At 72.9% G+C, this 57,671-nt stretch carries 42 protein-coding genes and 1 tRNA gene (2 of these 43 only partly in view); 20 read left to right on the forward strand and 23 right to left on the reverse strand.

The features are described from left to right. Positions 1-785, forward strand: the 3' portion of a protein-coding gene (locus tag ACIRRU_RS08160) for a hypothetical protein (protein WP_363199582.1). Its footprint begins 40 nt before the window's first position; 785 of the gene's 825 nt are visible here — the last part of the coding sequence; the start codon falls outside the window, past its left edge; it ends in the stop codon at positions 783-785. 123 nt (positions 786-908) lie between these two features. Next, positions 909-1,619, forward strand: coding sequence for a class F sortase (locus ACIRRU_RS08165; protein ID WP_403677695.1), 711 nt, complete (start codon positions 909-911; stop codon positions 1,617-1,619). Between the two features lie 377 nt (positions 1,620-1,996). Here the strand turns inward: ACIRRU_RS08165 and ACIRRU_RS08170 are convergent, their stop codons facing one another. After that, on the reverse strand, positions 1,997-2,134 hold the full coding sequence (locus ACIRRU_RS08170) for a hypothetical protein (RefSeq protein ID WP_403677698.1): 138 nt from the start codon (positions 2,132-2,134) through the stop codon (positions 1,997-1,999). 276 nt (positions 2,135-2,410) lie between these two features. Then, complete coding sequence (locus ACIRRU_RS08175) at positions 2,411-2,626, reverse strand: helix-turn-helix transcriptional regulator (RefSeq protein ID WP_403677701.1); 216 nt, start codon at positions 2,624-2,626, stop codon at positions 2,411-2,413. A gap of 440 nt (positions 2,627-3,066) precedes the next feature. Here ACIRRU_RS08175 and ACIRRU_RS08180 point away from each other — a divergent pair, with 440 nt between their 5' ends. After that, positions 3,067-4,404: a helix-turn-helix domain-containing protein gene (locus ACIRRU_RS08180; protein WP_403677704.1), complete on the forward strand. Its 1,338-nt coding sequence runs from the start codon at positions 3,067-3,069 to the stop codon at positions 4,402-4,404. Between the two features lie 556 nt (positions 4,405-4,960). Then, complete coding sequence (locus ACIRRU_RS08185) at positions 4,961-6,199, forward strand: hypothetical protein (RefSeq protein ID WP_403677707.1); 1,239 nt, start codon at positions 4,961-4,963, stop codon at positions 6,197-6,199. A 288-nt stretch (positions 6,200-6,487) separates the two neighbouring features. On the opposite strand, the gene ACIRRU_RS08190 is transcribed toward ACIRRU_RS08185, so the two are convergent. Then, on the reverse strand, positions 6,488-7,294 hold the full coding sequence (locus tag ACIRRU_RS08190; protein ID WP_403677710.1) for a relaxase/mobilization nuclease: 807 nt from the start codon (positions 7,292-7,294) through the stop codon (positions 6,488-6,490). A 1,096-nt stretch (positions 7,295-8,390) separates the two neighbouring features. Between ACIRRU_RS08190 and ACIRRU_RS08195 the strand changes: the two genes are divergently transcribed. Beyond that, the gene (locus ACIRRU_RS08195) at positions 8,391-10,322 is read left to right on the forward strand and encodes a condensation domain-containing protein (RefSeq protein WP_403677712.1); all 1,932 of its coding nucleotides are present in this window, start codon (positions 8,391-8,393) and stop codon (positions 10,320-10,322) included. A 374-nt stretch (positions 10,323-10,696) separates the two neighbouring features. Continuing rightward, positions 10,697-10,825 carry a hypothetical protein gene (locus ACIRRU_RS08200; RefSeq protein WP_403677715.1) on the forward strand — a complete coding sequence of 43 codons (129 nt, stop codon included), beginning with the start codon at positions 10,697-10,699 and terminating at the stop codon, positions 10,823-10,825. 232 nt (positions 10,826-11,057) lie between these two features. On the opposite strand, the gene ACIRRU_RS08205 is transcribed toward ACIRRU_RS08200, so the two are convergent. Continuing rightward, a tRNA-Arg gene (locus ACIRRU_RS08205) sits at positions 11,058-11,133 on the reverse strand. 307 nt (positions 11,134-11,440) lie between these two features. Here ACIRRU_RS08205 and ACIRRU_RS08210 point away from each other — a divergent pair. From ACIRRU_RS08210 to ACIRRU_RS08240, 7 genes are all read left to right on the forward strand, one after another. After that, the gene (locus ACIRRU_RS08210; protein ID WP_403677718.1) at positions 11,441-13,084 is read left to right on the forward strand and encodes an ATP-binding protein; all 1,644 of its coding nucleotides are present in this window, start codon (positions 11,441-11,443) and stop codon (positions 13,082-13,084) included. Then, positions 13,081-15,249, forward strand: coding sequence for a GTPase (locus ACIRRU_RS08215; protein ID WP_403677721.1), 2,169 nt, complete (start codon positions 13,081-13,083; stop codon positions 15,247-15,249). Before ACIRRU_RS08210 ends, ACIRRU_RS08215 begins: the two co-directional genes overlap by 4 nt. A gap of 159 nt (positions 15,250-15,408) precedes the next feature. After that, on the forward strand, positions 15,409-15,918 hold the full coding sequence (locus ACIRRU_RS08220) for a single-stranded DNA-binding protein (protein ID WP_403677724.1): 510 nt from the start codon (positions 15,409-15,411) through the stop codon (positions 15,916-15,918). Positions 15,919-16,107: 189 nt separating this feature from the next. Further along, entirely contained in the window at positions 16,108-17,604 is a 1,497-nt protein-coding gene (locus ACIRRU_RS08225; protein WP_403677727.1) for a TQXA domain-containing protein, read from the forward strand. 125 nt (positions 17,605-17,729) lie between these two features. Then, positions 17,730-19,394 (forward strand): energy-dependent translational throttle protein EttA, encoded by a 1,665-nt coding sequence (gene ettA / locus ACIRRU_RS08230; protein WP_363199576.1) that lies wholly within the window; start codon positions 17,730-17,732, stop codon positions 19,392-19,394. Positions 19,395-19,399: 5 nt separating this feature from the next. Then, positions 19,400-19,822 (forward strand): acyl-CoA thioesterase, encoded by a 423-nt coding sequence (locus ACIRRU_RS08235; protein WP_403677730.1) that lies wholly within the window; start codon positions 19,400-19,402, stop codon positions 19,820-19,822. Further along, a complete protein-coding gene (locus ACIRRU_RS08240; protein WP_403677733.1) occupies positions 19,819-20,529 on the forward strand; it encodes a hypothetical protein in 711 nt (236 codons plus the stop codon). The genes ACIRRU_RS08235 and ACIRRU_RS08240 overlap by 4 nt, the downstream gene beginning before the upstream one ends. Positions 20,530-20,681: 152 nt before the next feature. Here the strand turns inward: ACIRRU_RS08240 and ACIRRU_RS08245 are convergent, their stop codons facing one another. The 4 genes from ACIRRU_RS08245 to ACIRRU_RS08260 all read right to left on the reverse strand — a co-directional run bounded on the left by ACIRRU_RS08245 (position 20,682) and on the right by ACIRRU_RS08260 (position 28,417). Further along, positions 20,682-21,698 carry an ABC transporter ATP-binding protein gene (locus ACIRRU_RS08245; RefSeq protein WP_403677736.1) on the reverse strand — a complete coding sequence of 339 codons (1,017 nt, stop codon included), beginning with the start codon at positions 21,696-21,698 and terminating at the stop codon, positions 20,682-20,684. Further along, the gene (locus ACIRRU_RS08250; protein ID WP_403677739.1) at positions 21,695-24,532 is read right to left on the reverse strand and encodes an FtsX-like permease family protein; all 2,838 of its coding nucleotides are present in this window, start codon (positions 24,530-24,532) and stop codon (positions 21,695-21,697) included. The genes ACIRRU_RS08245 and ACIRRU_RS08250 overlap by 4 nt, the downstream gene beginning before the upstream one ends. A 1-nt stretch (position 24,533) precedes the next feature. Beyond that, positions 24,534-27,839 carry an FtsX-like permease family protein gene (locus tag ACIRRU_RS08255; RefSeq protein ID WP_403677742.1) on the reverse strand — a complete coding sequence of 1,102 codons (3,306 nt, stop codon included), beginning with the start codon at positions 27,837-27,839 and terminating at the stop codon, positions 24,534-24,536. A gap of 173 nt (positions 27,840-28,012) precedes the next feature. Further along, entirely contained in the window at positions 28,013-28,417 is a 405-nt protein-coding gene (locus ACIRRU_RS08260; RefSeq protein ID WP_363199570.1) for a globin, read from the reverse strand. Between the two features lie 163 nt (positions 28,418-28,580). On the opposite strand from ACIRRU_RS08260, the gene ACIRRU_RS08265 reads away from it, so the two are divergent. Beyond that, the gene (locus ACIRRU_RS08265; RefSeq protein WP_403677745.1) at positions 28,581-29,591 is read left to right on the forward strand and encodes a methyltransferase domain-containing protein; all 1,011 of its coding nucleotides are present in this window, start codon (positions 28,581-28,583) and stop codon (positions 29,589-29,591) included. Between the two features lie 26 nt (positions 29,592-29,617). Here the strand turns inward: ACIRRU_RS08265 and ACIRRU_RS08270 are convergent, their stop codons facing one another. The 14 genes from ACIRRU_RS08270 to ACIRRU_RS08335 form a co-directional block, all read right to left on the reverse strand. Further along, positions 29,618-31,105: an FHA domain-containing protein gene (locus tag ACIRRU_RS08270; RefSeq protein ID WP_403677748.1), complete on the reverse strand. Its 1,488-nt coding sequence runs from the start codon at positions 31,103-31,105 to the stop codon at positions 29,618-29,620. Between the two features lie 95 nt (positions 31,106-31,200). Beyond that, positions 31,201-32,574, reverse strand: coding sequence for a VWA domain-containing protein (locus ACIRRU_RS08275; RefSeq protein WP_403677751.1), 1,374 nt, complete (start codon positions 32,572-32,574; stop codon positions 31,201-31,203). Between the two features lie 19 nt (positions 32,575-32,593). Then, the gene (locus ACIRRU_RS08280) at positions 32,594-33,955 is read right to left on the reverse strand and encodes a PP2C family protein-serine/threonine phosphatase (RefSeq protein WP_403677754.1); all 1,362 of its coding nucleotides are present in this window, start codon (positions 33,953-33,955) and stop codon (positions 32,594-32,596) included. 2 nt (positions 33,956-33,957) lie between these two features. Continuing rightward, positions 33,958-36,717, reverse strand: coding sequence for a tetratricopeptide repeat protein (locus ACIRRU_RS08285; RefSeq protein WP_403677757.1), 2,760 nt, complete (start codon positions 36,715-36,717; stop codon positions 33,958-33,960). Continuing rightward, positions 36,714-38,063, reverse strand: a complete 1,350-nt coding sequence (locus ACIRRU_RS08290; RefSeq protein WP_403677760.1) for a hypothetical protein — start codon at positions 38,061-38,063, stop codon at positions 36,714-36,716. Before ACIRRU_RS08290 ends, ACIRRU_RS08285 begins: the two co-directional genes overlap by 4 nt. 94 nt (positions 38,064-38,157) lie before the next feature. After that, a complete protein-coding gene (locus ACIRRU_RS08295; RefSeq protein ID WP_403677763.1) occupies positions 38,158-39,186 on the reverse strand; it encodes a glutamate ABC transporter substrate-binding protein in 1,029 nt (342 codons plus the stop codon). A gap of 11 nt (positions 39,187-39,197) precedes the next feature. After that, a complete protein-coding gene (locus tag ACIRRU_RS08300) occupies positions 39,198-40,586 on the reverse strand; it encodes a hypothetical protein (protein ID WP_403677766.1) in 1,389 nt (462 codons plus the stop codon). A gap of 393 nt (positions 40,587-40,979) precedes the next feature. After that, complete coding sequence (locus ACIRRU_RS08305) at positions 40,980-41,954, reverse strand: N-acetylglucosamine kinase (protein WP_403677769.1); 975 nt, start codon at positions 41,952-41,954, stop codon at positions 40,980-40,982. Continuing rightward, complete coding sequence (locus ACIRRU_RS08310; protein ID WP_403677772.1) at positions 41,945-43,210, reverse strand: 6-phospho-beta-glucosidase; 1,266 nt, start codon at positions 43,208-43,210, stop codon at positions 41,945-41,947. The genes ACIRRU_RS08305 and ACIRRU_RS08310 overlap by 10 nt, the downstream gene beginning before the upstream one ends. Position 43,211: 1 nt before the next feature. Further along, on the reverse strand, positions 43,212-44,114 hold the full coding sequence (locus ACIRRU_RS08315) for a carbohydrate ABC transporter permease (RefSeq protein ID WP_403677775.1): 903 nt from the start codon (positions 44,112-44,114) through the stop codon (positions 43,212-43,214). 3 nt (positions 44,115-44,117) lie between these two features. Continuing rightward, entirely contained in the window at positions 44,118-45,059 is a 942-nt protein-coding gene (locus ACIRRU_RS08320; protein WP_403677778.1) for a carbohydrate ABC transporter permease, read from the reverse strand. Positions 45,060-45,066: 7 nt separating this feature from the next. Further along, the gene (locus tag ACIRRU_RS08325; RefSeq protein WP_403677781.1) at positions 45,067-46,398 is read right to left on the reverse strand and encodes an ABC transporter substrate-binding protein; all 1,332 of its coding nucleotides are present in this window, start codon (positions 46,396-46,398) and stop codon (positions 45,067-45,069) included. A 56-nt stretch (positions 46,399-46,454) separates the two neighbouring features. Next, entirely contained in the window at positions 46,455-47,678 is a 1,224-nt protein-coding gene (locus ACIRRU_RS08330) for an ROK family protein (protein ID WP_403677784.1), read from the reverse strand. A 203-nt stretch (positions 47,679-47,881) separates the two neighbouring features. Continuing rightward, on the reverse strand, positions 47,882-48,949 hold the full coding sequence (locus ACIRRU_RS08335; protein WP_363199556.1) for a mechanosensitive ion channel family protein: 1,068 nt from the start codon (positions 48,947-48,949) through the stop codon (positions 47,882-47,884). Between the two features lie 314 nt (positions 48,950-49,263). On the opposite strand from ACIRRU_RS08335, the gene ACIRRU_RS08340 reads away from it, so the two are divergent. Next, the gene (locus tag ACIRRU_RS08340) at positions 49,264-49,800 is read left to right on the forward strand and encodes an HNH endonuclease (RefSeq protein ID WP_006124472.1); all 537 of its coding nucleotides are present in this window, start codon (positions 49,264-49,266) and stop codon (positions 49,798-49,800) included. A 21-nt stretch (positions 49,801-49,821) separates the two neighbouring features. Here ACIRRU_RS08340 and ACIRRU_RS08345 read toward each other — a convergent pair whose 3' ends face one another. Continuing rightward, positions 49,822-52,824, reverse strand: coding sequence for a beta-N-acetylglucosaminidase domain-containing protein (locus tag ACIRRU_RS08345; RefSeq protein ID WP_403677892.1), 3,003 nt, complete (start codon positions 52,822-52,824; stop codon positions 49,822-49,824). 308 nt (positions 52,825-53,132) lie between these two features. On the opposite strand from ACIRRU_RS08345, the gene ACIRRU_RS08350 reads away from it, so the two are divergent. The 5 genes from ACIRRU_RS08350 to alc all read left to right on the forward strand — a co-directional run. After that, on the forward strand, positions 53,133-53,444 hold the full coding sequence (locus ACIRRU_RS08350; protein ID WP_403677789.1) for a hypothetical protein: 312 nt from the start codon (positions 53,133-53,135) through the stop codon (positions 53,442-53,444). Beyond that, complete coding sequence (gene malQ / locus ACIRRU_RS08355) at positions 53,445-55,883, forward strand: 4-alpha-glucanotransferase (RefSeq protein WP_403677792.1); 2,439 nt, start codon at positions 53,445-53,447, stop codon at positions 55,881-55,883. A gap of 38 nt (positions 55,884-55,921) precedes the next feature. Then, complete coding sequence (locus ACIRRU_RS08360; RefSeq protein ID WP_403677895.1) at positions 55,922-56,134, forward strand: hypothetical protein; 213 nt, start codon at positions 55,922-55,924, stop codon at positions 56,132-56,134. Positions 56,135-56,247: 113 nt separating this feature from the next. Further along, positions 56,248-57,159 carry a LysR family transcriptional regulator gene (locus tag ACIRRU_RS08365; protein ID WP_403677795.1) on the forward strand — a complete coding sequence of 304 codons (912 nt, stop codon included), beginning with the start codon at positions 56,248-56,250 and terminating at the stop codon, positions 57,157-57,159. Positions 57,160-57,223: 64 nt separating this feature from the next. Next, positions 57,224-57,671, forward strand: partial view of an allantoicase gene (gene alc / locus ACIRRU_RS08370; protein WP_403677798.1) — the beginning only. 695 nt of this gene lie beyond the right edge of the window; the window shows 448 of its 1,143 coding nt (coding positions 1-448); its start codon is at positions 57,224-57,226; the stop codon falls past the right edge of the window.

Here is a 57,671-nt window from a genome sequence, read left to right on the forward strand (position 1 = left end):
CTCTGCCCGCCGCGCTCACCCTCGGGGTGTCCGTGCCCGCCCTGGCCCACGAGGGCCACACCGCCAGCACCACGAAGGCGGCCGACGGTGACACGTACCAGATCGACCTGGAGCAGCTGAACGACTCCGGTGCCAGTGGCGCCGCCCTGGTCAGCCTGGACGGTGACAAGCTCACCGTGAAGATCGACGCCCAGGGGCTCGTTCCCGGTCAGCCGCACGCCCAGCACATCCACGGCTCGACCGACGGCCACGACTTCCGCTGCCCGGACAAGAGCGCCGACAAGGACGGCGACGGCATCGTCACCACCGCCGAGGGGCTGCCGCAGTACGGGGACATCAACATCTCCCTGACCACCAAGGGCGACACGTCCAAGGACAGCGGCCTCGCGGTGGACCGGATGCCGGTCGCCGACAAGGACGGCAAGCTGACGTACTCCCGGACGATCACCGTGTCCCAGGACGTGGCGGACCACCTCAAGGACCTGCACATCGTCCAGCACGGCATCGACCGGAACAACGACGGCAAGTACGACTTCGGCGCGGGCAAGAGCGAGCTCGACCCGAAGCTCCCGCAGGAGGCCACCGCTCCGGCCAACTGCGGCATGGTCAAGGGCGCGGCCGTCGGCTCCATGCCGGTCGGCGGCGTAGAGACCGGCGGCGGCACCACGGAGGGCGTCGAGTCGCCGGGCCTCCTCGCCGCGGGCGGCGCGGCCCTCCTCGCGGCAGGCGGCCTGTTCGCCGTACGCCGCCGGACCCGCACCGCCGACGACGGTCACGGTGCCTGAGCAGTCCGGCCCGTACCGCCCACGACCCACGGCTGACGACCGTCGCGGCGGCTGAATCCCGCCGCGCCGCCCGGTCCGTGTCCAACGCCCCTCGGCGGCAGGAAGCAGGGAAAGGTGACCCCGATGAACGCAACGGACCCGAACGAGGGAACCGCGCCCCGCCCCGGGCGGCGGACGTTCGTGCTGACCGCCGCCGTCGTGGCCCTGCTCCTGACCGGCGGGCTGCTGCTGGCCCTGGGAACCGGACGCCAGCAGCCTGCCCCGCCGACCGCCACCGACAAGGGCGGCGCCCCGGCCCCGGCGGACCGTACGGCCTCACCTGACGGAGGGTCGTCCGCGTCACCGGGCGGCGGAGGCGGGCGGCGCGGCACCGCGCTGCCCGCCTCCCGCCCCGTCAGCATCTCGATCCCGTCCCTGAAGGTGAACTCCACTCTGGAGGACCTGGGGCTCGGCGAGAACCGGGCGATGGACACCCCGCGCGATCCGGACAAGGCCGGCTGGTACACGCCGGGCCCGACGCCGGGGGCCATGGGCCCGGCGGTGATCGCGGGACATGTGACCTGGGACGGCGCCCCGTCGGTGTTCTTCGAACTCGCCGACCTCGACCCGGGCGACCGCATCGAGGTCCGCCGCGCGGACGGCCGTACCGCCGAGTTCACCGTCGACCGGAGCGCCGTCTACCCGAAGGACGAGTTCCCCACGGTCGAGGTCTACCGCAACCTGGACCACGCGGGCCTCCGCCTGATCACCTGCGGCGGCGACTTCTCCGAGGCCGACCGCCGGTACGCGGACAACGTCGTCGTCTACGCCACCCTCACCGGCAGCCGCAGCTGAGAGAGCCCGCCCCTCGGGCCCGGGGCACCGGGCGACTGTGCAAGAGCGAGGGCCTGGTCCGCCTCGCGCGCCCACCGGACACCGTCCGGCCTGAGAAGACGCCGCCGCGGTGAGGCGGCGCCAAGGGCACAAGTTCAACCCCCGTAACGCCTTCTCCCGAGCCTTCTCGATCGCCTCGTCCAGGGACGGTGCGAGGACGCGTTTGAGAACGCCATAGCAACGCCTCGCTGCCCGCGCAGGCCAAGGCATGGCAGGCGCCCTCCCAGGGCAAGCCAGTGCCGCCCCCTTCACGGACTGGGCGATAGGACCGAGCACACCGCGGCCGCCCGGCACCACGTGGTCTGCGCCGACTCCCGCTGGTCGCGGTCGCTGAACACCTACCAGCGCGCCGCCGCGAAGGACCGGTTGCGCTCCCCGATGCTGGGCGGCTCCACCGGCAGCATCACGCCTGCGCCTTCTGGCCGCGCGAGGGCATCGAGAAGCAGGTGACGATCGGCGGCGACCTTCGAAGCCACCTCGGTTGTCCTACCCCGTAGGACGTCCAGCCACTGCCGGTCAGAGCATGACGGCATCCACCAAGCCGCGCTCGACAGGCCCGCAGGCACACCTCGGCGCCTCCTCGCCCTATTCAGGCTTCACCGCACCGGCTGACAACCACCTGCCGACGAACGACGTGGATTCACAGAGATCGCGTGAGCCGCGTCGGGCGGCTCACCGTCGGCGACGTGATCCACGACGACACCGTGCTGAGAGTCAGAACCTCGGGCAGGGACGCCTGCTGAGCGCACAGGCTATGACGAACGGGTCAGCTGGTCGGACGGCCGTATCCGGCGGCCGAGTGCTACACCCAGCTGGAAGCGGTTGTCGACCCCCAGTCTGTCCATGAGCGAGCGCAGGATATTGGTCACGGTGCGGGGGCTGACGCCGAGTCGGCCGGCAGCACTCGCGTCCGTGTGCCCCGCGAGCAGTAATGCCACCAGCTTGCGCTGGCGTTCATCCAGGGGCATGACGGCGGCGATCCTCTCCTCCAGGGACGGGCGCGCCGGAGCAGTCCGCTGTCGGCGCTCGAGTATGCGAGGGTCACTGCGACGTAGAGCTGCGGGATCCGTTGCGTTGGGCATGAGGCCGGCTCCTACTCGGTGCGGTGGGACGGGCGCGGCGGTGCATTTCGCGTTTTTCGTCGAAAAGGAAGCTGATACCGGGGGGCCATTAGTACGGCTGAGGCCAAAATCGTTCCGCGCTATGGTCTGGACCGCGCGTTGCAGGGTCGCCCTCGTCAAACTGGAGTGTGCTGCCGGGGCCATGCGGCTTTCGATCAGCGGCTCATCTCGTGAAGTCCACGCCAGCTCGGGCGAGTTTTTGCGCGAGGATTGACCTTCCCAAACTTGTTTTTGTCAGCTAAAATTGACTACTGAGTCATATCTGTCTGGATTGTCAAGGAGTGGTTGTGAAGAATTCGGAGGGAATCGGTGAGCGAATCCGCCGTCTTCGTCGTGCAGCGGGAATGTCCCAGGCCGACCTTGCCGGCGACGCCATGTCCACCAGTTACATCTCGCTGCTGGAGGCAGGCAAGCGCGTGCCCTCGACCGATGTGCTTGCGCAACTGGCGAGGAGGCTGGGCTGTGACCCGTCCGATCTGACCGGTATTCCGCCGGGGAGCGTGGTCACCGAGTTCCGGTTCGAGTTGAGTTACGCCGAGATGGCGTTGAACAACGGAGATCCTGAAGCCTCGCTCAACGCCTACCGCGATGTACAGAAGAAGGTGAGCCTCGATGACCAGCCAGAGATCTGGTACAAGGCGGAGCATGGTATGGCCAGGTCGTTGGAGCACGGCGGACGACTGGAGGAGGCGGCGGTCCGGTTGGAGCGCCTGCTCACCGCTTCCCTCGACCACCCCGACCTGGTGCCGCGCCTGCCTACGGTGATCGCCCTCTGCCGGTGCTACCGGGAACTGGGCGATCTGTCCCGCGCCATCGAGGTGGCGGAAGCCACGTTGGCGGAGTGGGAGGATATGCGGCTCGCGCCGACGGTCGTCGGGGTCGAACTGCTCTCGACCCTGGTCGGCGTCTATATGGAGCGCGGGGACCTGCACCGGGCGGCTTACCTGGCCAACCAAGCGATCACGCAAGCCGCGGTGGTCACCGACTCCCGCGCGCTCGGCGCCGCGTACTGGAACGCAAGCGTCGTCATGCACCGTAACGGCAACACCGCAGACGCTCTCACACTTATCGAGAAGGCACTGGCCATCTATGCCGAGGGTGATGACCAGCGAGCTCTCGCGCGGTTGAGGAATGCCTACGCCATGGTTCTCCTCCATTCGGACACGGCGCAACCGGAGGTCGCCCGTGAGGTGCTCGATCAGAGTCTGGCGAGCTTGCGCGAGGTCGGCAGCAATGTAGACATCGCTTATTGTCTCTCCGCTCTGGCGCAGGTCGAGCTGCGTCTCGGAAACGCGGCGAACGCGATTGATCATGCGAATCGGGCCCTGGAATTGCTTGGCTCTGATCACCGGCTGCAGAGCGCCCGCAACCATCTGGTGCTGGCTGCCGCCCAACTGGCCCTTGGCGACAAGGAGTCCGCTCGGGATGCCTATGAGCGTGGCGCCTTGATGCTGGAGGCGTCGGAGGCCAGTCGCCAGGCCGCATTCGCGTGGGCCGAGCTGGCCGAGATCTTGAAGCTCTGCGGTGAGGACGAGCGTGCGGTGTGGGCCTACCGGCAGAGTGTGCGCTGCATGGGCCACCGGGAGACCTTCCTGACGAACCAGAAGCTGACGTCGCCGACATAGGGGCGGCATGAAGGGCAAGTGTCGCCGGGAATCCGGACACATCCCTGCTCCTCGGTACGTCGCCCCCTGCGGTCAGCAGCACACCGGGATGTCGTCGATCGGGTCCTGCGGCGTGAGCTGTGTCGTTTCGGTGGTTAACGCAGGAAGGGGCGTCCGGGCCGGCTGCGTGGCCGACGCCGCCGGAGCGGCACACGCCAACAGAAGTATCGCGGCTGCCGAGAGGTACCTGAGTCGGTTCATCTGAGTCATTACCTTCCTTTTGCAATGGCGGACGGTCAACTCCGCCAGCAGTGCCTTACTGACCGCTTCGTTTAAAACGTTGTCACATTGCGACACGGCAGTCAACATCCCGACCCTCCATTTCAATTTGTCCGCTGTAGGGCAATTTGTGTGCTTTTTTGCGGACAGGATGAAGGGGGGTGAAGCGGGTTTTGCGTAAATTGGCAGTCTATCGGGTAAGGGTATTCTCTTCGGTGCTGTAGATTTGTGACTGTCAGTCAACGTGTATTGACAGCGACGGGGAGAGGCAGACGTGGGCGGGACAGTCTCAAGAGCAGTGGCGTTCGTGGAGCATCTGGTGGGCCTCGGGTACCGGCGCCTCCCGCCCGGACCCCTCGTCGCGGCCGACGACGACACCACGCTGTTCACTTCGGTGGCGGCTCCGGCCTGGCGAAGGTTCCTGACCGGATACCCCCGTTCCCGGCCCGGGGGTTCCGTGGTTCTTCAGTGGACAGTCAGCACAAGCCGTCTGATGCACCTTCCGTCGGGTATCCCGCCCAGCGCCCACCGCACCATCGGCGCCATCTGGGTCGGCCGCCGCCCGTACCGCGAAGCGTTGGGCGGCGTCCTGGAGGCGTTGCGAAAGGCCCACGTCGGCACCGGTGATCTGACGTTCCACCTCAGGGCGGAGCGGCATGAGAGCCCGTCTGTCACAGCCGCCCTGCTCGAACTGGGTATCCGGCCCGAAGGCATCGTGCGCGGTGCTCGATTGCCGGACGGGCTGGTACGCCTCGAACCCGAGTTGGGACCCTGCCTGAGCGTTCGGCGCAGGTCCGGGACAGCCAGGTTCGGCCACTGTGACGCCCAGTGCCCGTGTGGATGTCACGTCACGGTCGCGCACATCCAGTTCGCGGAGCGTTACCGCACCGGGGGTCGTATCACGCCGCTACGCCAGCCACTGTCGGAGATCATCGTCTTCGAACACGCACTGACTCCGGCCGTCGACATCGCGGGCCTGCCGGTACAGGGCGGCCGGAGCATCCCGGTACCGGCTCTGCTCAGCCGACTGACTCGGGCGATCGCCGATCTTCAGCCCCTCGCCGGCAATGTGACAGGCCGAAGTCCCGTTCTTCTCGCGGACCTTGCCAGCGTCGTCGTGCTGCTGCTGGGCGACGGCATGGCACCCGGACTCCGTGGTGGGCCCTACGTCCTCCGCCGGATGATGCGCATGATCGGTACCGAACTGGCACTGCAAGGACTGTCTCCCGACCTGATGTCGGCGGTCATCGCCACCGCCGACATCGCCTACCGGGCTCCCCTGGGGTTCCCTGAGCTGCCGGACCGCTCCTGGACGTACGTCGAAAGAGAACAGGACGCCTTTCAACGAGTGCTGACGCGCGGTCCTGACCTGCTTCTGCGATCGGGCGCTCTCTCGGAGGATGAGGGGGACGCCGCACGCCAACTCGCGCGGCTGTGGTCGGAGCGGGGTGTGCCCCTCGCGCTGTCGCTGCGCTGGTGCCGTGAAGCGGGCGTCGAACCGTCCCTCCCGCACCTGGCACGAGTGGAAGTGGAGTAAGGGCTGTCTGCGGCAGCTCGCGGCGTTGTCCGGGGTCTCGCCCGCCACGGGGTGCCGAGTCATCCTGTGGCCGGGACCGCTCCTGACCATCGAGCCGACCACCTGCTCCGCCGCCCCGCACCGGCCTTCTGCAACGCGCTTTCGGTCCGCGCGGCGCCCTCCCCGCGCACTGACGCCCATCGGTGGCGGCCCGTGCACCGGTCGAGCTGATCCGGGGTGCGGCCTCGTTGACCGGCACCACATCAGGGCAGGGCTCACCCATACCCGGGGCCCCTCCTGGGAAGGAATCTATCCGCCCGCGGCCCGACGCACGGGTGTGACAGTGGCGTTGAGGTCCTCCTCGATGTGGTGGAGACGGCGGGCGATCAGCTCCAACCAGCGCGCGGTACCAAGGTTCTCGGTGCCGGGTCGGCAGCCGACGTGGTGAGCGGTCTGTTCGATGATTCTGCGTGTCGCGGCCAGCGGTCCGGACGCCTCGTCGGCCAACTGGGCAAGAATCGTGGCGAAGCGCGCTGACGAGGTCGGCATGACGGCCTGAGCACTGTTCGGCTGCGCGGTGCCGTCGCGAGTCAGGCTCAGGCGCAGGTCGTGCTCGATATGCCGGGCTTCGTCGCAGAGGCGTCGCATGAGGTCGTCGGGCTGAGACTGCCAGGCGCCGTCGAGCCGGATGAGGTTGGCGATCAGATCGAGGCGTCCAGGTCTGCCGCGGACGGCGGCCCAGCGGCAGCCATGGGCGTCCCCCGGTATCTCGATGCCGGCGGCGCGTGCGAGACGCAGAGCTGTCTCGGTCCACTCCGCCGCGGACAGGTCGCGGTCGTCGGGATGAAGCCGGACAACGAGGTGGAAGACCGCCCGCCGGTCGTTCGTCGGGCTCGCGGCGAACGGATGCTGCAGCAGAGGCTTTTCGAGGTGCTGCGACCATTGGGCCGCCGTCCAGCTCTTCGGTGCCTCGTCCGGGGCGCACGAGTCCCGCCCCGACCAGTGGGCGACCACGGTGTGTTCGACAGCGCCGCCCCCGATGGGAACGGAGCGGCCCAGCGCTTCGCTGAGCGGGACGCTCGGGCTGTGTGCGCGCTCGTTGACGTGGGGGATCACTTCTCTCCTCCTGTGTGGACCGGCAGGCGCCGGTCCAGGTCGTGGGCCGCGGTAATCGCGAAGCGCTCGCGTACAGGCCTGGCGCGGATCGAGATGTCACCGATCACGACCCGGTCGACGACGCGAGTAGCTGGTCGTACCGGGAAAGCACGCGTAGGGCTCGCACCGCACTGAAGAGCGCGAATGAGGCCGGGCTGCCGACCCGGGGGCTCACCGGCCGCTCCGCGCGCCGACGGCGTCCACCAGCGACCAGGGCCGTGATGCGGTGCGAACGCCATGGGTGTCGGCGGCGGCGTCCAGGACGATGAGATCGCAGAAGGTCCTTTTCGGAGCGTGGCGGAAACCTGCCTCTCGATCACATCAACAATTGACAGAGCCGTGATCATCGAAACGCGGAGCAGATGTGACCCCCGGAGTCCGTCTCGAATGGCGAGCCTCCACCGCGCCGACGAGGGGCAGAAACAGGCCGCCTCTCGCCGGATGATCAGTAGATGTGCCACTCCTCAGGTTCTCACGTCCGGCTCTCAGAGGCGGCGTTTGTTGCGCATATTGGCAATTTCGGAGACAGCCGACTTGTTGATCTGGCAGGGTCAGGACATCTCGATTCGAGTCCGCGCGCGGGACGCCTACTTCACTGTGCGTGCAGGATAAGGTGCGCATTGATTGCCGATTTTTTCACTGAGTGGCATCAGCTCAGCCCTGCCGGGCATGTTGAGATCGCCCATGCCATCAACCGATTCGGGCTGACTCGACCGATGGCCTGGGTGACTGCCCACACCGACATGCTGTTTGGCTCCGAGATCACTGCCGGACTTGACCTGAATTCCGAGGCCACCCCGGAGTGGCTTGCCATCTCCATGGCCCCCGCTGGCCTTTCGGACGTCAGGCAGGCCGCCATGACGCAACGCCTGCGTCGTCAGCTGAGCGCGTATTCCGGCACTGGCCAAGTCAAGCTTTCGCTTTCACCAAGTCCCCCAGCTCATCCCGCGATTTCCGAAGGAGCGCGATGGCATTGCCGGAATCTTGTGCAGGACCAGCGGAGGTCGTAACGCCTACAGGAGGCGGTCGTAGTGGGCCACTGATGTGGTCGCAGGAGATGTACTGGTACCAGTACCATCTGCCCCTTCCCGTTGTGGACAGCGCGCGAATTCCACTGATTATTCGCATGCCGGATCCGGGAGTTCCCGAGGATCTGGTTGTTTCTGCTGTCCGGAACGTGATGCACCGATACGAGGCGCTGCGTACGATCTATCCGACGGACGAGCACGGTAGGCCGTTCCAGCTGGTGCTCGACGAGTTCCAGAGCCCCGTCCCGTTCCGGCGGGACGGTAATGCTACCGAAGATATTGACGCTGTCTTCCATGCTCTTTTTGCGCCGCCCATGGATCAAGCGACGGAACTCCCGCTGAGGCTGGGTCTGAACTTCACAAATCGGCGCGTGGCTACTCTGGTCCTGGTGATAAACCACATCGCCGTGGACGGGGCGAGTAGGACCCTCATCAAGGATGATATTACGCAGTACCTGAGCGCTTCTCATGAGGTGAGTTGCTCCTCGGCAGATGGTCAAGGGATACCTGTGCAGCCGCTCGTCGTCGCACGGCGGCAGTCGAATGCGGAGCCCTCCGCCCATGATCGATCCATGCGATACTACGAAACCATCCTAAAAAGCTCTCCGGCCGCTGAATTCCCTCGCTTTCGCCCCGCCGCACTTCTGGAATCGCGGCGGGGTGGTGACAGTTACTACAACAGGGTAGTTCTGCAGTCGTCCGCTCTCTTTGCCGCTTTGCGGAAACTTCATAAAACGTACGGCTCGAGTGCCGCAAACTGCGTTTCTGTCGCATTCGCTGTGGCGGTTCTCGCACTGTCTGGAAATTCCGCAACCACCCTCAGGATGAACTTCTCAAACCGTTTCGCGGAGGTACGTCAGTCAGTCGGTTGCTTCTTCCAGGAGGCGTTGGTCCCCATACGCCTGCCTCTGCGGGCGACCATGAGTGAGGTGATGGCCGAGGTCAAGAAAAGGATTCTCATTGCAAACCGGTACGCACAATACTCCTACCTTGATTTTCGGGACCTCAAGGCAAAAATCGAAACAGAACGCGGTCTGCCGATCCGGTTGGGGACGGTTCTCAACTGCAGTGACAAGCTCGAACGGCATCTGCGTGAGCCGGTCTCCCAGGACAGGACTTCCGCAGAGCGACCAACCACGATGAAGCGCTTTGAGTGCCTGTGGCGAGATGAGTACACCGATCTGTGCCTCAGAAGCACCGCGCGGGGAGGGGAAGTTTATCTGGACCTGATCGCCCACCGGTCCGTACTCGAGGAAGACCAGATCGAGAAGACGCTTTCGGCGATGGAGCATTTGCTCATCGCTTGGGCGAACGAGCTGGATATGGCGACTGCCACCGTCGCTGAGGTCATCGAGCGGTTCGGACTGCCGGTGTCCGCCTATGGCGAGGAGTGGGTTCATGTTGATCACAGCTGGGTCGACACGGCCAAGCTGGCGCGGTTCTTGAGTTCCGTGGAGGGCGTCGAGGCTGCCCGGGCCAAGGTTGTGGAGCGCCCATCGGGAGACCAGGCCCTCGTGGCTCAACTCGTGGGAGAGCCGAGTAGGCAGGACCAGGTGCGCGCACACGTCTTAGCTTCGATGCGCGAGAACGTGGACCTGATGTGCCCGTCCGAGTTCGTCTGGTACGACGAGCTGCCGGGGCCGGGGTCTTCGTCAGCTGCCGGGACGACGATGTCCGGTGCCTCCGAAGGAACGGCGTGTTTCCCAGCCGGCCCGGAGAGCCGCGCCGCTTCAGCGGGTTACGAGGCCTTGGCGACCGCTGTGGAGCTCGCTCTAGGTGGTATCCGGGTGGACATGGACCGCTCATACATCCAGCAGGGCGGGAGCGCTGTCCTGACGCCGGCAGTGACGAAGCATCTGAACCGGCTGGGATTTGAGGGCCTGTCCCCGGATGACCTCATGGGGCCATGGCCCCTGTGGGCTGCGGTGGATCTCTGTACGAAGCGAGTGAGGAAGGCGTGATGGCGGAGGAGTGGCAGCGTCCTCCGTCGCCGTTCGCGGCGTCCTGTTCCAGCCGCACCGACTGAGCCTTCTCCGACCTGGTCCCGATGGCGGGCTGTTGAGGGTCAAGGGCTGTACGCAACGACGAAGTTCCTGGTGGACGGGTTCTCGACCAAGATCACCCGTGTCTGCCAATAACTTCGAGGGCTTGTCCACCCGTCCCCGATCGATCTGTCCAGCAGCACTCCGCGGCATCTGACGCGACGGCTCACCGCGAGGCGGCGGGAGCTCGGCACATGGTGGGCGGCGACCGCCCGCCAGTCGGCCCTGCTCGCCCTGGCCCATCGGCGGTCCCATCTGCGGTGGGGTGACAGCCTCCCCGGGAGAAGGGTGGCATGCTCGCGGGATTCGTCTCCAGACGCGTCTGGGCCAACGCCCGGGGGGAGATCCTGTCCGAGTGTGACTTCACGACGCCGACCGGCGAGCGCGTCCAGGACCTGCGCCACACCTGTCTCACGGCGTGACTCGACAGCGGCGTCCCGCCGGCGCAGGTCGCCGATCGGGCGGACAACAGCGGCCCGTCCTGTTGGCGGTCCGCGCGCGCTGCATCGTCAGCCAACCGGATGACTACCTCAAACGGATCGAACGCGTCCACGACCTGCATCAAGGTGGCGGCGTGAAGAGCCCGATTCGCTTCGGACGGCAGACAGGCACGGTCTGACCTGTGAAAACGCCGCCTCGGTGAGGCGGCGTCAGTGGTGCCCCCGGCAGGACTCGAACCTGCGGCCAAGCGCTTAGAAGGCGCCTGCTCTATCCACTGAGCTACGGGGGCCGGGGGTCCTGATCGGGTGGTTCCTCGGCTGTGCCGGGACAAGGATAGGGCTCCGATCCCCTGGACCCGGTTGCTTCACCTGCGTGGCACGTTGTGGAGGTTCGGTGAAGCGAACCGATAATCGCAGGTAGGTGCGATTCCCGCAGCGCTTTTCGCCTACTGCGGGCCGGGTGTTGTGCAGTCGTTATGCCCCTGCCCCACTCGTCCCCTCTGTCCGGACTCTGTCACGAGGGTGGACCCGCCGCGCAGGGAGGGCTATACGCTTCAAAAAGGATTCAAAATTGGGCATTCTTCGCATGTGGCGACCATGGACGTACGGCCTCAGCTCATCGACGCACTTTCCGCCCTGCGCGACCGGGTCGCCGCTGTGCGTCTCCCACTCCCGCTGCCGGGGGCCGAACGCGCCCGGCAGACCCGGGTCGAACTCCTTGCCCAGCTCGACGACTACCTGCTGCCCCGCCTCAAGGACCCCGAGGCGCCGCTGCTCGCCGTGATCGGCGGGTCCACCGGGGCCGGGAAGTCCACGCTGGTCAACTCGTTGGTGGGGTGCCGGGTCAGCGAGGCCGGGGTGCTGCGGCCCACCACCCGGACGCCGGTGCTGGTCTGCCACCCCGACGACCACCACTGGTTCGCGGGCGTCCGGGTCCTGCCCCAGCTCACCCGGGTCTGGCTGCCGCCGGGCCGGCCGCGGGACCCCGACGGGCTCGACGACCTGACGGCGGGCGGCGAGGACGGTGAGAGCGCGCTGCGGGTGGAGACCGCCGTCAGCCTGCCCCGCGGCCTCGCGCTCCTGGACGCCCCCGACATCGACTCCCTCGTCGTCCGCAACCGGGTCCTGGCCGCCGAACTCATCTGCGCCGCGGACGTCTGGGTGATGGTCACCACCGCCTCGCGCTACGCCGACGCGGTGCCCTGGCACCTGCTGCGTACCGCCAAGGAGTACGACGCCGCGCTCGTCACCGTCCTCGACCGGGTGCCCCACCAGGTGATCGCCGAGGTCTCCCGGCAGTACGCGGCGCTGCTCACCCGGGCCGGGCTCGGGGACGTGCCCCGGTTCACCATCCCCGAACTCCCCGAGTCCACCGGCGGCGGCAGCGGACTGCTCCCCACCAGCGCCGTCGCCCCGCTGCGCGCCTGGCTCGCCCACCGGGCCCAGGACCCCGCCGCCCGGCAGCAGGCGGTGGGGCGTACCGCGTCGGGGGTCATCGAGTCGCTGAACGTACGGATGCCCGAGCTGGCCGCCGCCGTCGCGGCCCAGTACGCCGCCTCCGTCCGGCTGACCGGGGTGGTCGAGGACGCCTACGGCACCGAGGCCGCCCGCATCCGGCGGCGCCTCCAGAGCGGGGCGGTGCTCTCCGGGGACGCGCGGACCCGGTGGCGCGGCTACCCGCTCTACAGCTCACCCGAGGAACTCCTCGAAGCGCTCGTCGACAGCCTGGTCGCCCTCCTCCAGTGCTCCGTCTCCGCCGCCGACGAACAGATCCGCGCCCAGTGGCGCCGCGAGCCCGCCGGGGCCCTCTTCCGGACCGACGGCTCCGGGCGCGAGGCCGCGGCGTGGGGGCCCGCCGAGGACGTCGAGGGCCGGATCGCCGTCGCCGTACGCCGGTGGCGCCGGGTGCTGGAGGAGCTGGCCGAGGAGGAGGTGCGCCAGCTCGACCGCAGCGTCGCACCCGAACCCGAGACGGTCACCGCGCTGCTCGCGGCCGCCCTCCTCGGTGGACGACGGGCCCGCAAGGCAGGGGAGCAGCTAGCCGAACGCATCGGCGTCCAGGGCGCGCTGAGACTCCGTGACAAGGGGGGCGAGCTGCTGACCAGCTACCTCGACCAGGTCCTCGGCGGCGAACGCGACCGCCGCCTCGCCCCGCTCGACACCCTCGACGTCGCCCCCGAGCCCCAGGCCGAACTGATCGCCGCGCTTTCCGTACTACAGAGGGAGAGGTGGCAGCGATGACTGCCGTCACGGACGAGGACCACGGCAAGGGCGAGGCCCGGCCCGCCAGCGCGGCCGAGGACCGGCCGCAGGAGGACGGCGTCCCCGGGAACCCGGGCGAGCGCACCGGCCGTCGCTGGGACGACGGGCTCATCGCCCGGCGCGCCGCTGCCGTGGGGGCCCGCCGGAAGGCGGCGTCCGGCCGCGACGGGACACCCGGACCCCAGGCCCCCGACGAGGACGACGTACGGCCGCAGGTCGAGGCGTACGTTCCCTCCGGCGGACCGCTGCCCGCCCGGCTGGACGCCCTGCGCGAACTCGTCGGGCTCTCCCGGGCGCGGCTCGACCGGGACACCCTCGCCGAGGCGGGACGTGTACTGGACGAGGCCGCCGCCCGGCAGCGGCTCTCCTCCCGGCACACCGTCGTCGCCGTCGCGGGCGCCACCGGCAGCGGAAAGTCCACCCTGTTCAACGCGCTGGCCGGGGCCCAGATCTCCGACACCGGGCTGCGCCGCCCCACCACCTCCCAGCCCATCGCGTGCAGCTGGACCGACGGGGCCGCCGGGCTGCTGGACCGCCTCGCCATCCCCGGGCGGCTGCGGCGCAGGCCCCATCCGGGGCCCGCCGCGCTCGACGAAGCGCTCCAGGGGCTCGTCCTGGTCGACCTCCCCGACCACGACTCGGCGGCCACCGAGCACCGTGACCAGGTGGACCGGGTCCTCGCCCTGGTCGACGCGGTCATCTGGGTCGTCGACCCGGAGAAGTACGCCGACGCGGCGCTCCACGAACGCTATCTGCGCCCGCTGGCCGGACACGCCGAGGTCACCTTCGTCGTCCTCAACCAGACCGACCGGCTCTCCGGCGACGCCGCCGACCTCGTCCTGGACGATCTGCGCCGCCTCCTCGACGAGGACGGCATCGCCCTCGGCGAGCACGGCGAACCCGGCGCCACCGTCATGTCCCTGTCCGCGCTGACCGGCGACGGCGTGCCCGAACTGCGGGAGATGGTCGGCCGGTTCGTCCAGGACCGCACGGCCGCCACCCGCCGCCTCTCCGCCGACGTCGACGCGGCGGCTGCGCGGCTGCGCCCGGTGTACGTGGCCGACGGGCGTCCCGGACTCGGCGAGCGTGCGCGCGACGAGTTCACCGACCGGCTGGCCGAGGCCGTCGGCGCGGCGGCCGCCGGACAGGCCGCCGAGCGCGAGTGGCGCAGGAACGCGGGCCGGGCCTGCGGGACGCCCTGGCTGCGGCTCTGGCGCTGGTACGAGAACCGGGGGCTGCCCGGCAGCCTGGACCGGATGGGCCAGGCGCTCACCCCGCCCGAGGAGGAGCTGACCGCCCGGCAGCGGGTCGAGCAGGCGGTCCGGATCCTCGCGGACGACGCCTCCGCCGGACTGCCCGGCCCCTGGGCTCAAGCGGTGCGGGAAGCCGCGTTCAGCGGGGCGAAGGGGTTGCCCGAGGCGCTGGACGACCTGGCCGTCCGAGCGGGCGGACCGGGCACGGGCGGACGGGGGCGCGGGGGAGGGAAGCGGGCCGCGGACGGCTCCGGGCGGACGGAGCGCGCGGGTGACTCCGGGACCGGGCTGGTGGAGCACGCGGATGACTCCAGGACTGGCGACTCCGGGACCGGTCTCTCCGGCCGCTCCGGTGACTCCGGGACCGGTCTCTCCGGCCGCACCGCTGACTCCGGAGGGACGGAGGATGCGGGTGGCACCGGGCGGGGGGCGGGGAGTGCGGAGGGTGCCGGCGGCGGTGTTGTGGCCGGTGCCGGTGTTGTGGGCGGGGTGCCGGTCGTTCCGGCCGCTGCCCGTCCGGCCAGGCCGCCCCGGCCCAGGTGGTGGCCCGCCGCGGTGCTGGCCCAGGTCTCGATGACCCTGATCCAGATCTTCGGCGGGCTGTGGCTGGCCGGCCAGATCATCGGCGTCCTCGAACCGGGGCTCGTCACCCCCGCGCTCATCATGCTGGCCGGAGTCGTGGGCGGACCGCTGGTGGAGTGGGCTTGCGCGGCGGCCATCCGGGGACCGGCCCGCCGCTACGGGCAGGACGCCGAGCGGCGGCTGCGCGAGGCCGCCGCGGCCTGCGGGCGGGCGCGAGTCCTCGATCCGGTCGCCGCCGAGCTGGTGCGCTACCGGGAAGTGCGTGAGCGGTACGTGACGGTGACGGAGTTTTCCACAACCGGCCGGTAGTCCACAGGCCCCGACGCGATTCCCTTCCGGCGTCCACCATGGAGACCGGAAGACAGCACGGCAGCAAAGCGGTACAGCGTCATCACGACACGACGTCGCGACGACACGTCGTCACGCGCTGCGATCAGCACGCTGCCATGAGGAAATCGGGGGCGGAAAATGAATGAGACCTTGGTGACGCTGGTGGGAAACGCCGCCACGGCCGTGGAGTTCCGGGAGACCGCCACCGGCGGAATGGCGCGATTCCGTTTCGCCGTGACGCCACGGCGGTGGGACCGGGAGAAACAACTCTGGGCCGACGGCCGCACCAGCTTCTACACCGTCTGGGCCTGGCGCACTCTCGCCGCCCATCTGGCCGGTTCCGTTTCGGTGGGCGAACCGCTCGTCGTGCACGGTCGGCTGAAGGTGCGTGAGGAGGAACAGGACGGTCAGCGGCGGTCGTTCGTCGACGTCGAGGCCGTCGCGATCGGCCACGACCTGAGCCGGGGAACGGCCGCCTTCCGCCGGGCGGTCAGAGCGGAGTCCCTTACGCCAGCCGGAACAGAGCCCCGTACGGCGGCCGGAGACGGACCTGATCTGACGGAGCGTCCGGAGCGGGTCACGGTCGGCGATACGGGCCGGCTTCCGGTGGACCGGAAGGGAGCCGGTGAAATGGCTGCGGTGTCCTGAAAAGACTGATCGGGGACATCGGGCGGGCGATAACGATTCCGATTCGGAATGGTTGTCCAAGGGCGCTACGGGGGACTGTCCTTCGCCCGTTCCTTAGGATTCCCAGTGCTCACGGGTCACTTGGGTCTGCTGGCGGGACATTCCCCACACGCGCACCACGCGCGAGGGTCCCGCCCGGAGGGGAATTCTGTGCTGTCTGCGTCTTCGGTGTCCGCCGCGTCGTCCGGTACGACAGGGGCTCGCCACGGCCGCCCCGTCCGCCGCCCGGCCGCGGCGCTCCTGCTCTCCGGTCTCGTCGCGGCGGCCGCCCTCACCGGCGCCGGTCCGGCCGTGGCCGACGACCCGGGGCGGCACCACGGTGGCGCGGCCGCGGTGCTCGACGGGCTGAAGACCTTCGACAGCGCCGTGCTCCGGGTGCCGGGGGAGAACGGGGCTCCCGGCCGGGCCCAGGAACTGCCCGCCGGATTGTTCGAGATGACCGTGGACGGCGGCGGCCGGATCAAGACGTACGGCGTCGACCTCCACAACGCCACCCAGAACCAGGCCACGTATCTGGAGACCCCCTGGGCCGAGACCTCGCTCGGCGCCAACCGGAACGCGGGGAAGATCCGCTGGATCCTCCAGCACTCCTACCCGCAGGTCGACGACCTCGCCGCCCTCGCGGAGGCCGCCGGGACCGGCCCGCTGACCGAGCGGACCGCCGCCGCCGGGACCCAGGTCGCGATCTGGCGGTATTCGGACGGCGCCGACGTCACCGCGGCGGACAAGCAGGCGGAGAAGCTGGCCGACTGGCTGCACCGCAGTGCCCGCACCACCAAGGAGCCCCGGGCCTCGCTCACCCTGGAACCGGCCGCCGTCTCCGGCAGCGGCGCGGAGCGGCTCGGTCCGGTGACCGTGCGCACCGACGCCGAGCAGGTCTCGGTGTCGCCCCCGGTCGACGCGGCGGCGAGCGGGATCCGGGTCACCGACGCGAAGGGGGCGCCCGTCACCTCGGCGGGCGACGGGGACCAGCTCTTCTTCGACCTGCCGGAGGGCACCGCGGACGGCTCCGCCGCGCTGACCGTCCAGGCCGCCACCTCGGTGCCGGTCGGCCGGGCCTTCACCGGGATCGGCCGGACGCAGACGCAGATCCTGGCCGGGTCCAGCGAGTCCACCGTCTCCGCACGGGCCACCGCCGCCTGGGCCACGACGGGTCCCGCCCCCGCGCTGACCGCCCGCGAGAACTGCGCCAGGGGCGGCGTCGACATCACCGCCGCCAACCGGGGCGACGCCCCCTTCACCTTCGAGGCGGCCGGGGCCGGGCACACCGTCCCCGCCGGGGAGACCCGCACGGTGACCCTGCCCGTCGCCGAGGACCAGGCGTACGACGTCCCCGTCACCGGGTCCGGCGGCCTCCGGAAGAGCTTCACCGGGGTGCTGGACTGCGCCACCGCGGGCAGCGTCCTGCCCGGTGGGGAGAGCGGGACCGACGGCGGGGAGGGCGGCGGCCTCGGCGTCCACAGCGCCCAGCGGCCCGTCCCGGCCGCCGACGGCTCCGGCGCCCCGGGGCCGGCGGGCGATCTGGCCGCCACCGGGGGCTCCGACGTCACCCCGATGATCGCCGCCGTGGCGACGGGACTGCTCGTGGTGGGCGGCGCCGTGGTCTTCCTCCTGCGCCGCCGGAGGCCGGGCGCCGAGGGCGGGTGAGGGCCCGCGCCCATGGGGTGACGTGCGGGAAGGACCCTGCGGCGATACGGGTTTTCGTCCGGGGGCGCGCGTCAGGCAAGATGGATGTATCTGCCCACACCTCTATTGTTGCCGGACGGTTTCTCTTGGCTGAGTTCATCTACACCATGCGCAAGACGCGCAAGGCGCACGGCGACAAGGTCATCCTTGACGACGTCACCTTGAACTTCCTGCCCGGTGCGAAGATCGGTGTCGTGGGGCCCAACGGCGCCGGTAAGTCCACGGTGCTGAAGATCATGGCGGGCCTGGAGCAGCCGTCCAACGGCGACGCCTTCCTGTCGCCCGGCTTCAGCGTCGGCATCCTCATGCAGGAGCCGAAGCTGGACGAGAGCAAGACCGTCCTGGAGAACGTCCAGGACGGCGCCGCCGAGATCATGGGCAAGCTCAAGCGCTTCAACGAGGTCGCCGAGCTGATGGCGACCGACTACTCCGACGAGCTGATGGAGGAGATGGGCAAGCTCCAGGAGGACCTGGACCACGCGAACGCGTGGGACCTGGACGCCCAGCTGGAGCAGGCCATGGACGCCCTGGGCTGCCCGCCCGGCGACTGGCCCGTCACCAACCTCTCCGGTGGCGAGAAGCGCCGTGTGGCGCTCTGCAAGCTCCTCATCGAGGCCCCGGACCTGCTCCTCCTCGACGAGCCCACCAACCACCTGGACGCCGAGTCGGTGAACTGGCTGGAGCAGCACCTCTCGAAGTACTCGGGTGCCGTCGTCGCCGTCACCCACGACCGGTACTTCCTCAACAACGTCGCCGAGTGGATCCTGGAGCTCGACCGCGGCCGCGCGATCCCCTACGAGGGCAACTACTCCACCTACCTCGACAAGAAGGCCGCCCGCCTCAAGGTCGAGGGCCGCAAGGACGAGAAGCGCCAGAAGCGCCTCAAGGAGGAGCTGGAGTGGGTGCGGTCCAACGCCAAGGGGCGTCAGACCAAGTCCAAGGCCCGTCTCGCCCGGTACGAGGAGATGGCGGCCGAGGCCGACAAGATGCGGAAGCTGGACTTCGAGGAGATCCAGATCCCGCCGGGCCCCCGCCTCGGTTCCATCGTCGTCGAGGTCGAGAACCTCTCGAAGGCCTTCGGCGACAAGGTCCTCATCGACGACCTGTCGTTCACGCTGCCCCGTAACGGCATCGTCGGCGTCATCGGTCCCAACGGCGCGGGCAAGACCACGCTGTTCAAGATGATCCAGGGCCTGGAGACGCCGGACAGCGGCGCCATCAAGGTCGGCGACACGGTCAAGATCTCCTACGTCGACCAGTCCCGCGCCAACATCGACCCGAAGAAGACGCTGTGGGCCGTCGTCTCGGACGAGCTGGACTACATCAACGTCGGCCAGGTCGAGATGCCCTCCCGCGCCTACGTCTCCGCGTTCGGCTTCAAGGGCCCGGACCAGCAGAAGCCGGCCGGGGTCCTCTCCGGTGGTGAGCGCAACCGCCTCAACCTGGCGCTGACGCTCAAGGAGGGCGGCAACCTGCTGCTCCTCGACGAGCCCACCAACGACCTGGACGTCGAGACCCTGTCCTCGCTGGAGAACGCGCTGCTGGAGTTCCCCGGCGCCGCGGTGGTCATCTCCCACGACCGCTGGTTCCTGGACCGGGTCGCGACCCACATCCTCGCCTACGAGGGTGACTCCAAGTGGTACTGGTTCGAGGGCAACTTCGAGTCGTACGAGAAGAACAAGATCGACCGTCTCGGTGCGGACGCGGCCCGTCCGCACCGCGCCACGTACAAGAAGCTCACGCGAGGCTGATCGTCTTGGCCCGTCACCTCTACAGCTGCCCACTGCGCTGGTCGGACATGGATGCCTTCGGCCACGTCAACAACGTGGTCTTCCTCCGCTATCTGGAGGAGGCGCGCATCGACTTCATGTTCCGGCTGGCGCCGGGGGACGGCTCGCCGTCGTTCTCGGGCGGGTCCGTCGTGGCCCGGCACGAGATCGACTACGTACGGCCGCTGGTGCACCGGCACGAGCCGGTGACGGTCGAGTCGTGGGTCACGAAGATAGGCGCCGCGTCGCTGACGATCGCCTACGAGATCAAGGATCCCGAGCAGGTGTACGTACGGGCCTCGACCATCGTCGTCCCGTACGACCTGGCGGCCGGGCGGCCCCGGCGGATCTCCGCCGAGGAGAAGCTCTTCCTCCAGCGGTACCTGGCAGAGGAGCCCGCCGCGGCATGACCGTGCCCGTGCAGTCGCTGCTGTTCGCCGACCCGAGGGAGGCGGCGGATCTCGCCGCCTTCCTCGGCCGGCTCCTGCACTACGACCGGGCCGCCGCGGTCCGGTTGCAGGCGGGCGGCGGCGACGCACTGGCCGTGTTCGGCCGCCCGCCCTCCTTCGAGGTCCTCGCCATCCGCGCCGCCCGCCTGGCCCGCCCCGAGACGCTCGACGTCACGGTGTCGGCCGGTGAACTGCTGGAATCCCTCGACGTCTCCGGTGAGGGCCCCGGGGAGCCGGGCGGCGCACTGCCCGCACCGGTCACCGGGCCGCCCTGGACCGGTGTCCTGCCGCCCCGGGGGCCATGGCGGGAACAGGCCGGACTGCCCCGGCCGGACGTCCTGCGTACCGCGCTCGACGCGGCCGTCGCCGAGTTCCGCGCCCGCGACGACGCCCTGCCCGAGGAGCTGCGCACCCGCGCCGAACGCGACCGTATCGGCCGGGAGATCTGGTCCCGCCCCGTCGGCGCCACGGACCTGCCGCTGCGCGCGGTCCACGCCGCCCAGTCGCTCGGCTTTCTCCGCGCCGACCCCGCCTTCCCGGTCTCGCTGTTCGCCTCGGGCGGCTGGCTTCGGCTGCGGACCCCGTTCGGTTCGATCGCCCTGCGCCGCGACCCGGCCGGAGGCCTCGGCGGACCGGGCGGTCTCGGACTCACCGTCGGGCACGGCTGAACCGCCCTTCCCGGCCGCGGTGCACCACCGCACCGGCTGTGCCCGCCGTACTGCTGTACCCCTGTGCCCCTGCGCTACTACCGCACCCGTTGTGCTCGCTGTGTCCCTGGCGGCGCTGTACCGCTGTCGCTGTGTCGTCCCCGGCCGGGCCGCTAGCGCTCCGCGGGCCCCTCGGCCTTGTCCTCCGTACCGCCCGGCGTCGCGTGACCGTCCGGCCAGACCCCGATGTGGTCCTGCTCCAGCTCCAGCAGCACCCGGTGCTCCATGCCCAGCGCCCGGGTGTGGTCGGCGGGCAGCTGGAGCCGTCCGGCGCGGTCGAGCATCGCGTACTCCCGGGCCACCTGGGACTCCTGGCCCGTCGCCGCGTCCACCTCGGTGCGGCGCAGCACCTCGGAGGACGTGCGGCCGTCGCGGATGGCGACCGTACGGCGTACCTCGCCCGCCACCGCCTGGTCGTGGGTGACGATCACGATCGAGGTGCCCAACTCCTCGTTGGCCCGCCGGAACGCGGCGAACACCTGCTCCCCGGTGGCCGAGTCCAGCTCACCGGTCGGCTCGTCCGCCAGCAGCACGGAGGGGGAGTTGGCCAGCGCCACCGCGATCGCCACCCGCTGCTGCTGCCCGCCCGACAGCTGCTGGGGCCGCCGGTCGCGGCAGTCCGCGATGTCGAGCATGGCCAGCAACGACTCGGCGCGGGCGGCCCGTTCGCGCTTGCCGCTGCCGCCGCGCAGCTGCATGGGCAGGGTGATGTTCTGGATCGCGGTGAGATACGGGAGCAGATTGCGGGCGGTCTGCTGCCAGACGAAGCCGACCACGTCACGGCGGTAGCGCAGCCGCTCCTTGGGGCCCATGGACAGCAGGTCGCAGCCCGCGACCTTCGCCGATCCGGCCGTCGGCACGTCCAGCCCGGCCAGGATGTTCATCAGCGTCGACTTGCCGCTGCCCGACGCTCCCACCAGGGCCATCAACTCGCCCTCGGCGACCAGCAGGTCGAGGCCCTGGAGGGCCTGCACCTCCACCCCGTCCGTGGTGAAGATCCGCACCACCCGGTCGCAGGCGATCAGCGCGTCGTGCCCGTAGGAGGGGCGGTCCCGGTGCGCCGCCGCCCGGCGCTCCAGCTCCGCCAGCGTCGTCCCGGTGGTGTCCGGCGTCTCGGTGGACGAGGTCATCGGGGGTCTCCTGCCCTGAGTTCGGTGATCGATCCGCGGCGGCTCGCCCACCACGCCTGGACGCCCGCGACCCCGGCGGCGAGGGCGACCACCCCGGCCGCCGGAAGCCCCAGCGACCACAGGTCGACCCGCAACGGGACGGGGCTGGTGCCGGACCCGGCGACGCCCGCGAGCGCCAGCGGCAGCAGATCCACGCCGGGGGAGAGCAGGGCGATGGTCGCCCAGCCGGTGAACAGGCCGCCGACCGCCGCCAGCAGCGTCTGCGGCATCGCCTCGAACGCCAGCAGCCGCCTGCCCTGCCCGGTGGTCAGGCCCATCGTGCGCAGCCGCGCGAGCAGCGTCCTGCGCTCCGGCGCGGTCCGGAGCAGCGACAGCGCCACCGCCAGCAGCGCGTATCCGGCGCCCGCCGCGACGGCCGCCAGGTAGATCCGTTCGGCGCCCGCCTGCATCGGTGTGTCCACGTACCGCTCGCGTTCCTCGGACCGCAGCTGTACGACGTACTCCTTGCCGCTCGCCGCGACCGCCGCCCGCAGTTCCCCGGGGTCGGGGGTGCCGCGCAGGAGCAGCTCGGTGGGCTCCCGGGCGTCCAGGGAGGCGATGTTCACGATGAGGAAGCCGGTGGTGGAGACGGCATGGGTGCGGGCGGCCACCCCCACGACCTGGACCTTGAACTCGCCGTTCAGGGTGTCCAGAGCGACCGGCTCCGGTCCCAGACGGGCCGCCACCGAGGGGGAGGCGATCGCCGGAAGGACGCGCCCACGGTCCTGCGCGGCGCCTTCGGGCCGGGGCGCCGAAGGGCCGGCGGCCTTCAGCCGGGCGGCGGGGAACTCCGGCAGCCCGGTGGCGCGGGCCAGCCGGGCGTACGCGGCGGGGTCGACACCCAGCAGGGCCGCACTGTCGGGACCCGGCCCCGAGGCGTCCCCCGAGCCGTCCTGCGAGGCGCCCGAGGCGTCCGGGCCCGGAGCCGGAAGCTCCACGCCGTGTTCGACCCGTACCGGAGCGACGTCCCGCACCCCGTCCAGATCCCGCACGGTCCCGGCCAGGGGGGCGGGCAGCGTCGTCCGGTCGCTCAGCCCGCTGATCCGGGCGTCCGCCCCCACGGCCGTCAGCGCCGCGTCGTCCCGCGCGTCCCCGATGCCCGCGACCACCGAACCGCCGAACGCGGCCGTGGCCAGGGCCAGCAGCAGGGCGAGCAGCGGCAGCGCCCCGCCGGCCGATGACCGTCCCGCTCGGGCCAGGGACAGGAAGCCGATCGCCCCGCGCAGCCGGGCCATCGGGCGGGCCGCCAGCCGCAGGGGCAGCGGGTAGAGGCGGACCAGGACGAGGGCGGCGATCAGGGCCACCAGCACCGGCGCGCCGCTGACCAGCGCGTCGGTGCCGCCGCCCGCCGCCGTACCGCGTCGCAGCAGGGCCGTCACCGCGCCGACCGCCAGCACCAGCAGGGTCAGTTCGACGACGGTACGCCGACGGGAGGGCCGCGCGCTCACCGTGTCCTCGCGCCCGCCGTGCAGCGTCGGGCGGATGTGCTGGAGCGTCGTGTGCAGCGGCAGGGCGACACCGACCAGGGCCGCCACTCCGGCGGCCGCCAGCGCCCCGGGCCACCAGCGGCCCTCACCGACGGCCAGCACCGCGAGCAGCAGCCCGAGCGCGGCGGCGGGCAGCACCGTCACCGCCGTCTCGGCCAGCAGCCGTCCGCCGATGCCGGTCAGGGAGCCGCCGCGCGCCCGCAGCAGGGCCAGTTCGCCGCGGCGGCGGCCGCCGATCAGCGCCCCCGTCATCAGCAGCACGACAGCGGCCACGGAGCCGATCCCCAGGGCGGCGACCGCGATCACGGGGCTGATGGCCTCGCGCATCCGGGCGTTGGCCGCCACCAGGTCGCCGAGCCCGCTGCGGACCATCGCGGTGTCCCCGGCGGTCTCCCGTACGTCCAGCAGCCCCGGGCCGCTCTCCAGGGAGGCGAGCCCCGCCGCCAGCCGGGGGCCGTCGGGGCCGGTCAGCTCCGTCGGGTCGGGCGCGATCCGCCAGTACAGGGCGGGTTCGGTCGGAGTGTTCAGGAGCGCCGGACCGGCGTCCTCGGCCAGCAGGACCGTACCGCTCCAGTAGTAGATGGGGTACCGGCTCTCCGGGTCCGGCATGAGGGAGGGGGCGCGCAGCAGTGGATCGGCGGACCAGTAACTGCCGCCCGGATCAAGCGGGGTGACGATGCCGGTGATCCGCACCGAGAGGGTCTCGCCCGACGTCAGGGGGAGCGCGAGGACCGCGCCGGTCCGCACCTTCAGGTCCGCCGCCGTCTCCTCGGTGACCGTGCCCTCCACCTCGCGGGTGCCGGAGGTCACCGGGGTCCGCGTCGTCGGCCAGGCGCCCGAGCGGAGCGTGGCGTGCCGCTCCAGGTCCAGTTGCGCCGCGTAGTGGATCCGGGCCGGTGAGCCGTCCGGTTTGGGCAGCCAGGGCTCCCTCGCGACGACCGGCTTCGTGGTGCGCACCCCCTGGGCGCTCTGCGGGACGTTGGCGCGCAGCGGTGCGGGCAGATCCTTCAGCAACGCGCCGCCCACCCGCGACAGCTGTGGCGGGCGCACCTCGGACTCCCGCTGCTCCTGGGGGAGTTCGAGACCGGGCTGCGGGCGGGCGACCTCCACGACGCTGCGGCTCGGGTTCGCCGCCGCGATGTCGTGGCGCAGCCCCTTCGTCTCGTACGCGTCCACCGCGCGCGGGAACGCGGCCGCGAGGAACGCGGTCACCAGCACCAGCACCGCGAGGGCCACCGCCGCACCGGGTGCGGTCCGCAGCCGGGTGCGTGTCCACGGGGCGTTCGCCGCCCGCCGGTTGTCGCTCATGTCAGTGGTCCCCCTGGTGGCGCAGCGTCGCCGCCGGGTCCCCGCGGCGCAGCGCCATCGTCGCGACGATCACGAGCGGCAGGGCGGCGACCCCGGCGAGCAGGGCGGCGACCTGTCCGGCGGGCAGCTCCACCAGCACGGGAGGCACCGGCCGGTCGGCCTGTCCGGTCAGCACGATGAGCGGGACGACGGCCCGGGTCAGCACGGTGCCGATCACCGCCCCGATCAGCAGGGCGATGGCGATGAGCACGCCCTGCTCGGCGGCGATCATGCGGGCCAGCTGGCGGCGCGGCGCGCCGAGCGCCCGCAGCACGCCCAGTTCGGCCGAGCGTTCGCGCCGGGAGCCGGAGGCGCTGACGGCGAAGCCGACCGCGGCCAGTGCGGCGGCGACCACCGCGACGGCGGGCAGCGCGGACCGCGGTCCCGCCCCGAGCGGGTCGTCCACCAGCCGCTCGGCGGCCTCGGCCCGCACGAGGATCTGGGCCGGGTCGGTGTCCGGCCGGGCGCGCAGGTCCCGGGCCACCTTCGCGGTGTCCCCGGGGGCGGTGCTCAGCCACCACTCGTTCGCCTGAATCGTGGCGGAGGGCAGCCGGACCAGGGCCTCGGTGACGGCCCTGAGGTCGAGCAGCAGTCCGCCGCCGCCCGCCGTCGGGTCCGGGGCGCCGGTGGGCACCCCGGTGGTCGGCAGCTGCCGTACCGTCTTCACCAGCGTCACCCGCAGGGTGTTCCCGGCCAGCGTCAGATCGATCTCGTCGCCCAGCTCCGCGTCGGTGCTCCGCAGATAGGCGTCCGTGGCCACCGCCTTCACCGCCGCCGCCCGGGGCCGGGCGGCGGTGATCCGCAGCGTGCTTCCGGCGGGCTCGAAGGACTCGTCGGCGGCCACACCGGTGTCGTACGTGAAGTCCAGGGCCCCCGGAGACCCGCCGCGCACCGGGGGCTTCCCCGGGCGGTCCTCGCCGAACTCGCTGAGCGTCATGCGCGCGTCCCAGCGCAGCGCCGCGGGCACCGGTACGGGGCGCTCGCCGCCCGCCGAGGTGACCATCCGGACCCGCTCCACGGTGATCCGCCGCTTCTCCGCGCGGCCCGTCGGGGGCGCGCCGTCCACCTCGACACCGGTCAGGGACAGGCCCGCCGCCGACACCGGGACGGACACCGGGACCGGGGGACCGTCGACGGGAACGGAACCGGCGAGGACCCGGTGCGGCAGCCCGTACCGGTCCTCCAGCAGCAAGGTGGCCACGGGCGGCCGCCCGCCCGGCTCCTCGGCGGCGTCGGCGTCGGCGTCGCCACGCTTCGGCGAGACCGTGGCGATCCGCAGGTCCAGCGTCAGCCGAGCGCCGTCCTCGGGGAGGACGAGTCCGGCCCGTCCGCCCCGCTCCGGGGCGATCGCGTCGAACAGCTGCCGCGGGGACCCCTCGGTGAGGTCCGGGCGCAGCAGCATCCCCTCCTCCGCGTGCTCCGTGTCCAGGACGACGACCTCCGCCTTGCGCCCGCCGGAGACGTCCACCTCCGTCCGGTGGGCGGGGGCCGCCTGCCGCACCCCCTCCAGGGCCGCGTACGCACCGGCCGTCGCCGGAGTGGTGCCGTGCTCGCCCACCACCCGGATCGACGCGCCCGAGCCGAAGTCCGCCTGATCGCTCTGCGACCGGTCCCACGACGCGCTCTGCCCGATCGCCAGCATGCCCATCGCCACCGACAGCACCAGCAGCAGCACCGGCCCCGCGCCACGCAGCGGGCGCCTGCTGAACTGCCAGCCCGCCAGCGCCGCGGGCAGCCCGCGGCCCCGGGCCGCACGCCGTTCGGCGAGCTTCGCCGCGGGGGGCAGCAGCCGCAGGGTGAGGACGGTCCCGGCGAGCAGGGCCAGCGCCGGTGCGACGACCAGCAGCGGGTCGATCCCGAGCCTGCCGTCCTGGTCGCCGGTGAGCGCCCCGCCGCCGGACGCCGTGGTCCGCCGCTCCAGCTGCCAGTACGCCACCGCCGCGATCAGCAGCAGCCCGAGGTCGGCGCCCGCCCGCACCGGGGCGGGCAGCGAGGCCGCCCGGGTCCGGCGCCCGCCCGCCCCGGCCGTCAGCGACGGGGCGACCACCGCCAGGGCGCACGCCAGCGCCACGGCCGCGGAGACCAGCCACACCGTGCCGGTGACGCTCTCCCCGGCGCGCAGCCCGATCCGGGACAGCGCCCCGCGCTCGGCCAGCAGACCGGTCAGCGGCCCCGCCAGCAGCGGGGCGACCAGCGCGGCGGGCACGGCGAGCAGCAGCGCCTCGATCGCCGCGAACGAGGTGATCCGGCCCCGGGATCCGCCCCGGGCCCGCAGCAGCTCCCGCTCCCCGTCGCGCTCGCTGTTCAGCAGCCGGGCCACGAGCAGGAGGGCGTACGCGGCGAGCAGCACCAGCTGCACCGCGACGATCATCAGGGTGGAGCGGGAGACGAGCAGCGCCCGGTCGAGCTGGTCCAGCACGGTCGGCAGCGAGGTCCGCGCGGTGACCCCGGACGCGAACACGGGTGCGTCGGCCAGGGCCGCGGGTGCGTCCGCGGCCGCCTGGCGCAGCCCGGCCATGGACCCGGTGGTCAGCGTGTCGAAGTCGGCGCCGGCCAGCCAGGACACGTCCCCGCCGCCGAGGCTCCCCGAGGCGAGCGGCGCGGGGTCGGTGAGGAGGGGGCCGTACGTCGTGAAGGCCAGCTCGCGCACCCCGCGCCCGCCGAGCGGGTCCAGCCGCCAGTACGGGTCGGAGGCGTCGACGGGCTCGTAGAGACCGGTGACCAGGATCTGCCGCCGCTGGTCCTCGCGCAGCCGGTCGGTCACCGTGAGCCGCGCGCCCGGCTCCAGCCTCAGCGCCTCGGCGGCGACGACGGGCAGCGCCACCTCGACGGCGCCGGAGTTCCGCGGCGCGGCTGGCGCCCGGCCCGCGGTGATCCGGACCCGGTCCCGGTCAAGGGCGGCGAACTGCGTCAGGTCCGGTTCGCCGCGCCGGTCGGCGGAGGGCCGGAGGCCGCGCGGCAGCGCGTAGGACCCCGAACTCTCCAGCTTCGCGATGGTCACGGGCAGCCCGTCGAAGGCGTCGCGGGCCGCCTCGCGGACGGTGGCGTCGGCCTCGGCACGCCGTTCGTGGTCCACCGAGGCGGAGACGGTGAGCGCGGCCGTGGCGGCCGAGCCGTGGGTGAGCGTGTGCCGCAGCGCCGCGTCGCCCACCGAACCGGAGAACGCGGTGAGCGCGGCCAGGACGGACGTGGTGAGCAGGACGGCGAGCACGGCCGCCGAGAGCAGCAGGCGGTGCGCCCGCACCCGCAGCAGGACGAAACCCGTCACCTGTCATCCCCCGGCCCATGAACATCACCGCACGCCCCCCGGCGTCCCGGTGATGCTTTCAGAGTGAACGGATTCTGGTAACCGCTCTCCGACCGACCTTGATGCGATCGTGACCGGTATGCGACAGGAGAACGCCGGACTCCGGCGACAGCCGACCGGCCGACGCCGACGGATCAGCCCGGGGTGTTGACCATCGAGGCGGCGGCGTACGTCAGGTAGTCCCACAGCTGCCGCTCGTGCTCCGGCGCGAGCCCCAGCTCGTCCACCGCGACCCGCATATGGGCGAGCCAGGCGTCGTGGGCCGCCCGGTCCACCTGGAAGGGGGCGTGCCGCATCCGCAGGCGCGGGTGGCCGCGGTGGTCGCTGTAGGTGCGCGGGCCGCCCCAGTACTGCATGAGGAAGAGAGCGAACCGCTCCTCGGCCGGGCCCAGATCCTCCTCCGGGTACATCGGCCGCAGCAGTTCGTCGCCCGCCACACCCTCGTAGAAGCGGTGGACCAGGCGCCGGAACGTCGCCTCGCCGCCGACCTGCTCGTAGAAGGTCTGCTCCTGAACCGTGGGGTGCGGAATCTCTGTCACCCGTCCATGGTCGCAGACGGGCGGGCCGGGGTCAGCGGTCCTAGGACCAAGGGACCGGGCCGGACCCCACCAGGCGAACCGGACCGGACCGGGGCGGGGCGGGCGCGGGGTCCGGTCCGGCTTCGCGTTCGCCCCGGCCGGCCGGGCGCAGGACAGTGGAGGCATGGGTGAGGAGCAGAGCGGGGCCGCCGCCCCCGGGCCGGCGTCCGCCGAGGCCGACGCGGCGCGGCGGGCCCTGCTGCGGGAGATCGTGGCGCGGGGCGGGCTGAGCGACCCCGCCTGGTACGCGGCCTTCGCCGACGTGCCCCGCCATCTGTTCGTCCCCGCCTACTTCGTGCACGGCGTCCGGGGCTACGAACGCCTCTGGGGGGAGGACCCCGACCCCGGGCGCCGGGCCCGCTGGCTGCGCGGGGTGTACGCGGACGGAGCCCTGGCCACCCGGATGAAGGACGGCGAACTCGTCTCGTCCTCCAGCCAGCCGTCCCTGATGGCGCTGATGCTGGAAGCCCTCGACGTACGGGACGGCCACACGGTCCTGGAGATCGGCACCGGCCCCGGCTACAACGCGGCCCTGCTCTCGCACCGGCTCGGTGAGGCGGCGGTGACCAGCGTCGATCTCGACCCGGAGATCACGGAACCGGCCCGCCGCCACCTCGCGGCCGCCGGCTACCGCCCGACCGTGATCACCGGCGACGGGGCCCGCGGTTGCCCCCGCCGCGCCCCCTACGACCGGATCATCGCGACCTGCACGCTGCCGTCCGTGCCTCCGGCCTGGCCGGAGCAGTGCCGCCCCGGGGCGCTGGTCCTCGCGCCGCTCGCCACCGGGCTGATCGCGCTCCGGGTCCGCGCGACGGCGCAAGGACCGTGCGCCGAGGGGCACTTCCTGCCCACCCCGGCGTACTTCGTGCCCCTGCGTGGGGCGTTGCCGCTTCCCGCCGGGCTTCCGCACCTCGGCGGACTGCCGCGCCGCGTGGCCGGGAACGACCTGTTCCGGTTCCTGCTGTCGCTGACCGCGGGCGTCCTCGACCCGCACGAGGCGCTCTCCCTCTGGGAGCGGGAGGGGCGCCCCCGGCGGGAGAGGTACGGCATCACGGTCGGCCAGGGCCGCCAGTGGGCCTGGCTCGACGACCCGCGGGGCCCCTACACCTGGCCGTTGGGCGGCCCCGCCGGCTGAGCGGGCACCACCTCGCCCGCGTTCGCTCAGTCCCGGCGCACCGTGATCGTCGTCCACGCCCCGACGTGCACCCGGTCGCCGTCCTGGAGGGGGACGGGGACATAGGGCTGGATCGGGTCCTCGGCGCCGTTCAGCGTGGTGCCGTTGGTGGAGTTCTGGTCCACGACCGCCCAGCCGCCGTCGGGCTGTCGCACCAGCACCGCGTGCTGGTGCGAGACGCCCGGGTCCTCCGGCGCCACCGAGAGGTCGATGTCGGGGGACTCGCCGGTGCTCTGGCGTCGCCGCCCGATGGTGACCTGGTTCCCGGTGAGCGGGAGGCGCTGCTCGGGGGCGTACGCGGGCAGGTTCAGCCCGGTCGCCTCGGGGCCGCTGCGCTGCATCATGGCGAGGAAGTACGCGCGGTCCGGCGCGATGACGGCGGTCCAGGACAGGGGTGTGGGCGTGGACTGCTCGTGTCCGCCCTGGCCGGGCACCCCGCCGTGCGGCTGCCCCTGGTCGAAGCCGTGCGCCTGACCCTGCCCCGGCGCCTGACCTTGTGCCGGTCCCGGTCCGTGTCCCGGTCCCTGGCGGTCGTACCCCGGGTCCTGGCCCGGCCCCGGGTCCTGACGCGGCGGCTGCTGGAACTGCTGCGGGGGCCGGGTCTGCGAGGGCGGCGAGAGCAGCCAGTCGTCCCCGCCGCCGGGGTGGCCGGTGGACCGCGGCGGCGCGGGCGGCGCCGACTGCTGCTGCGGGGCGAACGGCGAGGACTGGTGGGGTTCGAACGATGAGGACTGCTGAGGCTCGAACGGGGACGGCGATACCTGCTGTCGCGGGGACTGGTGTCCCTGCTGGTCCGGCTGCGGGTAGCCGTAACCGGGCGCGGGCGTCGGCGGGGGGCCCTGCCGGAACGGCTGCGGCGGAGGACCGCCCTGCCCGCCGACGCCACCCGGACCGGCCTGCTCGCCCTGTCCGCCCCGCTCGCCCCGGCCGCCTTGCTCGGGGGCGGGGGGGTCGGCCGGGCGGTTCATCTGCGAGGGGCGCGAGCCTTGGTGGTCGAACGGGTCATGCTGCTGGGGCGGGCCCCCGGGGCCGCCCTGGCCCTGCGGCTGGCCGCCCGGACCGCCGGGGCCTCCCTGCCCTCCCGGACCGCCGGGGCCTCCCGGACCGCCGGGGCCCTGCGCCTGGAAGCCGGGCGGCAGGTTGAGGCCGGGCGGGGGGCCGCCGGGTGTGCTGTGCTTCGGGGCCAGCGGGGTGTAGGAGGTCGCCGTACTGGTGAGGAAGTTCCAGCGGCACTCCTCGCAGAACGGCGCCATCGCCTCGCGCGGCGTCCGGCACTGCGGGCACAGCTCCGCCTGCATGGTGGGCGGGCCACCGCCGGTGCCGGGGCCCTGCGGATAGCCGTAACCGGGAGCGGGCGGAGGGGGAGGCGGCGGGGGTACGGCGCCGGCGGGGGCACCGCCGGCGGCCATGCGGTGTCCGCAGACCTCGCACCAGTCCTCGGAACCCGACTGGTGTCCGTTCGGGCAGGTCGGCATGTCGGCGCTTCCCCCTCTCCTCTTCCGGCCCCGGAGGCCGCATGCTGTCGTCCGCGGCACCGGACCGCGGGGCGATCGCTCTGTGCCGCGTCTTGCTATTTCTTGACGCGAACGGTCTTGGTGGAGCGCGTTTCGAGGGTCATCTCGTCCGCTTCCGCGACCTTCGCCTTCAGTCGCACAGTACCGGTCGCCGCATCGACCACGTCGACCACCTTCGAAAGCAGTTTCGCGGTCTCCTCGTTCCCGGACGCCGACGCCAACTGCACCGCGCGGCCCAGTTTCGCCGTCGCTCCGTCGATGTCGCCCGACGTGCGCGCGTCCAGTCCCTGCTGGATGACATGGGCCAGCTCCGCCTGTCCCGTGTAGTGCGCGACCTGCGGATTGATCGAGGTCGACGCCGCCATGTCGTCCGTCCACACCGCCCGGACGAGTCCCTGGGGTGAGGGCTGCGGGCCGCCCGCGCCGGTGGCGCCGGGCAGGATCAGCGAGAGGCGGGCGGCCAGCATCTCCTGGCCGATCCCGGCCTCCTGGACCCGGACGCCCACGTGGTAGTCGCGGGACTCGTCGCCCCAGGAACCCGTCGGGTAGTCCCCGGCCCGGGGGCCCGCCTCCGTGCGTCTGCCGGTGAGGTCGACGACGGTCGGCGCCACCTGTTTCAGGAAGCGGATCTCCACCCCCACGGGCGTCCAGAGCCGCAGCGCCACGTCCGCGACCTCCTTGCCCATGGCGCTCTCCATCAGGTGCGTGAAGTCCGCGGTCAGCCCCGCGGGGTCGGCGACGATGTCGGAGGTGCCGAGGAGGGCGGCGGCGATGCCGGTGACCTCCTTGACCTCCCAGTCGGTGCCCACCCCGCGGGCGTCGCAGGTGAACCGCCCGGCGCAGGACTCCAGGGCCGCCCGCAGGTCCTCGGGCGACTCGTGCTCGTTGCGGCCGTCGGTCAGCAGGATGCCGTGCCGGATGGCGATGTCGGCCGAGTTCAGCAGCCGGTCGGCCAGCCGCAGCCAGGAGCCGATCGCCGTACCGCCGCCCGCGCTCAGCCTCCGCAGCGCCTCCTTCGCCTCCGCCCTCGTCCGCTCGTCGGCGACCGCGAGCCGTCCCTCGCCCGGGTAGACGTCCTTGGCCACGTGCGTCCCGGCGACCACCGCGAAGCGGGTGCCCTCGCGCAGGGTGTCGAGGGCCGCGGCCGTCGCGTCGCGCGCGTTGCGCATCTTGGTCGGCGGGTAGTCCATCGAACCGGAGCAGTCGACCATCAGCACGACGGCGGTGTCCGCCCCCTGCCCGGGGCCCCGGGCAGGTCCGTACGCCGACCCGGGCGCGGCCCCCGCCGGGGGAAGGCCCCCGGTGGTGCCGCCGCCGGTCGAGGTGACCGTGACGATCGCGTCGACCTCGCGCCCGCCCTCGGGCAGGAACGGGTTCTGGTACACCTCGACGGAGAACCGCGGCACGTTCGACTTGGAGAAGTTGGCCATCTGGACGGCTCCTTGAGGCTCACACGGAGGTGCAGGCCGATCCTGCCCCCTCGGCATCCACGGCGAACGGCAGAAGAGCCACTGTCACGTTGTCGTGGCCCCCGCCGTCGAGCGCGTGCCCGACGAGCACCCGGGCCCCGTGCAGGGGGCGCGTCCGGGCGTCGGCCGGGACGGCGGCGGCCATCTCCTGCGCGGATTCCGCGTAGTTCCACAGACCGTCCGTGCAGACGACCACCAGGCCCGGCCGGTCCGGTTGGAACGCGGCCGTGTGCGGCTCCAGTTCGTACGCGTCGGCGCCGAGCCAGCCGGTGATGGCGTGGGCGCGCTCGTCCGCGTACGCCTCCGCCTCGTTCATCAGACCCGCCGCCACCATCTGCGCCGCCCAGGAGTCGTCCTCGGTCAGCCGGGCGGGCGGGCCCGAGCGGTCCTCGGGCACCCAGTAGACCCGGCTGTCGCCGACCCAGCCCACGATCAGCAGGCCGCCCGCCATGATCGCGCCGACCAGGGTGCAGGCCGGGGCGTTGCGGTGGCGGTGCGCGTCGTGCTCCATCGCCGCGGCGGGCTCCTGCGCCAGGGCGTTGACCGCCTCGGACGCGGCGACGATCGCCTCGTGCATCGCCTGCTGCGGATGCGTGCCGCCGGGCAGCGACGCCAGCAACGAGGCGTTGGCGGCGCTCGCCGCGGCCGCCGACGCCTCGTCGGGGCGGCTCGCCGAGGAGACGCCGTCGCAGACGATCGCGACGACGGCGGGCGAACCGTCCGGCAGCGCGGTCGAGGAGACCGCGAAGGAGTCCTCGTTACGGTGGTGGCGCAGCCCCCGGTCGCTGACCGCGGCCACCGTGTCGAGCTGCTGCTCCATGTGATCGCGGGCGCGGGGCTGGGCGTGGCCGCAGTTCTCGCAGTAGCCGTCCCGGTCCACCCGGCCCGAGCGGCAGGCGACGCACACCTTCGCCCCGGCCCCTCCGGGCGCGGCGAGCGGCGCGGCGGCGTGCTCGGCCGCTTGCGGGTCGGCCGCACGCGGGTCGGGCGCGGCGAGCGGGAAGTCCCCGGGGACGTCCGCGGCGCCCGGAGTCCCCGGTTCCGCCCGGTCGTCCCGGCGCACCGCCGGGGCGGGCTCGCCCGTGGGTGCGGTGACGGGCGCGGCGGGCTCGGAGGTCCGCGCCGGTCCGGTGACGGGCGCGGCGGGGGCCACCGGCCCGGCCGTGGCGGCGGGCGGGGCCGCCGCGGGCACCGTGATCGCCAGTGTGGGGCGGTCGTCGGGGCGGGCGGGGGCGGCCGCGAGGTCACAGCCGCACGCCCCGCAGAACAGATCACCCGACTCCATCGGCTCCTCGCAGCCGGGGCAGCTCGACACGGCGGGCTCCTGGTGGCTCTGTGACATCCTCACACCCACGTCCGGGGGCGGAAACGGTTGGCCCGCTCCACCAGTTCGATCCTCTGCCCGCCCTGCTGCGCGAGCCGGGCGAGCGTCCGGTACGAGCCTTCCAGCCCGAACCGCAGTCCCCGTTCGTGCAGGTGGGCGCCGAGCAGCTTCCGGGCGCCCGGGGCGCCGGTGTCCGGCCCGCCCGGTGACGGGGCACCGGGACTACCGGAGAGTACCCAGTCCAGGGCCTTGCCCAGTACCTCCGCCGACAACCCCTCGCGCCGCACCGGGTCCAGGCCGAAGGCGGCCAGCGCCTCCACCTGGCCCGCCGCGGCCGTCAGATCGGCCAGCAGCGGCTCCCGCGGGGAGCGGTCGCGCAGCCGTGCCCGTACGGCGGCGACGCGGGCGGCCGTGTAGTGGATCGAGGCCTCCGGCACCGACTCCAGGGCGCGCACCGCGCCGCCCCGGTCCCCGGCGGCGATCCGCACCCGGGCCAGGCCGAACGCGGCGCTGACGTACCCCGGGTCGGTGGCCCACACCAGGCGGTAGTACTCGGCCGCGTTGTCCAACTGGCCCAGCACCTCCGCGCAGATCCCGAGCGCCAGCTTGGGCGCCGTCTCCCCGGGGAACGCGTCGTAGACCGCGTCGAAGGAGAGCGCCGCCGTCTCGTGGTCGCCGGTCACCAGCGAGGTGACGCCGCGATACCAGACGACCCGCCAGTCGTCCGGGTGTTCACCCTCCAGAGTGGTCAGCGCGCGGGCCGCCGCGTCCGGCTCCCGCATCTCCAGCCGGGCCCGCAGCTCCCGCAGCCGGGTCTCCATCGAGGGCGCGGGCACCGTGTGCAGGGCCGCGAGCAGTTCGGCGGGGGCGGAGGCCATCAGCCCGGCCAGGAAACCGGCGTTCGGGTCGCTCGCGTCGACCCGGGAGACCGGGAGCGCCAGCGCGGTGGCCCCCGCGTCGAACCGGTCCGGCCGCACCCCGCCGGACGCGGGCGGGAACTCCGCGCCCCGGGGCTCCGGGACGGGGGCGCGCGCCGGAGCCTGCGCCGGGGGAGCGTACGCGAGGGGCGCGCCTTCCCGGACCTGGGTCGACGGCGCCACCAGCGGGGCGGCCCCCGCCGGGTCCGGCACCTGACCGGGGGAGAGGGCGCCCCCCGCCGCGCCCGGTACCCCGGACGGCCCGGCCCCCGGCACGGTGGCGGCCGCACCCCGCTGCGGCGGGATCCCGGGCGGCAGTCCCGCACCGCTCCGGCGGCGGCCGAAGAGCCCGCCGCGCGCGGCGGTGGCACGGGCGCCCAGCTCGGACACGTCCGCCCGCAGCACGGGGAACAACTCTGTGTCCGTCACGCGCAGTTCCGCGCCGAACAACGTCGACAGCGCGGGTCTGGGCCGCCCTGTCCGTAGCGCCACGACCTCCCGCAGCACGCCTGTCAGCTGCTCGGCCATCTCCGCCGCCGAGGCGAAGCGGCGCGCCGGGTCCGGGTCGGTGGCCCGCACCAGCAGCCGGTAGAACGACTCGTAGGTACGCAGCACCTCGACGGTGTCCGGGTCCGGCAGCGCGTCCACGAAGACGTTGGTGTACCCCTGGAAGTCGAAGGTGAGCACCGCCAGCGTCCGGGCCACCGTGTACAGGTCGGAGGCGACCGACGGGCCCGCCTCCGCGACTTCGGGGGCCTGGTAGCCCACCGTGCCGTAGACCGCCGACTCCTCGTCGTCCATGCGGCGCACCGCGCCCATGTCGATCAGCTTCAGCTGGTCCTCGGTCTGGATCGCGTTGTCGACCTTGAAGTCGCAGTAGAGGAGGTTGCGGCCGTGCAGATGACCCAGCGCCCCCAGCGCCTCGATGCCGTACGCGCACGCCTGGTCGACGGGCAGCGGATCACGCTTCCCGGCCGGAGTGCGGCGCTCGTTGGCGATCTCCTTGAGTGACTTGCCGCCGACGTACTCCATGACGATGTAGCCGTCGAGCGACCCGGTCCGCTGGTCCAGGTGCTCCACGAAGTTGTAGATGCCGACGATGTTGGCGTGCTCGATCTCGGCCAGGAAGCGGCGCTCGGAGATCGCGGCGGCCATCGCGTCCTGGTCACCGGTGTCCAGCAGCCCCTTGAGGACCACCCAGCGGTCGGAGACGGCCCGGTCCACCGCGAGATACACCCAGCCGAGCCCGCCGTGCGCGAGGCACCCCACGACCTCGTACTGGCCGTGCACGATGTCCCCGGCGGCCAGCTTCGGCACGAACGAATACGGGTGCCCGCACTTGGTGCAGAACCCCTCGGTGCGGCCCGGCCGGTCCCCGCGCGAACGGCCCACCGCGGCCTGGCAGTCCGCCCGGGAGCAGAACCGCTTGCGCTCGGGCACCTGGGCCCGCTCCATCACCGCCGTACGCGGATCGAGCCGGGGCACGTCCGGGACCTCCACCAGACCCGCGCCCAGGCGCCCCCGGACCGAGGGCGCCGCTGACGAGCCCGAGGAGCGCACCGAGACCGAACGGGAGGTGGACGCCCCGGACAGCGAGCGCGACAGCCGCCCGGAGACCGAACGCCGTGAACCCGACGAACCGGACGAGGAACGCGCCGACGCGCGGGAGGACGAGCGCTGCGAGGAGCTGTTCCGGCCGCTCGCCCGGCCGCCCCCGGCAACCCCGGTGGGCGGTGAACTCACCATGCCGGTCGGCGAGACGACCGGGGCCAGACCGCAGGTGTCGCAGTACAGCTCACCGCCGCCCACGTCCTCGTAGGCGCCCTCGCAGCCGGGGCGCTGGCACCGCCGCGCACCGCTCATCGGCTCTCCCCCCGGCCGTCCGCGTCCCGCCGGTCCTCGGGTCCCTCGGGACGCGGCGCCAGCAGCTCCCGGGCCGCGTGCTGGTAGCGCAGGACGGCCTGCTCGGCGACCCGCAGATCGCACGGGGCGCTCCACAGCATCCGGCGCGCCGCGTCGTACCGCTCGATCAGCAGCGGGTCCTCGGCCAGACCGTGCCGGGCGACCTTCGCCTTGTACGCGTCGAGCCTGCCGCGCAGCTCGGCGCGGACCGCCAGCGGGGCCGTCACCGACGTCAACGACTCGCGGGCGCGCAGCAGTTCGTCCTCGGCCTCCCGCTCCAGCGACTCCAGCAGCGGCGAGAGCCGGTGCCACTGGGCGTGCCTGCGGTAGTCCGACGCGGCCGCCAGCCGCTCCTGGAGGGCGGTCGGCGGCCCGCTGACCGCAGGCACCTCGGAGGCGGCGATCTTCGCCAGCACCTCGCCGCGCGCCGCCCGCGCCTCGGTCAGGGTGCGGTCGGCCCGGGACAGCACGTCCCGCAGCCGCACCAGCCGCGCCTCGGCGTCCTGGCGGACCGCGAGGACCGCCTCGATCTCCCGGCGGACATCCTCCAGGGCACGGGCGGCCCGGTCGTAGCGCGAGGTGTCGGGGCGCCCGCCGCCGGGCGCCGCGCTGCCGGGGCCCGGCAGCCAGAACGCCAGCGGGTCGGAGATCACCTGTGCCCGCAGGGTGGTCAGCTCCTCGGTGATCTCCGCCAGGTCGTCGCCCGCCGGATGCTCCCCGGGCCGCACCCCGACCGAGTGCGCCAGCGAACGCGTCCGGTGCAGCTCGGCCGCGAGCAGGTCGATCCGGGCGGGCAGCGCCGACCAGACGGAGTCGGCGGCGACGACCATGTCCAGGGACCTGGCGTACAGCTCGTTCATCCGGGCCACCAGCCGCTGGAGCGAGAACCGCTCGGAGAGCCGGGCCGGGCCCGCGACGGAGGGCGGCGGCACCGCGCCCGCGTTGGCGAGCGTGACCGCCTCGCCGCGCAGCAGCTCGGTGAGGGCCGCGAGGTCCTCCCGGTTCGGGTGGCGCCTGCGGGCCCGTATCTCCCGGGCCTCGGCCAGCGCCCCCGCGTAGGCGTCGAAGTACCCCCACAGCAGGGTGATCGACTGCTCGGTGGCAGCCCAGCGCTCCCCGGTCACCCCGGTCAGCTCGGCCCCTTCCAGGAGGCGGCGGCCCGCATGGTCCTGGAGGGCGAGGAGCGAGGTCTCGATGGCCTCGTGCTCCGCGCCGAGCCTGGCCAGCGCACGGTCCGCCTCCTCCCGGTCCATGACCGGGCCGGGCGGCCTCCCCGCGAAGCTGGGGAAGGATCCCGCGACGCCCATCGATCACCTCTCCGCTCTCCCGGGGGGCCGGTGGCCCCGGCGGGATCGCTTGCTTCGGTCTGGTCCGGTCCGTGTGCCCTGCCGGCGGCAGGGGTCAGTCGTCGCGGTACGTGGGCGGGGGTGGCGCGGTGATGCCGGGCAGCCCGGCCGCCAGCCACTTCCTGTAGGACCGCATCCAGGCGCTGTCGCTCCCGCCCGCCCGGTAGTCGACGAGCACCTTGTTCACCCGGGCCACCAGGTCGTCGGCGCCCTTCTTCGTGGCTACGCCGTAGAACTCGGTGGTGAACGGGGCCTTCCCCTTGAGCTCCACCGCCGGGTCCTGGGCCGCCTGACCGGCCGCCAGGGCGTTGTCCGTGACGATCGCGTCGACCTCGCCCAGTTGCAGCCGCACCAGGCAGTCCAGCTGGTTCGGCACGGTCAGCCGGTCCCGGTCGCGCCCGGTGCCGTCGTGCTCGTCCCGGTAGACCGCACCGAAGGACTCCTTCTCCAGTGCTTCGTAGGCGGTGGAGCCCTCCGCCGAGCAGACCCGCTTGCCCCGGAGCGAGGCGTCGTAGCCGGTGATGGCCGACTCCTTGGGGGCGAGGACCTGCTGCCCGGCCTGGAAGTAGGCGGTGGAGAAGGAGACCTGCTCCAGCCGCTCGCAGTTGATCGTCATCGTCCGTACGACGACGTCGACCCGGTCGTTCTCCAGGGCGGCGATGCGCTGGTTGGTGGGGATCGCCCGGAAGACCACCGCGTCCGGGTCGCCCAGCACGTCGTCCGCGATGGCCCGCACCAGGTCGATGTCGAACCCTTCCAGCTCCCCGCTCGCCGGATCGCGGTAGCCCCACCGGAAGCTGTTCTGGTCGACGCCCGCGACCAGCTTGCCGCGCGCCTTGATCCTGTCGATGTCCGGACCGTCCGCACCCGACGGCTTCAGGCTCGCCTCCGGCTCCGTGCAGGCCGCGGCCCGCACCGGGGCGGCCGTCACCGTCCCGCCCCGCGCGTCCGCACCGCCCGCCCCGTCGCCGTGGCGGGCCAGCGGCAGCAGGGTGAGGGCGGCGGTCACCGCGCAGGCCGCCGCCATGCCCGTCACGCCGCCCCAGCCGCGCAGCCCGCCGCGTGAGGACCGGTCCCTGGTCATCGCCGCCCCCCTCACCGGTACTCCGCCAGCCTGCGGTTGACGCCGACGATCACGGCCGCCGCTCCCAGCACCGCCAGGGCGACGGCTCCGGCCGGCAGGCCCCGCAGGGCCCCGCGCCCGCCCCGGGCAGCCGCGGTGAACTCGCCCTGCTCGTGGGCGAGCGCCTGCTCCAGCGCGGCGTCGACCCGCTGGAAGGACTCCCCGGTGGAGCCACCGCCGCCGATGACCCGCTCCAGCGCGCCGTGGTAGTCGCCCTGGTCGTCGGTGGCCCGTGCCGCGCGGTGGCGGCTCTGCCACTCGGTCACGGCGTTGGCGGCCCGGCCCACCGGCTCGCTGCCGCCCGTGCCGTCGGCGAGCCGACCGGCCCGCTCCAGCCCGTCCTTCAGCTCCCTCATCCCGGTCGTGTAGTCCGTCTCGTACTGGTCGGCGGAGCCGTCCGCGGTCAGCACGGCGCCGCGCGCCACCAGGGTGAGGTTCTCGTTGGCCCGCGCCTTCAGGGAGTCGATCCGGGCCTCGTTGAGCACGTCCAGCGAGGCCTGGCCGTTCGCCATCGCCGACCGGAGCTCCGCCCGCGCCACGGTGTGCCCCACGGCCAGCCACACCAGCACCACCGAGGCGGCGGCCGTCGCCGCCAGCAGCCCGTGGTTCAGCACCCGGTTCGTCCGGCGGTAGGTGCGCCGCTGCATCCACACCAGCGCGCCCAGCACCAGCAGCCCGGCCCCGGCCGACAGCAGGGGCCAGCTCCTGGCGTCGGCGGAGTCCGACTCCAGGCGGCCCGTCTCCGCCGCGTACAGCCGCTCGGCGGCGGGCAGCATCTCACCCGCCATCTTCTGGTTGGCGTACCGCAGATAGGCCCCGCCCAGCGGCAGCCCCTGGCGGTTGTTGGCACGGGCCCGCTCGACCAGGCCCGTGTAGACCGGCAGCAGTTCGTTGAGGGTGGTGATCTCCCGGCCGGAGGCGGTGGCGGAGTCGGTGTCCGCCGACGCCTTCACCAGCAGCCGCGCGGCCTCCTCGATGTCGGAGCGGTACCGCTCGCGTACCGCGTCGGGCTCCTGCGCCCCGGCGAGGAAGCCACCGGCGGCCGAGGTGTCCGCGTCCGCGAGGAAGCGGTAGATGTCCGCCGCGTCGGCGCTCAGCGGCTGGCTGCGGCTTGCCACGTCGTCGGCGGCGGCGGCCCGCCGGGTCGTCTCCAGGGTGGTCACCGCGCCGAACACCACGACCAGCAGGGCCAGGACGGCTCCGATGATCTGGAGCCGGCCGGGCTCGGTCGTCGCCACGGCCCGCAACCGCCGCGCCCGGTCCCCCAGACCGCCGCCCCGGGGAGAGGGGACGCCGGGGGGCGCGGACACCGGGTCCGGCGCGCGCGGCGGCGCCGCGACGCCGCTCGGCGGATGTGTCACTCGACCTCCCCCTCGGTCACTGGCCGCGGCCCCCCGTCCTGGTCCGGACGACGCGTGCCCGGCCAGAAGTATGGCCGTGGGGAAGGGCCTTCACACCAGGAACGCCCGGATCACGCGTCAGCCCCGCATTCGATCAGGGCGGGCGCGGTCGATCAAGACGACCGGGACGACGTGCCCGGAAACATCCCCATAAGCGAACGGACTCCCCATCAGGTACACGTTCCACGGCTCTGATCGGTTCCCTCCCGCACCCCGCGTCCCCCGTACGAGGGGCGGCCGCCGCGCGCGCCGGGCCGCCGCCCCGTACGGGTGTGCGGTCTCCCGTACGAGGGGCGCCCCGCCGGACCGTCGCCGACGGGGCGCCCCCCCCGGGGTCCGCCGCGCGCCCCGGCCTCAGACGTACTGCGCGCGCAGTCTGCGGTGCGCCTCGGGCGCCGCCCCCGTGCGGTCCAGGCCCAGCAACGCCGCGCCCAGCACCGGCGGCTGAGCCACCACGCGCACCTCGGCCTTCGGGGCGCGGGCGGCCAGCAGCGCCTCGATCCGGTCGTTGAGCTGCGGGTGGCGCGCGGCCAGCACACTGCCGCCCAGCAGCACCGGAACCTCCTCCTCCAGCAGCTCCAGGCGGTCCAGCGCGACCGAGGCCATCGCCACCACCTCGTGGGCCTGCCGCTTCACCAGCCCGGCCGCCACCGGGTCACCGGCCGCCGCCGTGGCGAACAGCACCGGCGTCATCTCGTGCCGCCGTCCCGGCCCGACCGCGCCCCGGTGCAACGCCTCGATCAGCGCGTACACCGAGCCGAGGCCGAAGTGGGCGGGCAGCGCCCGGACCAGCTCCGTCGGCTCGCCGCGCCCGTCCTCGGCGCGCGCCGCGAACCACAGGGCCTCCTCCGCGAGCCCCGCCCCGCCGCCCCAGTCGCCGGACATCCGCCCGATCGCGGGAAACCGGGCGGTCCGCCCGTCCGGGGTCATGCCCACACAGTTGATCCCGGCCCCGCACACCACCGCCACGCCCCGGGGCTCGTCCACCCCGGCGCGCAGGATCGCGAAGGTGTCGTTGCGCACCTCCACCGACGTGCCCCAGCCGCGTTCCGCCAGGGCGGCTGCCAACTCGGCCTCCTCGACGGGAAGATCGGCGTTGGCCAGACACGCGGAGACATGGCCGAGCGGACCGGGGGGACCGTCCAGCGCCGCCACCGCCCGCTCCAGCACCGCGCCCAGCCCGTCCAGCGCCGCCCCCACCCCCACCACGGGGGGCTGGAAACCGCCGCCCCGGGCCGAGGCCAGCACCGTGCCGTCCGAGCCGATCAACGCCACGTCGGTCTTGCTGTTGCCCGCGTCGACGGCGACCACCGACACGTTCACGTCCACGCCAGGTGCTCCCGGTTGTGGGCGATCAGCCGGTCGGTGAGGCCCTCGGCGTAGGCGTACTGGCCGATCAGCGGATGGGCCAGCAGGGCGGTGAAGACCCGGTCCCGGCCGCCGCGCAGCGCCGCGTCCAGGGCCAGGTCCTCGTACGCCGTGACATTGGCGATCAGCCCGGCGTACAGCGGGTCGAGCGCCGGGACGGCCAGCGGGGCCGGGCCCTCGCGCCCCACCCGGGCCTGCACCTCGATCACCGCGTCGTCCGGGAGGAAGGGCAGCGTCCCGCCGTTGCGTGTGTTCACCACCTGGACCGGTGAACCGCCGTCGCCCAGCAGTGCGGCCGCGAGGTCGACGGCCGCCTCCGAGTAGAAGGCCCCGCCGCGCTTGGCGAGCAGCGCGGGCTTCTCCTCCAGCGCCGGATCGCCGTACATCTCCAGCAGTTCCTTCTCCATCGCGGCGACCTCGGCGGCCCGGGACGGCTTGGTGCCCAGCTCCCGGACCACCTCGTCGTGGGCGTAGAAGTAGCGCAGGTAGTAGGAGGGGACGACGCCGAGGCGTTCGATGATCCGCCGCGGCATGCGCAGGTCGTCGGCGATGGCGTCGCCGTGCTCGGCCAGCAGCCCCGGCAGTACGTTCTCGCCGTCCGGGCCGCCCAGGCGCACGCCCAGCTCCCAGCTCAGGTGGTTGAGCCCGACGTGGTCCAGGTGCACCTGGCCGGGCTCCACCTCCAGCAGCCGGGCGAACTTGCGCTGGAAGCCGATCGCCACGTTGCACAGGCCGACCGCCTTGTGCCCGGCCCGGAGCAGGGCGCGGGTGACGATGCCGACCGGGTTGGTGAAGTCGATGATCCAGGCGTCCGGGTTGGTGCGGCGCACCCGCTCGGCGATGTCCAGGACCACCGGCACGGTCCGCAGCGCCTTGGCGAGTCCGCCCGCCCCGGTGGTCTCCTGGCCGACGCAGCCGCACTCCAGCGGCCATGTCTCGTCCTGGTTCCGCGCCGCCTGGCCGCCGACCCGCAGCTGGAGCAGCACCGCGTCGGCGTCCGCGACGCCCGCGTCCAGGTCGGAGGTCGTGGTGATCCTCCCCGGGTGGTCCTGCTTGGCGAAGATCCGCCGGGCCAGGCCCCCCACCAGCTCCAGCCGGCCGGCCGCCGGATCGACGAGCACCAGCTCCTCGATGGGCAGGGTGTCCCGCAACCGGGCGAATCCGTCGATCAGTTCAGGGGTGTAGGTGGACCCGCCACCCACTACTGCGAGCTTCATGTCAGCCCTTTACTCCGGTCAGTGTGACGCCTTCGACGAATGCCTTCTGGGCGAAGAAGAAGACGGCGATCACGGGGGCCATGACCAGGACGGTCGCGGCCATGGTCAGGTTCCAGTCGGTGTGGTGCGCGCCCTTGAAGGACTCCAGGCCGTAACTGAGCGTCCAGGCGGCCGGGTTCTCGGAGGCGTAGATCTGCGGCCCGAAGTAGTCGTTCCAGGCGGCGAAGAACTGGAAGAGGGCGATGGCCGCGACGCCGGGCCGGGCCATCGGCAGGACGACCTTGATCAGCGTGCGGAACTCGCCGCAGCCGTCGACCTTCGCCGCGTCCAGGTACTCGTTCGGGATGGTCAGCAGGAACTGCCGCAGCAGGAAGATGGAGAACGCGTCCCCGAAGGCCATCGGGATGATCAGCGGCCACAGGGAGCCGGAGAGGTCCATCTGCTTGGCCCAGAACAGGTACATCGGGATGATGACGACCTGCGGCGGCAGCATCATCATCGAGATGACGAGCATCAGGGACAGCTTGCGGCCCCGGAAGCGGAACTTCGCCAGCGCGTACGCCACCGGGATCGACGACACCACGGTCAGCACGGTGCCGAGGCCCGCGTACAGCAGGGTGTTGCGCCACCAGGTCAGAAAGCCGGGGGTGTTGAAGACCCGTTCGTAGTTGCCCCACTCCCAGGTGCGGGGGATGAGGTCGCGGGTCAGCGCCTGCTGGTCGTTCATCAGCGACGTCAGCACGACGAAGACGAACGGCAGCACGAAGAAGAGCGCGGCGGCGATCCCCAGCGAGTGCACCGCGATCCAGTGCAGCAGCGCCCTGCGGCGGGCGGTGCGGGCGGCCGGGGTGTGCGGCGCCTTCGCCGGGGAGGTGGGGGCGGGCTTGTCGAGAAGCTGGGTCATGGCTCAGTCACCGGCCTGGATCAGGTTGTTGCGGCCCCGCATGAGCAGCGTGGTGAAGGCCATGGCCAGGGCGAACAGGATGAGGGCGACGACACAGGCGGCGCCGTAGTCGAAGCGCTGGAAGCCGAGGTTGTAGACGAGCTGCGGGAGCGTCAGTGTCGACTTGTCGGGATAGCCGGGTTCGAAGGACTGCCCGGAGCCGCCGATCACCCCGGAGGCGACCTTCCCGGCGACCAGGGGCTGCGTGTAGTACTGCATCGCCTGGATCACGCCCGTGACCACGGCGAACAGCACGATCGGGGAGATGTTCGGCAGGGTCACGAAGCGGAACTTCTGCCAGGCGGACGCCCCGTCCAGCTCGGCCGCCTCGTACTGCTCGGCCGGCACGTCCAGCAGCGAGGCCATGAAGATGACCATCAGGTCCCCGATGCCCCAGACCGCGAGCATGGTCAGGGCCGGTTTGGACCAGGCGGCGTCGTTGAACCAGCCGGGCGTCGGCAGCCCGGCGTCGCCGAGGATCGCGTTGACCGGGCCGGTGCCGGGGTTGAGCAGGAAGACGAAGGCGAGCGTCGCGGCGACCGGCGGGGCGAGGTAGGGCAGGTAGAACAGCGTCCTGAAGACCCCGGTGCCCGTCTTGATCTTCGTGATCAGCAGCCCGATCCCGAGGCCGAAGACGACCCGGCAGGTGACCACGACGAGCACCAGCCAGAGCGTGTTCCACAGCGACGGCCAGAACATCGGATAGTCGCGGAAGACGTACGTCCAGTTGGTCAGCCCGTTGAAGGTGGGCGCGCCGAAGCCGTCGTAGGAGGTGAAGGAGAAGTAGACCGTGGAGACCATCGGGTAGGCGAAGAAGAGCGAGAACCCGATCAGCCACGGCGACATGAAGGCCGCGTTCCGCAACGCCGACCTGCGGCGCTTGGAGCGGAGGGTGTGCGTCGTCATCGCCGGGCTACCTGGCCTTGGCGATGTCGGTGTCGATCTGCCGCGCGGTCTTCTCCAGGCCCGCCTGGAGGTCCTTCACCGCACCCTTCTCGTACTGGTAGCCGAAGTCCTGGAGGGTCAGCTGGTACGTGGCCCCGTTGACGGCCCCGTCGGAGGTGCTGGACTCCGGGTGCCGGGCGATGTCCAGGAAGGTCTTGAAGCGCGGGTCGAACTTCAGGTCCGGCGACTTCAGCGCCGCGAGGGTGGAGGGCACGTTCCGGATGCCGTTGGAGAAGCTGACGACGGCCTCGGTGTCGCTGGTCATGTACTTCACCAGCTCCCAGGCGGCGTTCTGCTTCTTGCTGGCGGGTGCGATGCCGACGATGGTGCCGGAGAGATAGCCCTTGCCGTAGCTGTCCGCCTCGTCGTCGGCGACGGGCATCGGCGCGACCCCGATCTCGAAGTCCGCCCCGGCGTCCTCGGCCATCCCGAGCCGCCACTCGCCGTCCAGCTGCATGGCGACCTGGCCGGTGTGGAAGGGGTGCTTGGCGCCCCACTCGTCGCCGAAGGTGCCCCGGTACTTCTCCAGCCTGGTGTAACCGCCGAGGCTGTCCACCAGCTTCTTCTGGTACGTGAACATCTTGGCGAACGCCGGGTCCCTGGCGATGTTGGACTTGCCGTCCTCGTCGAAGTAGGCGTGCTCCCAGGAGGGCATGTAGTGGCTGACGACGGTCTCGTAGCCGTGGAAGTTCGGCATGAAGCCGAGCTGCTGGTAGGTGTCGCCCTTCTCGACCGTCAGTTTCTTGGCCACCTCGGTCAGTTCGGACATCGTCTTCGGCGGCGCGGTGATCCCGGCCTTCGCGAAGGCGTCCTTGTTGTAGTAGAGGCCGTAGGCGTCCGTGAGCAGCGGCAGGGCGCAGCGCTTGCCCTCGAACTGGGTGTAGTCCAGCAGGACCTTCGGGAAGGTCTTCTCCAGGTCCAGCTTCGACTTCTCGATGAACGGCTTGAGATCGGTGAAGGCGCCCGAGGCGCAGAACTTGCCGACGTTGGCCGTGGTGAAGGAGGAGACGACGTCGGGGCCGTCCGAACCGCCCGCGCGCAGCGCCTGGTTGAGCTTGTCGTCGTTGATGTTGCCGGAGACCTTCACCGTGATGTTCGGGTGGGCCTTCTCGAAGCGGTCGATGTTGTCCTGGACCGCCTTCACCTCGGCCGGTGAACTCCAGCCGTGCCAGAAGTTGATCGTGGTCTTCGCGTCCGGGTCGTCCGAGGCCCCGGCCTCGGACTGGCCGGTACACGCGGTGGCGAGCACCGATATCGCCGCGACGGCGACGGCGGTGGCGGTGAGACGGCTTGTGCGCATGACGAAACTCCCAGGGACGGGGAAGAGACGGACGACAGGGGGGGACGGGGGGCGGTTCAGCGCGAGGTGTCGAACACTTCGTCGCGGGTGTCGGCGAGCGCCCGCTCCAGGGCGCCGCGCAGCACGGGGGTGCGGTCGATCTCGCCGACGACCAGTCGCGGCCGGGAGGCGGCCAGCTCGGCCAGCTCGGACTGGATCAGCGACCGCAGGACCTCGCCGCCCGCCGCGACCGCCCGGCCGGAGAGCACGATCAGCCCGGGGTCCAGGACGGCGGCGACGGAGGCGAGCCCGGTGGCCAGCCGCTGCGCGTACTGCCGCAGCAGCTCGGTCAGCGCCTCGTCCCGCTCGTACGCGTCGGCCGCCCGCGCCAGCAGTCCGGCGGCCACCTCCGCGTACGGCTGCTGCGGGGCGTCGATGCCGAGGGACTTCGCGAGCCGGGGCACCGCCTGGGCGCCCGCCAGCTCCTGGAAGCCGCCGCTGTTGGCCTTGACGACCTGGCGCACCAGCGGGGTGCCCGGCACCGGGAGGAAGCCGACCTCGCCCGCGCCGCCGGTGAAGCCGCGGTGCAGGCGTCCGTTGATGACGAGGGCGGCGCCGAGGCCCTCCTCGTTCCACAGCAGGACGAAGTCCTGGTGGCCGCGGGCGGCGCCCAGGCGCTGCTCGGCGACGGCGACCAGGTTGACGTCGTTCTCGTACTCCACCGGCATCGGCAGGAACGCGGCCAGCTCCTCCAGCAGGGTGGGGGAGTGCCAGCCGGGCAGGTGCGAGGCGTACCGCAGCCGCCCGGTGCCCGGGTCGAAGGCCCCCGGGGTGCCGATGACGACGCGGTGCACGTCGGCGCGGGTCAGCCCCGCCTCCTTCACCGCCCCGTCCAGCGCGTCGGCGACCTGGCGCACCACGCTGTCGGCGCGGCGCCCCGGGGTGGCCAGCTCGTACTGCCCGACCGTCGCCCCGGTCACGTCCGCGACGGCGGCGACGATGCGGCGGCCGTTCACGTCGAGCCCGGCGACATGGGCGGCGCGCGCGTTGACCGTGTAGAGCTGCGCGTTGGGTCCGGGGCGCCCCTCGCTGGTCCCGGTCGCGACGACCAGGCCGGCCGCCTCCAGCCGGGCGAGCAGCTGGGAGGCGGTCGGCTTGGACAGCCCGGTCAGCTTCCCGATCCGGGTCCGCGAGAGCGGCCCGTGCTCCAGCAGCAGATCGAGGGCGGCCCGGTCGTTCATGGCCCGCAGCACCCGGGGGGTGCCCGGGGTGCCGGGTGTGCCCGGAGTGATTCCCGCCATCGTGGATGCACCCGCCCTCTGCGACGCGTCTGGGGAAACTCTGTTAGGAAAGTTTCCTATTCGGTTGGGAGGACGGTAGGGCGCAGGTCACCGGCCCGTCAATGGGGGCCACCGCTCCGGCAACGAAAGTGTTACCTCCGACGACGGCGCCCCCGGGCCGCCGCCCGACGTGCGGGGGCGGCCCGGGGGCGCCGGGGGACGGGCTACGGCTTGTTCAGGTTCGGCGGCGGTATCGGCGTCGTCGCCATCGACTGCGGGGAGGTCGCCGACGCGTACGCCGAGGGCGCCGCCATCGCCGCCGTCGGGTCCGCCGCGGACTCCGGCTCGGTGTGCAGCGGGATCGCGCCGATCATCCGGATACCCGCGTCGTCCAGGGCCTGCTTGATACGCCAGCGCAGCTCGCGCTCCACGCCGAGGGACTTGCCCGGCATCGTCTTCGCGGTGACCCGGACCGTCATGGACTCCAGCAGGACGGCGTCCAGGCCCAGCACCTCCACCGGGCCCCACAGCCGCTCCGACCAAGGCTCTTCCTTCGCCATCGTCTCGGCGGCGGTGATGATCGCCTCCCGGACGTGCTCCAGGTTCTCCGTCGGGCGCACCGTGACGTCGACCCCGGCGGTGGACCAGCCCTGGCTGAGGTTGCCGATCCGCTTCACCTCGCCGTTGCGGACGTACCAGATCTCGCCGTTGTCACCGCGCAGCTTGGTGACCCGCAGGCCCACCTCGATGACCTCGCCGGAGGCCACCCCCGCGTCGATCGTGTCCCCGACCCCGTACTGGTCCTCCAGGATCATGAAGACGCCGGAGAGGAAGTCGGTGACCAGGTTGCGGGCGCCGAAACCGAGCGCCACACCCGCGACACCGGCCGAGGCGAGAAGCGGCGCCAGATTGATCTTGAAGGCGCCCAGGATCATCAGGGCCGCCGTGCCCATGATCAGGAACGAGGCCACCGAGCGCAGCACCGAGCCGATCGCCTCCGACCGCTGGCGCCTGCGCTCGGCGTTCACCAGCAGCCCGCCCAGCGCGGTGCCCTCCACCGCCTGTGCGCTGCGGTTCATCCGGTCGATGAGGTTGGTCAGGGCACGCCGGATCAGATAGCGCAGCGTGATCGCGACCGCCACGATCAGCAGGATGCGCAGTCCGGTGCTCAGCCAGGTGGACCAGTTCTGCTCGACCCAGCCCGCGGCGTTCCCGGCCTGCTCGGCGGCTTCGCCCAGGGAGCCCACCGGCTCGGGCGAGGGGGCTGCGGCCAAGAGGACGGACAGGGACACGACAGGGACCTCCAGGGGGACGACGGCTGGTCAACCACACTAACGAAGGCGGGGGAGTGGATCGTTGCCGTCATGGAAGGAGAGACGGGTCTCACCGCGAACCGGGCACTGTGGCCGATTCCACACCGCGGACCGCCGCCCTGGTGGGACCCCGCCCGGACACCGGGAAACGGCATCCGGGCCGCGGGGGTGAGAAAAATCCTCCCGGCCCGTTACCCCTACGTGGTGGCGCTTTGACCAGGCATGAGGAGAGACTGAGATCGGATCGTCCCGGCGCGAGCCACGCGCCGCCGGCGTACAAGGAGGCATCCACCGTGCCGCACGTCCTGGTTCTCAACGCGTCGTACGAGCCGCTCGGCGTCGTACCGCTGCGCCGCGCGCTCGTCCTCGTCCTCGAAAACAAGGCCATCTGCCTGGAGGAGTCCGGCGCCTTCCTGCACAGCGCCACCCGAGCCGTGCCCGCTCCCAGCGTGGTCCGGCTCAAGCGCTTCGTGCGGGTCCCCTACCGCGGCCCCGTCCCGCTCACCCGCCGGGCCCTGTTCGCCCGGGACGGCGGACGCTGCATGTACTGCGGGGCCGCCGCGACCAGCGTCGACCACGTCATCCCGCGCAGCCGCGGCGGACAGCACGCCTGGGACAACGTGGTGGCGGCCTGCCGCCGCTGCAACCACGTCAAGGCCGACCGCCACCTGCCCGAACTCGGCTGGCGGCTGCGCCACCAGCCCGCCCCGCCGACCGGCCTGGCCTGGCGGATCATCGGCACGGGCCACCGCGATCCGCGCTGGCTGCCGTATCTGCAGCCGTTCGGGGCCGACGACGTGATGGCCCGGATCGACGGCGTCTCCGCCTAGGCGGAGACGGGCCGGGCGACGTCACGGCTTCCGGTCCTCCGCCACCGCGTACGCCTCCACCGACCAGAGCGAGTAGCCGTACCCGGTCGCCCGGCGGTCGCCCTGCACCCGGATGAACCGGGCGTCCTTCGCGTCCATCCGGACCGACTCGCGCCCGCCCCGGCCCTCCGCCACGGTCGCGGCGGTCCGCCACACCCGGCCGTCGGCCGAGACCTGGACGCGGTAGCGGGAGGCGTACGCGTCCTGCCAGCTCAGCACCACCCGGCCCAGCCGCACCGGCTCCGCCAGCTCGGCCTGCCACCAGGCCCCGTCCGTCGCGGGCGAGGACCACCGGGTCTCCGGATCGCCGTCCGCGGCCGCCGACGCCGGGAAGTCGGCGGTCTCGTCCCCCGACGAGGACGCCTTCGCCGTACGCGCCAGATCCGGGCCCCCGGTCCGCGGGAAGGCCCGCACGGTCAGCGTGGACTCCTGGCCGCCGAAGGACAGCGGCACCTCGTACGCGCCCGCCGGGGTGTCCGCCGGGACGGTGATGTCCACCGGCACCTCCGTCACCGACCCGCGCGGCACCGTCGTCCGCTTCGGGACCCGCACCTCGATGCCCTCGGGGGCCTTCGCGGTCAGGCTGCCCCGCACCTCCGCCGGCCGTCGCCCGGCCAGCCGCGCCGCGACCCGCTGGGGCCCACCGCCGATCTCCGCGTCCGTCTCGCCACGCGCCAGAGCGAGCGTGGCGGCGGGCTCGTCCCCGAACCACGGCACCAGCCCGCGCACCCGCGGCACGTCCCCGGTGACCACGGCGGGCGCGGGCCGCTCCGGGCCCAGATACGACGGCGGGGCGGTCCGGGCCGCCTCCGGCACGCTCACCCGTACGGCGTCGGCGCGCAGCCCCTTCGCGGCGGTCTGGGTCCAGCCGCTCGGCGAGAGCCCGCCCAGCGTCCGCCAGCCCTCGCCGGGCACATGGGCCTCGACGACCGCGCCGTCCGCGGCGGACCCGGGCTCGGTCAGCGCCGTGACGGCCGTCACCGGACGGGCCCCGGCCAGCCGCACCGTGTAGCTGTGCGCGTCCCTGGTGACCCGGCCCGTCTCGCGGTCGGTGCCGTGCCATCCGGCGGCCGCGTCGGCGACCTTGTCCAGGAACGGGTCGAGCACGCCCTTGCCGACGCTCGCCCCGCCCGCGGCGATCTCCTCGCGCAACGGCTCCAGGGCCAGCTGGGCCCGCCAGGCCGCCGCCCCGTCCCCGGCCGCCTGGGCCTGGAGCAGATCCACGGCCAGCTCACCGGCCCGCCCGTAGCGGGCCAGCTGCTCGGTCCACGGGCGCACCTCCTCGGCCAGGCGGCCCGCGGCGGGGGTCTTCAGCCGGCCGGGGGCCTGCCGCATCGCGGTGAAGGCAGCCCGCAGGTCGCCCGCCGCCCGGTCGCGGGCACCGGCCTCGGCGGCGCGGGACTTCCAGAAGCCGTCGAACAGCGGCTGGAGGTAGGCGGACTCCTGCGCTCCGAGCACCGAGGACGCGCTGTTGCCCGCGAGCGCCCGCAGCGCGGCCCGGGCCCCCACGTCCCCGCCCGCCAGATCGTCGATCGCCGCCCGCCAGGACTCGTCCGGGCGGTAGCCCTTGGGGTTCCAGGCGAAGTCGGCGGAGGTGAACAGCGGGATGCGGGAGACCGAGGGCTGCTCCATCGCATTGGCCAGCAGCGCCGCCGAACCGCTCGCCACCGCCGGGTCCCGGCCGGTGTAGGGGCCGAGGAAGACGCGGTCCTGGGCGTAGTCGTTGACCGGGTAGTTGTCCATCGTCACCAGCGGATGGCGGAACGCGGCGCGCGCCCCGGCCAGTTCGCTCCCGGAGATGGTCTTCGGCACCACCCCGACGCCGGTCCAGGCCACCTGCACCCGGTCGTCGAGTTCGGCGGCGAGCGCGGTGCGGTAGTCGGTGGCGCCGTCCTGGTAGAACTCCGTCGGCAGCACCGACAGCGGGGCCGCGCCCGGGTGCCGCTCCGCCAGATGCCCGGCGAGGGCCCCCGCGACCCGGGCCTGTGCGCGGGCCGCCGCCTTCGGGCCGCTGCCGAAGGTGTCGGCGTCGAGGTCGCAGTGCCACTCGCTGTAGCTGACGTCCTGGAACTGGAGCTGGAAGACCCGGAAGCCCAGCGCCCACATGGCGTCGATCTTCTTCGTCAGCGCCTTGACGTCCTGGTCCGAGGCCATGCACATCGCCTGGCCCGGGGAGAGCGCCCAGCCGAGCGTGACGTGCTGGGCGCGGGCGCGCTCGGCCAGCTCCCGGAAGCCGGCGCGCCGGTCGGCCGGATACGGCTCGCGCCAGCGCGCCAGCCGGTACGGGTCGTCCCCGGCCGCGTAGAGGTACCGGTTCTGCTTGGTGCGGCCCAGGAAGGCGATCTGGTCGAGCCGCTCCTCGTGGCTCCACGGCTGCCCGTAGAACCCCTCGGAGAGGCCGCGTACGGCGGTTCCCGGCCAGTCCCGCACGGTGACGCCCGCCACCGAACCGCCGGAGACGAGCTGACGCAGCGTCTGGACCGCGTGGAACAGCCCGTCCTCGCCCAGCCCCTCCAGGGCGACCGTGCCGCGCCCGGCCACCTCGCCGACGCCGATCCGGTAGCCGCCCGACGGCAGATCGGCCCGGTCGGGGGCGCGCAGGGCCCGCAGCGCCTCGCCCGCGCCGGGGCCGCCCAGGCGGACCACGGGCCCGCGCCCCGGCAGGCTCTCGTGCACCGTCCCCACCCCCGCCCCGCGCAGCAGCGAGCGCGCCTGCTCCACGGCGTACGGGTCGGCGTCCGGTGCGGCGACCAGGGTCGCCTCGTCGCCCAGCGCCACGGCCGGTCCGGTGGGTTTCAGGCTCTGCGGCCGGGGCCAGACGGAAGGTGTACGCAGGTCGCCGGAGCGGTCGGCCGGGCCGCTGAGGGGGGCCGCGGGGTCCGCGGGGGCGGCCGTCGCGGCCGGTGCGGCGGGGAGGGAGCCGAGGAGTCCGCCGATCACCGCCGCGGCCACGGCCGCCGTCTGCCTTCTGCGCCCGATCCGCACCTCGCGCTCCCCTTCGTCCGTACCGGCCTGTCCGTAGCGGGCTCCGAGCCCACCACCCGGGCGCTGGGGTGTCAATGCACGTGACTGTTATGCGTGGTTCGCCGGAATCATGATGGTTTCGCACCCGCTGGGACGGGTGGGGCCGACGGGAGTGGCCAAAAACGGTTGATACCTGATGGACGGGGGAACGGATGGTGACGCGGGGCACGTTGGGGTCGTTGTCATAACGCCTGCATCACGTCCACGTCTGCGCTCGTCCGGCCTGGGTAGGCCTGCTGTGTCCTGTTCTCCACGGCCAGGAGGCCACCATGCCCGCATCCGCGCAGCTTCTGCTCTCCGCCCTCTCCAAACAGGTACCCGCCCAGTCCGTTTCCGAGCCGCTGACCAGTGAACCCCCGCTCACCGATGTCGCCCACCTGATCAGCGGGCCGCCGCTCGCCGACGTCTCCCTCCTGCCCGGCGGCTCCTCGTTCGCCGACACCGCACCGCTGACCAGCGAGCCGCCGCTCGCCGACGCCACCCCTCTCACGAGCGAGCCGCCGCTCGCCACCGTCGCCCCTCTGACCAGCGAGCCGACCGCACCCGGCACCGCGGGGGGGCCGGAGTTCCCAGGAGTCTGAATGGGCTTGTCCCGGCTCGCCGCACTGCACGGTGTCGCCACCTCCTACTCCCCGTCGCCGGATGTCACGGTGTCCGTCCCCGACGACACGGTCATCGCCGTGCTCGCCGCGCTGGGCGTGGACGCCGGCACTCCGGCGGACGTACGGACGTGTCTCGCCGCCGCGGAGTCCCGCTCGCACCTGCTGCCGCCGACAGTGGTGGTCTGGTCCGGCGAGCCGTTGCCGCCCGCTCTGACCCGGCTCCCCGCCGGTTCGACCGTCACGGTCGAACCGGAGTCCCCGCGCCACCCCTCCGGCCGCGCCCCCGCCCCGCTGAGCATGCGGGTCCGGGGCGCGGCGGGCAGCGCCCCGGACCCCGACGCGGCCCCCGGGCCCGGCGGCGTCGACCGGTCCGGGACGTCGATGCCCGCCCCGGCCCCGGAGCCGGAGGCCGCGCCGCCCGGGACGGGCGCGCCGGGCACCCCCGCGCCGGAGGCCGCCGTCCCGTCGTACGCCGCCGCCCCGCCCGGCACCGCGACGCTGGGCGCCGCCGCGTCCGAGCCGGACGCGTCGCCCGGTGACCCCGACCCGGCCGCCGCTTCCACCGCTTCCGGACCCGACGCCTCCGGGTCCGCCCCGTCCGGCACCCCCGCCGGGTCCGCCCAGGCGGAGCCACCGGCCGTTCCCGCCTGGTGGACCGCGCCGCCGCCCGGGGTGCACCGCCTCCACGTCCGTACGCCGGACCACCGGCGGGCCAGTGCCACCCTCGTCGTCGCCCCGCCCCGGGCGCCGCAGCCGGAGGGGCGCGCGCACGGCTTCCTGGTGCAGCTGTACTCCCTGCTCTCCGCCCGCTCCTGGGGGATGGGCGACCTCGGGGACCTGGCCGACCTCGCCGCCTGGGCCGGGCGCACCATCGGGTCCGGGTTCGTGCAGGTCAACCCGTTGCACGCGGCCGTCCCGGGCAAGCCCACCGACCCCTCCCCGTACCGCCCCTCCTCGCGCCGCTTCCCCGATCCGGTGCACCTGCGCGTCGAGTCGGTCCCGGAGTACGGGCACGTCCGCGACCGGGCCGCCCTGGAGGACCTCCGCCAGGGGGCCGCCGCGCTCAGCGAGGCCGTGCTCAACAAGGGCGCCCTGATCGACCGGGACGCCGTCTGGGAGCTGAAGCGGCAGGCCCTGGAGCTGGTCGTCGCGGTCCCGCTCACCCCCGGCCGCCGCGCCGAGTACTGCGACTTCCTCGCCGAGCAGGGCCAGGCGCTGGAGGACCACGCCCTGTGGTGCGCGCTCGCCGAGGTGCACGGCTCCGACTGGCACAGCTGGCCCGCCGCCCTGCGCGACCCCCGCTCCCCGGCCACCGCCCGCGCCCGCTCCCAGCTGCTGGACCGGGTCGATTTCCACTGCCGCCTCGCCTGGCTCACCGCCACCCAGCTGGCCGACGCCCAGCGGGCCGCCGAGGAGGCCGGGATGGGCATCGGGATCGTCCACGACCTCGCCGTCGGCGTGCACCCCGCCGGGGCCGACACCTGGGCCCAGCAGGAGGCCTTCGCCCACGGCATGTCCGTCGGCGCGCCCCCCGACGCCTTCAACGCCCGCGGCCAGGACTGGGGCCTGCCGCCCTGGCGCCCCGACACCCTCGCCGCCACCGGCTATGCCGCCTACCGCGGCCTGCTGCGCGGACAGCTCGCCCACGCGGGCGCCCTGCGCATCGACCACGTCATGGGCCTGTTCCGGCTCTGGTGGGTGCCCGAGGGCCGCCCGCCCACCGACGGCACGTATGTCGCGTACGACGCCGAGGCGATGCTGGCGGTGCTCGTCCTGGAGGCCCACCTCGCCGGGGCCGTGGTCGTCGGCGAGGACCTCGGCACCGTCGCGCCCGGTGTCCGCGAGGCGCTCGCCCGGCGCGGGGTCCTCGGCACCTCGGTCCTCTGGTTCGAGCGGGACTGGGAGGGCGACGGCGGTCCGCTGGCACCCGAGCAGTGGCGCGCGGACTGCCTCGCCACCGCCACCACCCACGACCTGCCCTCCACCGCCGCCCGGCTGACCGGCGACCACGTGGCCCTGCGCCACCGCCTGGGTCTGCTCACCCGCTCGCTGGAGGAGGAGCTGACCGAGGACGTCACCTCGACCGCCGAGTGGCTGGCCCTCCTCGCCCGGCTGGGGATGCTCCCCGAGGGCGACGGCGACGAGGAGGCCGCCGTCCGCGCCGTCCACCGCTTCCTGCTCGCCACCCCGGCCAGGATGACCGGGGTCTGGCTCCCCGACACCGTCGGCGACCGCCGCCCGCAGAACCTCCCCGGCACCTGGGACCAGTACCCCAACTGGCGCCTGCCCATCGCCGACGCCCAGGGCCACCCCGTCACCCTGGAGGAGATCACCGCCTCGCCCCGGCTGCACGCCCTGATGGACGTCCTGCGACCCCGGAAGTCCCGTACGGCACCCCCGGCCGAGCGCCCGGCCTAGGCGTTCGCTACGTTGGCACCGTGGAAAAGAAGAACGCTATGCGCGCCGGCGTCGTCGCGGCCGGGACGACGCTGATGATGCTGCTCATGTCGGCCCCGGCGCTCGCGCTCACCCCCGACGACGGTGACGACCCGGGTCCGGGCCTCAGCGCGATGGAGACCATCGGCCTCTACGTCGTCGCGCCGATCGTCCTGTTCCTGGCGATCGCGGGACTGGTCATGGTCCTGGACAAGTCCAAGAAGCAGGTCTGACCCGTACACGCACGACGGGTGCGCCGCCGGTAGCAGCTACCGCGCGGCGCATCCGTGTGTCCGGCCCCGGGGCCGCGGCCGGTGCGCCGGGGCGGGGCCGGTAGGTTGCGGCCATGACCGAGTGGGACGTCAAGAAGCTCCGCATCCTGCGCACCCTGCGCGACCGGGGCACCGTCACGGCGACCGCCGAGGCGCTCCTGATGACCCCCTCCGCGGTCTCCCAGCAGCTCACCAACCTGGCCCGGCAGCTCGGGGTGGAGCTGCTGGAGGCCCAGGGCCGCCGGGTCCGCCTGACCGACGCCGCCCACCTCGTCCTGCGCCACGCCGAGGCGGTCTTCGCCCAGCTGGAGCGGGCGGACGCCGAACTCACCGGCTATCTGCGCGGCGAGGCCGGGGAGGTCAGGGTCGGCGCGTTCTCCACCGCCGTGCCCGCGCTCGTCGTCCCCGCCGTGACCCTGCTGCGCGCCGCCGACCGCCCGGGGCCCGAGGTCCGCGTGCGGGAGGCCGAGGCGGCCGAGGCGTACGACCTGCTCACCGCGGGCGAGGTGGACCTGGCCCTGTCGCTGGCCGCGCACGCGCCGACCGCCCGCGACCCCCGCTTCACCCTGTTCCCGCTGCTCGCCGACCCGCTGGACGTGGCGCTCCCGGCCGCCCACCCGCTGGCCGGGGCACCCGCGCTGCGGCTGGCGGACCTCGCCGCCGACCGCTGGATCTTCGGCGGTTCGGGCCCCTGGTCGGAGATCACCACCGCCGCCTGCGAGGCGGCGGGCTTCGTCCCCGAGCAGGCGCACAGCGCCGCCGGGTGGACCGCGATCCTCGCCCTCGTGGAGGCGGGCATGGGCATCGCCCTGGTCCCCCGGATGGCCTCCCGCGAACAGCGCCGCGCGGGCGTGGTGATGCGGGTCCTCGACGCCGACCAGCCGCGCCGCCACGTGGTGGCGGCGGTCCGGCACGGGGCGGAGAGCGGCCCGGCGGTGGCGCGGGTTCTCGCGGCCCTCACCGAAACCGCCCGAACGTTCAGCTGAGCTGAACGGTATCTGCGGAAACTTTCGATGGACCTGACGGTTCCGGCCGCGCGAAGGTAGGGGCATGACCTTCGACGCGAGCGAGAGCACCTTCCCGGACCCCCACGCCAACGACGCCGCGCCCTACGGCGGCGGCGACCCGTACGCCGACTACCGGGAGGCGGGGGAGCTGCCCTTCACCGAACTGGTCGACCTCGCCGACCGCCGCCTGGGCGCGGGCGTGATCGCCGCCAACGACGAGTTCTTCGCCGAGCGCGAGAACCTGCTGATCCGCGAGCGCGCCGCCTTCGACCCCGAGCACTTCGGGCACAAGGGCAAGATCATGGACGGCTGGGAGACCCGCCGCCGCCGCGGCGCGGACGCCGGGCACCCCTTCCCGGCCCCCGAGGACCACGACTGGGCCATCGTCCGCCTCGGCGCCCCCGGCGTCGTCCGCGGCCTGGTCGTGGACACCGCCCACTTCCGCGGCAACTACCCGCAGCGGGTATCGGTGCAGGCCACCTCCGTCGAAG

Origin of the sequence: Streptomyces sp. NPDC101181, assembly GCF_044767975.1 — a bacterium.
In the GTDB taxonomy this organism is placed as follows: Bacteria; Actinomycetota; Actinomycetes; order Streptomycetales; family Streptomycetaceae; genus Streptomyces.

Coding starts and splice junctions, on each gene's coding strand:
- ACIRRU_RS08165 (WP_403677695.1), top strand. CDS start 909: ATGAACGCAACGGACCCGAACGAGGGAACCGCGCCCCGCCCCGGGCGG.
- ACIRRU_RS08175 (WP_403677701.1), bottom strand. CDS start 2,626: ATGCCCCTGGATGAACGCCAGCGCAAGCTGGTGGCATTACTGCTCGCG.
- ACIRRU_RS08195 (WP_403677712.1), top strand. CDS start 8,391: ATGTACTGGTACCAGTACCATCTGCCCCTTCCCGTTGTGGACAGCGCG.
- ACIRRU_RS08200 (WP_403677715.1), top strand. CDS start 10,697: ATGCTCGCGGGATTCGTCTCCAGACGCGTCTGGGCCAACGCCCGGGGG.
- ACIRRU_RS08210 (WP_403677718.1), top strand. CDS start 11,441: ATGGACGTACGGCCTCAGCTCATCGACGCACTTTCCGCCCTGCGCGAC.
- ACIRRU_RS08215 (WP_403677721.1), top strand. CDS start 13,081: ATGACTGCCGTCACGGACGAGGACCACGGCAAGGGCGAGGCCCGGCCC.
- ACIRRU_RS08220 (WP_403677724.1), top strand. CDS start 15,409: ATGAATGAGACCTTGGTGACGCTGGTGGGAAACGCCGCCACGGCCGTG.
- ACIRRU_RS08240 (WP_403677733.1), top strand. CDS start 19,819: ATGACCGTGCCCGTGCAGTCGCTGCTGTTCGCCGACCCGAGGGAGGCG.
- ACIRRU_RS08245 (WP_403677736.1), bottom strand. CDS start 21,698: ATGACCTCGTCCACCGAGACGCCGGACACCACCGGGACGACGCTGGCG.
- ACIRRU_RS08250 (WP_403677739.1), bottom strand. CDS start 24,532: ATGAGCGACAACCGGCGGGCGGCGAACGCCCCGTGGACACGCACCCGG.
- ACIRRU_RS08265 (WP_403677745.1), top strand. CDS start 28,581: ATGGGTGAGGAGCAGAGCGGGGCCGCCGCCCCCGGGCCGGCGTCCGCC.
- ACIRRU_RS08270 (WP_403677748.1), bottom strand. CDS start 31,105: ATGCCGACCTGCCCGAACGGACACCAGTCGGGTTCCGAGGACTGGTGC.
- ACIRRU_RS08275 (WP_403677751.1), bottom strand. CDS start 32,574: ATGGCCAACTTCTCCAAGTCGAACGTGCCGCGGTTCTCCGTCGAGGTG.
- ACIRRU_RS08280 (WP_403677754.1), bottom strand. CDS start 33,955: ATGTCACAGAGCCACCAGGAGCCCGCCGTGTCGAGCTGCCCCGGCTGC.
- ACIRRU_RS08285 (WP_403677757.1), bottom strand. CDS start 36,717: ATGAGCGGTGCGCGGCGGTGCCAGCGCCCCGGCTGCGAGGGCGCCTAC.
- ACIRRU_RS08290 (WP_403677760.1), bottom strand. CDS start 38,063: ATGGGCGTCGCGGGATCCTTCCCCAGCTTCGCGGGGAGGCCGCCCGGC.
- ACIRRU_RS08295 (WP_403677763.1), bottom strand. CDS start 39,186: ATGACCAGGGACCGGTCCTCACGCGGCGGGCTGCGCGGCTGGGGCGGC.
- ACIRRU_RS08310 (WP_403677772.1), bottom strand. CDS start 43,210: ATGAAGCTCGCAGTAGTGGGTGGCGGGTCCACCTACACCCCTGAACTG.
- ACIRRU_RS08315 (WP_403677775.1), bottom strand. CDS start 44,114: ATGACCCAGCTTCTCGACAAGCCCGCCCCCACCTCCCCGGCGAAGGCG.
- ACIRRU_RS08320 (WP_403677778.1), bottom strand. CDS start 45,059: ATGACGACGCACACCCTCCGCTCCAAGCGCCGCAGGTCGGCGTTGCGG.
- ACIRRU_RS08325 (WP_403677781.1), bottom strand. CDS start 46,398: ATGCGCACAAGCCGTCTCACCGCCACCGCCGTCGCCGTCGCGGCGATA.
- ACIRRU_RS08330 (WP_403677784.1), bottom strand. CDS start 47,678: ATGGCGGGAATCACTCCGGGCACACCCGGCACCCCGGGCACCCCCCGG.
- ACIRRU_RS08350 (WP_403677789.1), top strand. CDS start 53,133: ATGCCCGCATCCGCGCAGCTTCTGCTCTCCGCCCTCTCCAAACAGGTA.
- malQ (WP_403677792.1), top strand. CDS start 53,445: ATGGGCTTGTCCCGGCTCGCCGCACTGCACGGTGTCGCCACCTCCTAC.
- ACIRRU_RS08360 (WP_403677895.1), top strand. CDS start 55,922: ATGCGCGCCGGCGTCGTCGCGGCCGGGACGACGCTGATGATGCTGCTC.
- ACIRRU_RS08365 (WP_403677795.1), top strand. CDS start 56,248: ATGACCGAGTGGGACGTCAAGAAGCTCCGCATCCTGCGCACCCTGCGC.